This is a genomic window from Paraliobacillus sp. X-1268 (assembly GCF_003426095.1).
Classification (GTDB): domain Bacteria; phylum Bacillota; class Bacilli; order Bacillales; family Amphibacillaceae; genus Paraliobacillus_A; species Paraliobacillus_A zengyii.
In genome coordinates this window covers 115,343-171,179 of record NZ_QJSK01000005.1, presented here as the reverse complement: position 1 = coordinate 171,179, position 55,837 = coordinate 115,343, and the positions used below count along the sequence as shown (strand labels likewise).

The following is a 55,837-nucleotide window of genomic DNA, read 5'->3' as shown; positions in this document are numbered from 1 at the left end:
CAGCTTCTAATTTTTCAATGTAGATAGCTTGACCTTCTTCAACTCTAACTTGCTTACCACCAGTTTCAATAATAGCATACATACTGCTTGCACCTCCTTCAAAAACTCAGACTCGCCATACAGGTGTCATTTTCATGACTTAGTTAAGAAAATACTAGCTATGTAGCTCTCTTTTCTATTAACCCGATCTGTGCGGTTGTAGCAGCGGGCGCTACAATGAATAACGTATTGATATTATCATGAATCACAGTACTTTGTCAATGATAGCATGGTGATTTGTCTCTAAGAAGTCTTTTATCAGTGAACTACTTCCAGCTAATTTCACCTGATATGACGTAACACCCTTCGTTTGATTCATATAAACAGATTGATGTAGCTGTTTTTTTATTTTATTAAGATCTATGTGTTGCAACCACAATTTATAAATCTTTGGATTTACATCTATTATAATGGCATCGACATTTGTATTTAAATAACCATAAAGAACACGCTCTAATGCGTAAACATATGTCATATTTGAAAAAGTTAGATGGTCTTCTGTTTTATCCGAAATGAGTTTACTATGAGGTGCTGTCGCTCGCTTTCGGGTCATTTCTACTAGACCTAACTGTGTAAATCCATATACTTCTGAACGGATAGGATCTTCATCAAGTGCTTCTCTTAATACATCTAGCACCTTTTTCTTATCTGATTGGTTTCTCATACTGATGAAATCAAGAATGATAATGCCAGAAAGATTACGTAATCTAACCTGTGTCGCGATTTCCTTCGCAGCATATATATTTGCCTGTAAATATGTCCGTTCTTTATCATTTCTACCTGTAAATCCACCCGAGTTAACATCTATAATAGTCATCGCTTCTGTTTCTTCTATGTATAGACTCACACCGTTTGATGCTTCAACTTTAGGGTGCACACATGCTTTCATCAATTGCTCAATAGTTACAGGCAATTGATCTTCAAGCTGTTTCTCCCATGTAATTGGAGCTTTTAAATGGTTGTAACGTTCTCGAAGTTCAGTTGCAATAGCTGGATCATCTAAATAAATATGATCAATGCCTTCAGATGCGAATTTTCGAATAAAACGATCTAAAACTGGAGCATCATAATATAAACAGCTTGGCACTTTTAATTGCTTACTTTGCTTTTCTAGTAGTGCCCAACGATTACGTAAGTGTAAAAAGATTTGTTCCAATTCGGCACTCGTAAGATCAGCAGCAACCGTACGAACTATAGCGCCTTCTTTTTCTTCGCGTATATTTTCTATGGTAGCTTTTTTCTCTTCTACATGATTGCTAGCAAGTTTTTTTGACAGTGCTATGTAATTCCCAAAAGGTAAGTAAACGATCGCTTGATCAGCAATGGTTATATTCGCAGTCAATCGTGCGCCTTTTGTATCATAAGCATCCTTTGTAACTTGTACTATCATACGCTCTCCTTCTGTAATAAGCGATTCCAATTTTTTAGTTGGATTCGCTCTAGCTGCAGGCAATTCTTTTCGTTGTAAAAATCCTAACTTTTCTGAACCAATATCAACAAAAGCAGCTTGTAACCCTTTCTCGATTTTACTAACCTTTCCTACAAAGATAGAATCAACGAGCTGTGGCTGATTGGGGCGATCAATAACAAATTCTTTGATCTGATTATTTTCTACTGCAATGGCAATCTTTTCTGTTGGTTGGGTATGAATATATAGCGAAACCAAATTACTTCCTCATTTCTGTGTTCCCTGACTCACTTCTTTTATAGTCGCTTGATGCTGCTTTAATTTAAAATATATATGTAAACATGTAGCTTCATCCATTACATGCCAATCATCTTTAATGAAAATATCATGACGATATTGACGATGGAATTTTGAGAACACATCAATTAGTCGCATATCACTCGTAACAACAAGCGGGAAAACTTTTTTAGTTACTTGCTCCGTTTCAAACCTTTTTAGTAAAAAACGCATAAATACATAAAACCTTTGTTTCCATTCTAATCGATTTTCCCACAAGATAAAAGCAAACAATAAAACAGTACTTAATATGAATGAAAAAGAAGTTAATAATACAATTAAAATAATACTTATAAAAAGAATAGATGCTACGATTGTATATGCATGGGCTTTACGAAAAGGCAAAAAGGTAGACAATGTTATAAAAGCTAGTTTACCACCGTCTAATGGCCAAATCGGTAATAAATTGAACAATAGAATAGTTGTATTATATTGAAACCCTAATGCAAGTAGTGAAGGATTTAACCATCCTAACTGCTGTACACTAATTAGTAGTATAAAAATGATAACGTGTTGAAATGGACCTGCAAGTGTAATGATACACTCTTCTCTTAATGGTTTACTTACGTGCTCATCGGTTTCCATAACACCACCAAACATCCAAAGCATTATCCTTCTGACTTTCCAACCATAATGAACAGCTGCTAGATAATGTCCTAATTCATGAATCAAAACGATGGAAAAAATAAGCATCATCTCCAGCAAAGTACCTGTAAGAATTGATGCAATAATGCTAAACCAAAGAGTTGGATGAATTGATAGTGGTGGAAACTTATTACGGATTTTCATCTACCTTCATCACCTTTACTGGATCAAGGAACGTATTATCTTTTTCAACGGCAAAGTATAATTTACTCTCATTTGCAACAGAAGGAATAAACTCACCAATAATTTGATTAGTATCTACAAACTGATATTGATTAACAGTAAAGTCTGATAGGTTTCCATAGATGGATTTACTTTTATCAGGGTGCTGAATGATAATCGTTTTATTTGTTTCTTTATCATTACCAGCAAAAATAACAGTACCTTTTTCCATTGCGTATACATCGGAAGTACCTTCAGATGTTATCAAAACACTTTCTCCATTCACCTGAAATGATTGACTTATCGTTCCATTAACTGGAAGTACTGGCGCGCTTCCGGCAGTTTCAATAACACTTTGGTCAGTAAAGGCTAGTGGTGACCCAAAAGTTGTTTGATACCATTGATTTACAGTTGCAAATGGGAATTCTTCTGTTAAGGCAGAGGTTGTCCACTCTTTTGGTTTAGATAATGATGCGTGATCCACTTGATTAACCAAAGCTAATAAGAAAAAGATGCAAGCTGCAATTAGTGACTTGAAAACAAAGGAAGAAAAAAAAGCCGGTGAATCTCTTTGTTTCTTTTCTGCAGTGGGATAATATGTCGGCATATATCCATGCTTCTCTTCATCTTGCAAAACTTGACTTGATAAATTAGGTCGATATACTTTAGGATCGCTTTTGATAGCTGGTAGCTTTTGTTGCTTTCGTCTTGCTATATCTTTTCTAACCTGCACAATATCCTTTTTCATTATTTTCACAATCCTTCATTAGCTATTTCTACAAGTCTATGAAGGACTCAAAGTGATTATGCTCGTCTTAAAAAAATCAATAATATGATCCTATCAAAAAAAGGCACTTACCAATTAGTTGTAAGTACCTTTTCATCATTATTATGGACGCATACCAAAGAATTTTTTTACTTTTGAAAACATACCCTTTTCATCATCAAAAGATAAAAGTGGGACAGATTCACCGAGAATACGTCTAGCTATATTGCGGTAAGCAATAGATGCTCTTGTATTCGGCTGAAATACAACAGGCTCCCCATGATTAGATGCTTTAATTACTTCATCATCATCTGCAATAATACCTAACAAATCAATCGATAAAATTTGAACAATTTCATCAATATCTAGCATATCCCCACTTTTCATCATATGATTACGAATTCTATTAATCACTAAATGCGGCGGTTCGATATCTTCTTTTTCAAGCAAGCCAATAATTCGATCTGCATCGCGAACACTTGACTTTTCTGGGGTAGTAACAACAATAGCTTTGTCTGCACCAGCAACAGCATTTTTATAACCTTGTTCAATTCCTGCTGGGCAATCTATTAAAATATAATCATATTCTTCTTTTAACTCGGCTATCATTTCTATCATACCTTCTGGTGTTAGATCAGATTTATCACTCGTTTGAGCAGCAGGAAGAAGGTATAAACAGTCAAATCGCTTGTCCTTAATTAAAGCTTGCTTTAATTTACAACGTTTCTGAACAACATCAACAATATCATAGATGATTCGGTTTTCTAAACCCATAACCACATCTAAATTTCGCAATCCAATATCTGTATCCATTAAACAGACCTTTTTATCCATTAATGCTAGTGCTGTTCCTAAATTAGCTGTAGTGGTAGTTTTCCCCACACCACCTTTACCGGAAGTGATTACGATTGCCTCACCCATTTAAAATTCTCCTCTCAAACCCATTTAAATCAGGTCTTTTTAGTGTTAGAACTTGAAGGCGGTCTATCACGATTTTTTCTTTTGTTTCATCAATAAAGCCACATTCCATATAAACACCATCTGCTTCATAATCAGGAGAACGGCTTATAAAATCAGCAATTCTTAATTGCATTGGTTGCATATAAGAAGAAGCAATAACTGCATTTCTGTTACCTTCACTTCCTGCATGCGCAATACCACGTAAACTCCCCAATACAAAAATATTGCCTGTTGCAACGATTTTCCCACCCGGGTTTACATCTCCGATTAATAATAGATCACCTGTAATCTCCAATACTTGACCAGAACGTACCATTTTCGTTATCGTTTTGATTTCACTTTCTTCTTTCCATTGTAATGCTTCACGCTTTAAAATAACATTAGATTCAACTGATTCAACTACTAATTTCTTTTTATTTCGTATTAAATCACGTAGCATCTGTTCTTGTTCAGTATGTAAATAACGATTACCAAGATGAATCGTTACAGTAATCATCGGTTCGTCATCAGACGTATATTCGGTTGATAGTACTTGTTCCAGTTCATCTAATATCGCCGTGAAAGAACAAGTATCATCGATATATAATGTCAAACCATCTCGTGTGCCTTTTATCGTCACTAGTTGCTTGTTAGTAATCACGGTTTAATCACCTCATTCTACATGTATTCCACTGCAATTAGGAACTATTTGAATCAAATCGCTCTGCAGCCCATTGTACTAATTTTTTCTTCATCAGAAGATAAAGAACTAAAAAGAAAATCATATTTGCCACAAGTGTTGGCAATAAACGATTGGTTATGTACACCATACTATCTATTTGGCTAATCCCAATAAAAGAATAGATTAAATAAATTCCACCATCTACTAAACTAAGGCCAACGGCGGTTAATAAACATGCAACTAAGAAGTTTGTATGCAATACTTTTCGCACGCCATGTATAAAGTAAATAATAATACCATACATAAACATATAGACACCGATCACATTTGTATAAACGAGATCAACCATTAATCCAGAAATAATAGCAAATAAAATAGAATAATACGTATATTCTAGATCATAAAATAACGCAATGAGCACTAGAAAAACAAAAAGCCAATGCGCAGCTAATAACCAACCTTTTTCAATAACGATCATTGGTAAAAAGTCAAAAGCCACTCCTTCTATTACTAGTAAGAATAGAAGCAAAAGAGGGAGATATAATCGCGACATTATTCTTCCTCCTCTTCTACCACTTCATCATTTGTTGTCATTGTGCGATCCAAAACAATTACATGATTTAAATGATACAAATCGGCTGATGGTTCCACATAGGCAACTTGTGTTAAACCATACTGATCTGTTGTCACTTCAAGAATTTCACCGATTTCAAGTCCTTTTGGAAAAACGCCACCTAAACCTGATGAAAAGACAAACTCACCTTCTGGGATTTCGCCATCATATTCCGTGAATTCAAGTAGTAATGCTTCACGTTCTTCATCAAAACCAAGTATAAAACCACTCGCGTCCTCGTCTTCATCCGTTATATTTACATTTACCGAAATCCGATTAGAACGATCAAAGCCATTTAATAACAGGACAGTAGACGTGTATTGTGAAGCTGATTGAATTTTCCCGATCATACCGTCTCCGGTAATCACAGCCATATTCTTCTCCACACCATCTTGCTTACCCTTATTAAGGGTAACTTGTTTAAACCATTGATCTGAACTTCTTGCTGAAATAGAAGCTTGGATCGGCTCATAATCAGAAATAGAATCAGCTTCTGTTTTATCATTAAGAGCCATTAATTCTTCATTTTCATTTCGAAGTTCTTGAACCTCGTATAATGTTTGTTGATATTGTGCTAGTTCTTCTTTTAATCGCTGATTTTCTTCAAAAATATTTTTGAAATCATCGATATTTGTAATTATATTTGTAGTATATGCAACTGGGACGTGGACAACCTGCTGCATCCACCCAACTGCATCTTGAAAAAACTGTTCAACTGCTGATAATTCCTCACGTTCACGTAGTGAGAAACCAATTAAACCAACCAAAATAATAAAACCAATTAAAATGGTAAAAAGTCGCTTTCTACGAAAAAAAGACATTTAACACACCTACTTAATTCATTCTTGAACGAGAAGAAATACTAGGATGAGACCTGAAATGTTGGATATAGTCTAATGACATTCCAGTACCAATTGCAACACTATCTAAAGGATTATCTGCTACAAATACAGGCATTTTCGTTTCATCACTAATTACTTGGTCCAATCCTCTTAACAGGGACCCTCCACCAGACAAGACAATACCGCGATCCATAATATCAGCTGCTAATTCAGGAGGTGTTTTTTCCAATGTGTTTTTGACAGCATCAATAATTGCAGTAACTGCATCATTTAATGAATTTGAAATTTCTTCTGCTGTAATAGTTATTGTTTTTGGAAGCCCAGTTAATAAATCTCTACCTCTAATATCCATTTCATCATTTTGGGCAGGTTTCCCTGCATTACCAATATCCATTTTAATGGATTCAGATGTTCTTTCACCGATCATTAAATTATACTTTTTACGGACATATTGAACAATAGATTCATCCATATCGTCTCCAGCAGTACGAATCGATTGGCTTGTAACAATTCCACCGAGTGAGATAATCGCTACTTCAGTGGTACCTCCACCGATATCAACAATCATACTACCTGTTGGTTCCCAAACTGGTAAACCTGCTCCTATTGCCGCTGCAAAAGGTTCTGCAATTGGATAAGCTTCTTTCGCACCTGCTTGTTTCGTTGCATCTATTACTGCTCGTTCTTCAACCATTGTAATACCTGATGGTACACAAACCATAACATTCGGTTTTCTGGCAAAAGATGAGCGGTTTTTCTGCGCTAAACGAATATAATATTTCATCATTGTTGCTGTTGTATCATAATCCGCAATTACTCCATCTTTCATAGGACGAATAACGGAAATATTACCAGGTGTTCTACCAATCATATTTCGTGCAGAGCCACCAACAGCTTCAATTTCACCTGTTGAATTATTGATAGCAACAACTGACGGTTCTCTAACAACAATCCCTTTTCCTTTTACATAAACGAGTGTGTTTGCAGTTCCTAAATCAATTCCTAAATCTTGCGATAAACTAAACCCAGCCAAATAAATCTTCCTCTCTAATCTTACGATGCTTATTATTTCATCTCATTAATTTTTAGTTTCATCATGTAAAATCCAACTTCCATATTGGTATCATAACATGAAAAGTTTGTTATAGCTGTTATTCACCATAACAATAAGCGCCAAATACAAGGAAATCTTGTAAAGTGGCGCCGAATGTAAACTTCGTCTATACAATTATACGAAAAAAAACAAAAAATAGATAGTCTTATACGTATCCTTTTTCTTTTAATGATACAAATTTTTGATCACCGATTACTAAATGATCCAAAAGTTCTATGCCAATCATCTTACCACATTCTGCTAAACGTTTCGTAACTTGAATATCTTCTTGGGAAGGGGAAGGATCACCTGATGGATGATTATGTACACATATAATCGATGCCGCAGAACGTTTAACTGCTTCACGATAAACTTCACGAGGGTGAACAATTGAGGCGATTCGTAATCCGAACTTTAGTTTGATTTATTTTAGTGTAGAAAGATTGATTTAACAGTGTTTTGAGAGCTATTCACTTTATCTTGTATTTTCTTAATATATTAAAAGTGACCATAATTTAAGCTGTTGGTCACTTTTTTGGTCACTAAATTACAGCTATATTGTAAAATTTTTAGTGTTTATCTTTATTACTTAATAAACCTTTTTCATACCAAATCTGAAAAACATATATTAAAAGGGCTACACCGATCATCATAAAATATGTAATATGTGGCGATAATTCTCCCGAAGCCATTCCAAGTTTTTGTTGGACTGGATACCATAAATATATATACGCACCATCTAAGATTAGATTTGTTATTAAATAAACAATAAATTTTCCATAGGTAAACTTAAAAATCCATATTGTTGCTATTAAATAAGTACTATATACCCAAGGAATATTTACAACTTTGTCCCAATCAAACAGCCCTGATTCTCTCCACCAATTATAATGATATGCAGCTTGATAAGTAAGCGTGTTGACTACAGTAACAAACAATCCAACTGGTAGAAATCTTTTAAGCGTTTTATCTCCAATTAGCACAAGTGATGCAATAGGAAGTAAAAACATTAGCCATAGTATTATTTGATTCACATTTATTATCCTTTCAATCAATACGTTTAATGTAGCTATTACCCATACGTTTAGATTAAATGTATTGATTGGAAAAATATTAAAGATTTTCTATAAGGCAATTTTAAGTGAAGATAAATTATAAAAGTAGATATACTTTATTATGAAAGAAAATGAATTAATGCAATAGAAGGTTTTATTATCAAGCCACTGGATCGTAATCGAATTGAAGTAGATGTCGCAGACGGTTTAGAGTTTTTAAACATTGAGGATATAGTTGATATTTCTTTACATATAAGCCCTACCAATTTTATTTTACTGTTATATTACCACTTTTTTAAAAAACAGACTCTAGTGGAAACTAGAGTCTGTTTTACTTTTCATATTCTTATGAAAATAAATTACAATTAACAAAACAATAACACATATTACTTACTTGCGATTTGTTTTACAACTATTGATTTTTATAAAGGAGAATGTGTATACTTCCAAGTTTGCGGATATTTAATCCCGAAATCAGCTCCCTTAAATGATATGCCAGAAAACGCGTATCCTTTAATTATAAAATTAATAGATTTTTTGTTCTTAGAAAGAGAGTAGTCTTCAAATTCTTGGTTAAAACTAAAGATATATACGCCCGTATATGTACCTTTAATTTTTGTAACGCTTGTTATTTTCCCATTTTTTGTCTTGTATTGGTAAGTTACATGTCTAAAAGTTGATAATGCATCTACTAAAGCCTTTCTAGTGAAACTACCGTAAGCAAGTGTAGAGAATAAAGGTTTTTCTATTAAAGACGGTTGTTCTGTTAAAGACGTTTCTTCTCCTTGAATTGAATCTACAGCCATTTTTTCTAATAAGGCTTCAAGCTCTTCTTCTGAATTAACTTCTATTTTAGGCCTATCTGTTTCTATGTCTTCAATAGAAGTAACTTCAAAGTTTGAATCTATGCTTTTTGCAATCTCATTAACTTCCTCAATTTTCTTATTCTCTTCTGTTGTACTTGCATGTGTTTCTGCTAGATTAATAGAAAAAAATCCGAGAACTAATGCCGTAATGATTACTCGTTTTAAAAATTTTCCAGTCAAATTAATTCCTCCTGCTCCTCTTGATTTTTTTGGAAATTATGTTACATTTATTACAATAGTCCGTTTCTCAAAAAATGTCAATAAGGAGTTTGGTAATTATGTCAAAAAAATGGTTATTTATAATAAGTTTGGTATTTTCTTTGTTAACTATATTTATACCAGTAAGTGGCGTTGAATTTCCTATGGGTTTACATTCTTCTACAATAAGAGGTTTGCCATTTGCATTTCTCACTTTTACAGACACTAATCTATATAGTAATATATTCTCTTTTTTTAACCTAAATAATTTCTTTTCTATTGGATTTAATTTACTTAATTTTACTGCCAATGTTATTCTAAATTATTTTTTGTTTTCACTGATTTATAAATTAGTTATAAGGTTTAAATCTACTCGAAAAATTAAAACAGTTAATTAAAAACCGCTTGAACCTTACTTCTTGTTTTAACAACATTTAACATATACCAAAAGAGTTAATTTATTTAAGCCCCCACAACCGTGAGGGCTGTTTTCTTATGGCATCGGAACATCATAAACTCCCGCTGCTATTTGATCTGCTCTTTCATTCATAAAATCTGTCAAACCTACGATTTCGATATTTTCAATCTCATCTTCATAATAAACATATGTAAAATCCTCTTCGATGTCATGTACTTTAATAATTCGTTTGCCTACTTCTTCGTCAAATTCTGTGCTTAGTAATTCATATCTCAATGTTATCACCTCGCTTTTTTACAGATTAGCATGAATTTGGTGAAAATATCGTTTTATACATATATTGACACGTAATGTTCATATTTGTGTATCCAAAGAGTTATATTTAATGAAATAAAAGCTTGACTTTATAACGTATACGTTATATAATGAATATATAGAAAGGAGTTGAGAAAATGGAGGATATAAGAAATATAGTCCTCATCATCGCAGGTTTTATAGCCAGTATCAAGGGAACACTTGATATAATAGACTGGATAAACCGCAAAGATAAGGACTAAAATAATGAGGGGATTAAGTTCCCCTCCACTTATATTGTTATTATAACACATCCTCCATAAAAATATGAACAGAATACATTCGAGTGATTATTTGGTTTTCGTTTTGATGGCTGTCTTGCTTCTCGAAATTGACTTTAGAAATATGGATATGCTTCAATGGATTGCGCTAATTGTATCAATATTATGGTTTGTGATATTTATTATTAAAGCATTACTTCCACGAAAGGGTGATTAGAAAATGAGCGATCAAAATGATAACAAAAAAACACCTGCATCACAATTAAAAGCATCAAGAAATTGGGAACAAAAGAACCGTAAAAAGGCCACAATAGCTAATTATAAAAGATCTGCAAGATCATTTATTAAAAACCATGCAGATCAAGAAGATTTAGAGGAATTAAAAAGCCTTATCATTGAAAGAGAAAATTTGTTAGGGGTTTAGGAAAACATAACTACTTGTAATTTAATAAAGCCCCTAATTGGGGCTTTATTAATCAATAGCATCATACCTTCTGTGAGAATAACAAAATATCCTTATCTGATAATTCTAGGTCCTGAATACAAATCTGATTGAATAACTTCTTTATTTAAATTATATCTATTCACTATTGATTCAATTAAGTCTTTAAACCAGACTGGTGATGTAGGAGATACATATATTTCATCAATTAAAATATTTAAATCAAAAGGTATATTTACTCCGTTTTCGCCAAAAAAATGATCTTCAGGATTCTCAAATATTAACATACGAAATTCTTGTTCATGTGAAAATGATTTGCGTTTATAAAATAGAGTTTCATATGTATTAACACCCGCCATATCATCTGTGTAATCTATATAGTTAACCAAACCATACTTAATACCTAATCCATGAGTAACACTCTTATTAGAACTAACTGAGTACATAATGTTTTTTAAAGTTGTTCTAATAGCAACGCCCTCTCCACTACTGCAATACAAGTCCCACATTGCTGCAGATTCCTCATTATTTAGATGCCAACAAGACACACCGACGTAATCTAGTTCCATCTGATTTTTCTCATATAAGTCATTAATTTTATCTTCATCTATTCTATATTCATCATTTTCTTCATCGTAATAATCGCCTTCCCCTAATATCCGAAATAGGTCGCTACTCGAATATGATCCTTCATAAGGATCATTGAAGGAGCCTGGTTTAGAGAAATAAACAGAACTTTTTTCTAACAATGATACAAACTTAGAGAAATTCATAAATTTCCATAAATTAGTTTGCGGAGAAAGTGATTCATCTTCGTTAAAGTTATGAATATTATATTCATTATTATAACTATACATACTGTCAAATTGATCTTTTGCTGTAATAAAATATCTTAATTGTCTACTATATTTCATTGAATTTGCTCCTTTTAATCTGCAGCTTGATTGTGCACTTGATCGCTAATATAACTATCTGCTGTTGTGCCTAATAAAAGTTATTTTTTATCTTATAACTATTACATTGCATTTTTATGCGATTAAGTGTTTTTTTATTTGAAAAAAAGATAAAAAATTTTGAATATGTGTTGACTTATTAACCTTATAAGGTTATAATTAATATATAAAGTAATAAGGAGGTGAACAAATGTTAGAAGGTCTAAGTAAAATAATAGAAGCGATAGCCACTTTAATAACAGCCACCGCTTCATTAATAACAGCTATCGTCGCTTACAAAATATTCAAAAAGGATAAAGAGTAAACGACACGCAGTAAGGAGTTAGAGCTCCTTACTGCTACTATAACATTCAGGAAAGGGGTTTTCAATTATGATCTTTATCATTGCGTTATCCTCTTTTGTTATATCGTTAACAGTACTGCTAATCGTATTAATGTTGAAAAAGACTAAATAGAAATTAGACCTTCTAACATTTTGAATTATGGATAAAGAAATTAATAATTATATGACACCAGCTGAAGCTGCATACCGTTGGGGTAAGAATCAGGAAACCGTTAAAAATAAATTAAAGCCATCTTTAAATAGCGAGCTTGATCAAATGATCAAGCGTGGTTTAATTAAATATTATCAAAAGCCAGATGGTCAAAGAAGAGAATGGATTGTAAGCGTTCAAGCGATGGAAGAATGGTTCGGAAAAATAAATTAAAAACCTTGAGAACTGGAAAAATAAGCAACGAATTAATCACATTTAAAAAGTTAATAAAGAAAAACGAGGTGAGTAATATTGAAAGAAAATATTCGAAAACTTATTGAATCTGATATCACTGGTTATAAAATCAACAAAGAGACTGGCATATCGGAAAGTAATATATCCAGGATTAGAAGTGGGAAAATTGAATTAGGAAGTATTTCGTTAGATAACGCAATTAAATTGCATGAATTTTATAAGAAGCATAAAGAGGATATAAAGCCCCCACAAGCGTGAGGGCTTTTAATTTTTATAGGTTTCCTGCATTAAGCCTGCGTTGTAACTCTTTAACCATAGCCGATGGATCGCTGATAACTTTATCGTAAGTGGTGCCTAAATACTTTTGCAGCTTACCAACTGTATTAGGTCCTAACAATCCATCTTGTTTTGCTCCAATTAATTTTTGCAACGCTTTTACAACTAGGCTACCTTTTTTACCGTTACCAAACTCCACGCCACCAATCATAACTGTTACGTCATTTTTAAATTGGTCACTAATTTCACTATCCTCGACAGTACCTAATTCGCTTTGTAGCGCTTTAGTTGTTTTCTTACCCCATCTACCGTCAATTTTAAGATCACTAGATGAATTACTTGCTGTAGAAGGCTCTTTAAACCCATCTACATAATCAGTAGGGTTCAAACAGTTATTTTCTCTGTCCGAAATCCATCCGTAACTAGGTGATGTAGATTTGCGCACTTCATAATGCAAATGTGAGCCTGTAACATTACCTGTAGCACCTTGTTTACCAATTTCTTGCCCTTTAGATACAGTTTGTCCTTTTTTAACAGAAACGCTATCTAGGTGCGCATATAAATGTCCTCTTCCTTTACTATCTTTAACAAGGACCACAATACCATAACCACCCAAACCAGATCCTGATTGACCATTGCCAGCATATAATACTTGTCCAGCTGTAAATGCTCCGATTGATGCTTTATGACTTTTAACTAAATCGATGCCTGTATGAAATGATTGTTTTACACCTGTGATCGGATGTGTTCTGTAACCAAACAGACTTGTAATTTTATAATTTTTCCATGTTTTCATGTGTTTTACATCCCTTTCTTTTATGCAAATAATAGAAAAGAGCAATGATATAATATCATTGCTCCAAGTGATTTATTTATTACTCTTACTCTTTTGTTATTACTGCCTCTACAATATGAAAATTCCACGTAAATTTCTGCTGTAATCTACTTTTAAGAGCTTGTGCAGCTGATATCCCCATAACTCTACCTGTATAAAATCTAAGTCTCAAATCTTCATCTTCACGCAGTTTAGAATCATCAGAAGCTTCATAGATAACACTTCCATACTTACTCTTCAATTCATCTCTTGCATTGTTGTAGTAAGCAACATTATCGAATAAACCTGTCTGAACTCGATAGTATATCTCTTCCGACTCTCCACCTCTTCTATATACTAAATTTTCATAGTCTTGTTTCGAATCCACAATATGAAAGTTCCATGAGAATTCACTTTCTAGGGCTTTTTTGAAATTTTGAGCATTGTTATGTCCTTGCATCTGACCCGTATAAAACCGAATACGCCAACCTTCTTCCTCCTCTAAGATTGGTTTGTCTGGTGCAATATAGACAACTCTCGTATATACTTCTTTTAATCTCTTTAATGCATTTTCAAAGCTTTCCATATTAAAAAATAAACCAGACATAATCCGATAGTAATTATCATCAGAAGGTTCTTCTGTTGGAATCTTCAATTCTTCTTTCTCTTCTTCTATTCCTAAATAATCTAATGGATCTACTGCATTACTCTTATTTGCATTCCAATTCCCTTTATGAAGTTCAAAATGTAAATGCGGACCGGAACTCCTACCAGTATTACCCATAACACCGATTATCTCTCCTTGATTAACTTGTTCTCCAACACTTACTCTGCGACTACCGTCTCTCATGTGTGCATAAACAGTCTCCCATGTTTGACCATTAATTGCATGTTCAATATATATGCATTGACCGTAGGTTCCATTGCCATCTGAACGGGTCACCTTTCCTTTTGCTGAAGCATATATAGGATGATAACCACTTTCTGCGATATCTACCCCGTGATGATCTGGTCTGGATCCTGTTCTAAACTCACTCGTTACTCTTTTTGTATCTGTTGGCCATATAAAATTTGTCATAAAATATTCTCTCCTTCTAAGTTATAATATTGAATTTCTTTTCCTCTGAAACGGCTTCTATTTAGCTAATCCGTTTTTCCGCAATTGTTCTCTTTGTTGCTTCCCTTTGATAGTGACATAGTTGTTCTTAAACCATGTCCATACGGATGCTAGAAATGCCAGTCCGTAAGCAATAGATTCCTCGTCTATCACTGGTATAGGCTGTAAACCATATTGAGCCAGTAACGCGTTTACCCAAGCAATAGCAAGTGCTATCGTTCTTACCACAGTTCCTTTGTCCATGTTCTCACCTCCCTTCAAATTTGATTAAGCAAAACAATTAGCGTAATTAAAGCAAAAAGCCATCCGCCCCAATCGCGAATAGCTTTAAATACACTTGACTTACCTTTTTGTAAGTTTTGATTTAGTTGTACTTGCTTTTTTACTTCTTCTATTTCCTCTCTTACAAGACCAACTTCTTCGCGCAAACCGTTATACTGCTTTATGACTGCTCTCGTTTCCTTCATCTCAGATCGCAAATCTCTAAAGTCACCTTGTACAGCGTTAATCTGTTCAAATAAATCTTTGTTTGTGTACCACTGTTCTAGCATACTTTACCCCCTAGTATCTTATTTGGGTATATAAAAAAGCACCTCTATTGAGATGCTTAAGACTTTTTCTTGATTTTCTTCTCACGTTTACGTTGGCGAATTTCTTTGTAATTTAGTTCTTTCACATCAGGTATTACTTTAAACACACCATCTCTTTCAAGAATTACACTATTGTCTTTCGCTACTTTATTAATCTCCCAAAATTCATCTTTTTCATCACTATATTTAACTTCATACTTTGCATTAAGGCCTGTAACAATAAATATAAGGTCAGCTATAGAAAAAATTAATATAAAAATAAGTGACAATATTAAAGAAACAGCAAAAACTACTATTATTGCAACCAAAAGATTATATTGGTCAAATATAACTAAGATAATTTCAAAAGCAGAAATAATACTTGCTAAAACACAATATACAAATATTATAATAGTAAATAAGATTCTGTCTTTTCCTTTGTAAGACAAACTTTTTTCTAGATCGCTTTTTGTCATTAAATCATAGCCTGTATTAGCAAAAAAATAAATGATGGAAATAATTCCAACTATCCATGAAAGATTGGGAATACCCATACTCTCAATCAACTTGTACAACTCTTCCAAATCACCATCTCCTTTCTACCTATATCGGTAGAAAGGAAGGAAAATTAAATCATAAAAAATACGCCCTATTCGGCGCTAAAATAATCTTTCGCTCGTTTATCTTTTTTCTGTACCTTTGTTATTTCTTTATAGATTGATTTTACTAATTCTTTGCATTAACCTTTAACGTTAACTCGCCTGCTAAAGTGTCTACTTCCGCTTCTAATTTTGCCAATTGTTTTTCTACTTTTCAATCCTATCTTCCATTACGCTTCACTCCCATCATCCGTAATTTTTGTAGCTACTTCCTGCCTAACCAATCCTTCCAACGCGCTAGGTGCTTCATTACCTGCATACTGTTCAGCTGTCAACGGTATATAACCATTAACATTAATGGTCCGCTCTTCGTCTCTTCCTTGAAAGTGTACCTTTACACTATCCACTGCTCCATCAACATAGCTCATACTTACATTAGTAATTGTTATATTCATTCTGCTCCATCTCCCTTTTCAAATTGATCGCAAAGATAATCATATACAACAGCTTCTTGGCCACTAAATTCTTTATCACATTCATCTAATACCTTTTTAACTGTTTTAAGCATTCCTTGCGCATCACCGCCCTCAATGATTAACAATTCATCTAGTAACTCTTGATAATCTTTTTTGAATGCTTCTTGATCCGGAATATCATATTTTTCATCATTGATGATCGCCTTGCCTTCATCATCTTTTTTCGCATGTTCTTCAGCTAATTGTTTGCGCTGCTCTTCTACTTCTTTGGATCGCTCTGCTAACAACTTAATAAACTTAGTTCGATGTCTTGATTGTTTACCTTTTAAAGCCAAATCAAAAAGCAGGCTGGTCGCCTGCCCTAAATGTGCGTTTTTAATTGTTACTTGCATTATGCTGCCTCCTCTAATTTTGCTACCTTTTGTTTAAGTACCTGGTTCTCCATTTCTAAATAATTAATCCTATCTGCATGATCATTAGCAACTGGAATTAATAAAGTCCATAAGCGATCATACTCAATTCCTTCTATTTCATCTCCATTAAATGTGACATATTCACTCAATCCTACATCTGCAACATCTTCAGCAATTAAACCGTAGTATCTTTTTAATCCATCTGTGATACCATCATTTTCAGCGACCTCTGCCTTATCAAACCAATGACTTGGTTTTAAATCTAAAATCTTATTATAATCTATGTCGACAGCCTGTATATCTGTCTTATATTTCTTGGCTGAGGTTACACGCGCAAATTGTCCTGCAGTAGAAATATAAACGTTTGAACTTGCCCCCGTGGTCGTATTATAAGCACCAACTGAATATAAGTTTCCGTCTGCTCGTAAGCTTGTTTGTACTACTACTGTTCCATTAGCATCTAAACACAATGTATTACCTTGAACGAAAACGGATGCTGTTCTATTATCACCGTCATAGAAATCGTTAAATCCTATAGCACCGTTGCTAATAAATGTACCACCACCACCGGCACTATTTACGATAACCCCACGTCTTAAACTAACCTCAGAATCAATTAAACCCCTCGAACCATCTGAACCAACTGGTCCAGTTTTAAGTGAGAACTTACCATTGTTAATTGACAATATAGCGTAGGTATTTACCGTTCCGTCACCATCACCACCACCGTCACTGAAATAATCTCCCTCGGTTAAGTAATGGTTATTGTCAATTCTAGTGTAGTTCCTATCGTTGGTTATGGAATTAAAAGTTGATCCATTAATATCTATACCATTAATTTCACCTGCATTAATAATCCCTAAATTACCTGTAATATCAGATAAGACTGTTACCGCGCCAACAAGATTTATATTAGTTGCATCAATCGTCGCACTCTCACTAGATAAATTAATAGATGCAATCACACCGTTTTTATTTACTTTTAAATCTATCTCACTATCGAGACCATCAATGTTCAGCTCTGCACTCGATACCCTGCTTTCTATATCATTAACAGTTGTATTATTAGCCTTCAAGCTTATTTGACCATTAAGTCCATCAATATCTAATTCAGCACTGCTAACTCGTGATTCAATAGAGCTAACCGTGCTAGATTCAGCCTTGGCATTAATTTGATTACTATGTTGCGTAATAGTAGATTCAGCACTATCAACTCGACCTTCTAGACTATTAAATGTAGATGATTCTACTTTGCTAGATATTTCATCTGATAGCTGACTAATGCTACTATTAGCTTGGCTTATATCGGTTGTATGACCGTCTACAGTTTGCTCCAGACTACTTACATCAGTACTAATGCCATCCACACTTACACTCAAACTGCTAACATCATTACTAATGGTCGTCACGTCATCAGACAGGCTGTTTAACGTACTCTGCTCAGCTTTTAATTCTACTTGTCCAGCAAGTATATTAACCTCACCACTTAAACTACTGACATCGCCACTCACTGTATCTAACTCATCTTGACTAGCTTTCAGATTAATAGCTGTAGCATTTGCATTAATATCAGTACGTTGCTGACTAACCGTATTATCAAGTGTACTAAGATCACTAATTGCTATATTCAGATTACCTTCGACTGTGTCTAAGTTTGTACTGACAGTAGTGATTCGCCCATCCTGTGCATCTAAATCAGTTGCATTATCTATTACAGATTGTTGTAAATTACTAGCTGTAGTTTCTAGATTGTTTACCGTATTATTTATTGTTTGGACAGTTGAGCTATCTGCTTTTAAAAGTAACTCGCCATTTACATATTCAAGACCTGCCTTATCTAATAACTCTCCATCAATCTGTGTTTTAACTGTATTTGTATAGTTGTTTGCATTACTTTCAGCACTGGATTGTGCTTGATCTGCTTTGGTTTGCGATCCTGTTGTTGTCTCAATAACAGCTTGGCCAACTTCACTATCTAACTTATCTTTAGCAGCATTACCTGGTTCGTCTTTTTCGTCAATCTCTGGTTTCGTATAGGTAACTTCTTGTAAGTCTATTAAACTTATTTTCTTGCGTAATTGAGCTTGTAGTGATTGCCATATATTGTTGACCTCTGCCTCTGTATATTCTACAAAGTCACCTAATTGCACTTGCTTTTCTGCTCGATCTTTAATATCCCGTTCTTGATAGTAGATCCTTGCCTCTAAATATAAGGCTGGTTCATAACTTGTATCTTTTATTTGAATGGTATCACCAAAACGGATCTTTTTATTTTCGAGACCTGGTACCTTTTCTAAATCAGCAATCGTACCCTCATAGCTCACAATAGCATTAATACGCTTTGCTAATTCCTGTTCACCTAGTTCGATCAATCTTTCTTCGGTTGCATTTTCTTCTACATCAAACTGTGGTTCGTAGGGTTTGATGATGTGCTTTCCATCTCGTCCCCAACGTTCTAACGCATCTTGATCTTCTACTAGCACAGTTAATCTATTACTATCTTCATCAAGAGGACCCAACACTTCAAGCGCAGTAACAATATCTTCTGTGTTTTCGGTACGTTTCAAACCAATTAAGTCTTTGCCAAACTCAACACGTCTACCGCGCCATTGTCCGACCTTTTCAACTAGATCAACATAACGACCGATTATTTTTCCGCCTTGTTGTTCAACTCGGAATCTTAATTCTAAACCAAAGACAGATGCAATTTTCTTTAAATAGGCATATGGATCTGTGTAATCATCAAAAGTAATGGTTCTTACACCATTAAAAAACACGGTACCCATTTGCCATTCCGTTCCGTCTAATGCTTGGTTACCGTGAGCTTCAGCAGATAAAGCTTGCGATGTATGTGGTTGTATTACTTTTGCAGTACTTAACTCTGCATAACTACCATACGAATAAACTTCTAGTTGTCTATCTATTCTGTTCTCTTGTACTTCATAGATAATAAACTCTAAAAACTCGCCATCCTCACCAGGTATAATCACACGGTTATTACCAGCAATATAAGTAGAATAATCTCGATCCGCATGTGTACTAAAATCAAACAGTTCACTACCATCTTCTAAAGACTTTTTATGGCTGTTTGAAAGCACATTGCGATATCGAATATGTCCCAAAGCTTGATCTGTTTGGCCATTTGCTATAAAAACCTGACTCATTTTTCTCACCTCCGTTCCTATATGACAGGCTATAGATATCTATTACGATAGCTACCACTTGTGTTTACCGTATTTTCAGGCATTACAATTAAATTATTTTCTCCTTTTTCCAAAGCAAAAAAATCTGCGCCTAAAATACTAGATTCATACGGTTCACCGTTGATATAAACTTGCCCATTATTCGTATGATCGAAAATAATTTTGTCTCCTTGATATGCAATATAAGGGACTTCAACATCAGATGGCTGATTAATCTTCCAAAAACGCGTATCACGTATTGCCATTTCAGTCGTTTCATAGTCGCCAAATTTCCCAATATGAACTTGAACTTGTGCAACAGGACGTTGATATATTCCTTCTCCATCTGTAAAATATTTTGTTTCTCTTGCACTGTGCAGGCCATTATCGACTTTAGCAATGTAGGAAGTCCAAACGTTTCCATTTCTTCTTAGTCTTAAAATTCCTAAGAAGTCATCCCAAAGCTCTCCATTGGATTCGTCTGTTGTTTGACTGAGTGTCATTAGATATTTTCTATCACCGTTGACATCTTGGATGTAGGCTTCCATCCGATTCCTCTTTACTGCTTCCCACGAATCAGTGAGTGCAATTTTTGCTATGACACTACCATTGACATCAAGCAAATACACTTCTACACGACCCACGCCTGCAACACTATTAAAATTAGAAAGCGAAATATCCATTACAAAATCTTGTAGCGTCTCGGATAAACTTGTTTTTAGTGCTGGACCATACCATTTGGATCCATCCGATGGACTACCAAAACTAGATACGATAAACTTATCACCATCAGATGTCATCGTTCCTGAAACTACGCCGTTATCAACTTGAGTCCCATCAGTCCAGCCAGTTGTAGATGCCATAGTGTTATCAAGAATTTTAGTAAGTGGATTATAAACAATGCTGTCGACATCAACAGGTTGACCAATCATATTGTACATACCTAATTGATTTTGTATCAGTAAAAATGTAATAGGAGCAAGCACTTCAAATTCAAAGATTGGTTCGGATTCTGCGGTACCAGTGTTAGTAATTTGAAAATAATCGGATGATGCGACAAAAGGCTTTTCTTCACCGTACCCATATGGATCTGGACAAATAAATTGTATTGTTCCTTTTCTCAATCGTGACATTTTTTCAAAGTCATCAATGGAATTTTGAACAACTGCATAATAAATCCGTCCGGGTTCATCATCAAATTGTAACTTGACAACTTCATCTGTGATAAGCCATTCTGCTAATTCATCTTTTTTCCGTAATGCATCTGCATCATCTTTAATATGAAAACCTACAGGTTGATTTATATTTAATGGTTCAATGTCTGTTGATTGTAAGTAACCGCCTGGATAACCAGGTACCGTTAACAGATTTCTACTTCTAGCTGCAAAGGGAGGTTTGCTTCGTCCACGTTCAATATATAACCAGTCTTTTCTCACACCATTAAACGTTATAGATTTATACGCCAAATTTCTCCCTCACCTTCTGCTTCCGATTCTGTGTTTCTGTTATAACAGGTTCAAGACCCTTTCCTAGGGACCTGGAATCTATGATAGGATTTATATCCTTTGCCAACAACTGCATTAAGATTTCGTTTTGTTGCAGTGTAGCATTCAGTAAATCTTTCGTATAATCTACAGCTGTTTTTGTTGGTCTATTTGTTTGACCAGATGAATTACTTTGCCTACCCAATAACGCTAGTAACTTCGTAAATTCAGTTCTGAGATTAATAGGATCTAGAGCACTTTCCCACCCGCTGGTGCCGTCAGCATAGTGATTAATACTTTTAAATAAAGTCTTTGTTTTGCGCGCGGGCATAACATGTGTTCCTTTTGGTAGATTTGGATACAATGTTGGTTTACTAGCACTGAAAAACATTTTGCCTCCTGGCAGTGTCACTAGCTCACTACCAGAATTTGATCCTACCCCATCACCTAATACTGCGTGCCCACCTGGATGTCCTTGGGGTGGTGTTCCTTTGGCCCACAAATTACCTGAGGTAACATCCTCAAATCTTTGACTAATTGTTAATGTTTTAGATATTGAAGATGATAATTCAGAATTCAAATCACTTATTCTAGGACTAGTGTTGAGACTTACGTTTTTATTAATTTTTTCTTTAAGTAACGAGTTGACACCATTAACTCTATCGTCTATATCTCCTAGTAAGATGTTTTTATCAACATCTTTGCCCGCTTCCTTGGTTCGTTCTTGTTCCTTCGTGATCCCAATATCTGTTTTGGTGTTGTTATTATCTATTTGAGCACCTTGAGTTTCGAGCGCTTCTCTACCAGCATTTATTTCATCTTTAACTTGATCCCAAAGACCAGCCTCACGAAGTATTTTTTCAATTACAGTATCGTTTCTACCAAGCTTCGTATCAATGGCAGCTATTTGTTTATTTATCTCATCCTTATTAGCACCCTCTTTTTCAAGGTTCTCCACCAACTTATTTTTAGTTTCAAGAAGCTTTTCGTTTTTCTTTTGTATTTGCCCGACAATATTGCCTTCTTCAACTTTGATTTCAGTTGTCTTAGCCAGGTTATTTATTTTTTGTTGTTCTTCTTCTGATAACTTAGTTAGCTTTGTATCAAGCAGAGAATTGATATCGTTGTATAGACCAAGTTCTTCAGAAATATATAATTTGGCTTCTTGTTGTTCCTCGTTACTTGCGATTAAATAATTTAATCGCTCTTGTTCTTCTTGAGTGAGCTCACCGTTCTTTTGCCTTTTTTCTTCAAGTTGCAGGATTTCTTCACTATTTTTCTCAATAGCTTTATCTAACTGGTCAAGCCCTTTTTGGCCTTCCTCGTTAATATCGACTTGCTTTAATATGATGTTTTGATATTCAGCATCAAAAGCTTGTATTTTTTCTAAACTCTCCTCTTCATTTTCTAACTTCTCTCTAGTTTCTTTAGCGCCCTTTGTCAGACTATCAAAGATTTTTCCGTATTTCCCATCTTGGATATCCAACAAATCATTTTTTTCATTTGTTAATCTATTGTGTTCTTCCGTAGATAAAATCTCTGTATCTATTTCATTCGCAATTTCTCTTATTCTTTCTCCTCTTGCTTCCTCAGACATTTGTTGTGCTTCAACAAGTCGAGTTATCCTTTTCTGGTATTCTTCATGATCTTTATTGAGTTTATTAATCTCTTCTCTTGTTTCTTTTTCTTTAATTAAGTTATTCTCTCTTTCCCCTTCCAACTCAATCCTAGTGGCTTCGTATAGAGAAGAAATATATTCATTTACTGCTTCTGTATTTTTAGCAAAAGCATTACCTTGCTTTGAAACATTTGTTTCCACATCAGGAGTTTGATCAATAATATTTTCATTCGCTTCAAACAATTTATTTAATTCATCTTTTGAAAGCCCACTTTTCTCAGCTAAATTATTGTACTGCTCTTGCAATTCTTTGATTTCACCTGGGTTACTAGATTCGGCAATTCTTATATTTAAATCATTCATTCTGGCTAATTCATCATTGCTTATCTTTGCTTTTTCTGAAAGTCTATTAAATGTTTCAGCACTGCTTTCTAATTCCACTGCTTGATCATTTAAAGACTGTGCAACTTCCAAAGTAGCTTCTTCAGTTTCTTTGTTTCGTTGTGTTAGGTTATAGAGACCAATACTTAATCCAGCTACACCAGCTATTGCTAATCCTGCAACGCCACCTTTACTTAATAAAGATAAGGCTCCTGTTAATCCTTTTTTACCAGATAAACCGACTGTTTTCGTTAAGCTTCCAGTTACTTTAATTAATCCACCGACTCCACTACTAAGACCACCAACCACTGACAAAACAGGACCGGCTGCTGCGGCAATACCACCTAGCATGATAATGTTTTTCTTTCCTTCTTCATCTAATTCTTCAAACCACTCAGTAACGTCCTCAATTCCATCTTTTACATCTGGTAGCACATCTTGAGTAAAATCAAGTAGCGTTTCACCAACGGGTAACAAGACTTCCTTAGCTTCGCGCCAAGTAGCCTTCCACTGTTTGGATATCGACTGCTCAGCGTTTTTGGTCATGTCATCCATCGTACCGTCCACATCTTCTATACCTTCACCAATACCCCCAAGTGAATAGACTGCATCGGCTTCTAAGTCTTCAAACTTCGTACCAAAAAGCTCAACTCCGATTTGGTTAGCTGCAACCTGATCGTCCATACCCTCTAGCTCTTTTAATACGGCATTGGAAACGTCTTTTACAGTCTTATCACCCTTTTCAAACTCTTCCCATACGCCTTGTGTATCTTTAGAAAGTAGTCCCATTGCTTCAGAAGTCGTTTTACTTCCATCCTTCACACGAATCTGGAATTCTTTCATTATGTCATTGATGTAATCAAGATTGTAAACACCAGCTTCGGTACCTTTTTGAAGCAACTCAAAATACTCTTCTGCAGAATAGCCCATATTTCCAAACAGAGTGGAATATTCACTGAGATTATCAAACATCTCATTACTAAAATTCAGTCCGTTCTGCGCCCCTTTAGCCATCAAATCAAAGGCTTCATCCGCTTCAAGACCAAATCCTTTCATGAGGTTGTTTCCTGCTCGTGTGACCTCATTTACATCTGCATCAAAGGTATCTGCAAGGATAATAGCTTTTGTAGTGATGTTCTCTAATTCGGCATCATTTAGGTCCTTTATGTTCTGTCTTGTTTGCAATAAAGCAGTATCTACCTCATCAATACTTTCACCGAATCCATCTTTATAGATATTACGTGATATATTCGTTAATTTCTTCGTTTCTTCTGCGGTCAGGCCTAATGAATTCTGTATTCTTACAGTAGAATCCTCGTAACTAGATGCAACTAACCCCATAGCTGTCCCCATGCCAAGCACGGCTGGTGTAAGTGTAGTTGACATTGCGTTTCCAACACCTGTAGCTTTGTTACCGAAGGCTTGCATTTTGTTACCAGCGTTATCTAATTTGTTACCCATCTTGGTCCAGTTAGAGTTAGCTACGCGTTGCTCTTCTCTTAGCTTAGATAGATCATCTTCTACTCTTCCTACGTATCGACTTAGATTGTTTAAAGAAGCAACTTGATTGTTATATTCCTTCGCGGCTTTTTGTGCTTCTATAGATCCTTCACCGTGTTCTTTGACCATCTTTTCATAGCTGGTAAAGGCTTTCTCTGTTACGGCTTGTTGTACCTCTAGTTTTTTGTTTAATCCTTGAAGCCGTGTTTCATATTTGCCGATTGATTTATCACTACGATCAAAGGCAGACATGTTAGCTTTCATTTCGCTGTTGACCGTGGTCAATTGGGATTTTAAATCTTTAAGACCGGAATTGATTTTCATCGTTTCTAGGTCTAGCTCAATGGACAAACCTTCTATTCTTTCAGCCATCTTTTATCCTCCCTTCTTAACCACCAAAAGCAGAAATGAGTGACTTTTCTTCTCTTGGTTTATTTTTATCTTGCATGAGCTGCACAACGTAATGGATAGGCATATCTAGTATTTCGTTAATATCCTTGCCATTGCGCATTAATTTGTGGATGAGTTTATCTAGATACTCAGCTTGCTTGGCGATAGAAAAATCCTCATCCTCTAATTTTTCTTCGCCATGAAGTTTTTTGTGTCATCAGACTGTTGACCTTGCGCCACAAAAATAAGTTGTTGTTTTAAGACGTCTTGCCCTCCTGGTGCGTGAAGACGATTGTAGATGTCATCTGTTGTGATCTTTCCGGCAAAAACTTCATTGGCCACAAAATCAGCGATCTTATCAAATTTATCAGCTTCCGACATTTTTGTATTAGCCTCTACCTCATGCCAAACCTCAATGGCATCACGAGCAACTCTTAACGGTATAAAAGCAGGCGTCCATACTTTTTCAATCTCTGGTTCGTCACCTTTCAGTACACCTTCTGGATTTTTCACAAGTTCAAGCATATTTCGTTTTAAATTAGCCATGATCTTTATTCCTCCTAAATAAAAAGAACAAGGTTTTATCCCTGCTCTTCTACTTTTTGAATTAATGGTCTTCCTGCTTTATTATCAGATGAAGCTAACTCATCCAATCGCTCTTGCTTAATATTCTTATTGGCTGGCCTTGGGAATGCCTTATCCTTTTCATACTCCTTGTCATCTTCTAAATCTCTAAAACTTTCAATTACAATATATTTAACTTTAGCCAATTGTCTTACCTCCCTAATCGCTTCAACGTACTTGATAGATGCTTTACTTTGATCAACATGTTCAAATGAATTACCAAAAGGTGTCGAGTTTACGTATTTACCTTTAAAAAATAGATTCTGTTGATCATCAACAACACCAGCATTGTGAAAAATTTTTGTTTCGTAATAGCTTTCGACTGGATCCGTTGGCCAAGAGAAATTCAACTCTTCTGGCACTTTAACATCAATATTAAAATGATAGACATTCCAAAGTTGTGCCCACATCTCAGCAGTCCATTTTTGAATATCCGTTTTAGATTGACACACTAGTTTATAGATAGTATTAGAATCTTCATAAACCTTTTTCCAATATGCATAAGTTGGATTATTAATTGCCCACTGTGCACCACCTACAGGTTTATGTTTTCTAATTAATTCCGGATCAATGTCTATGGTGTTACACATATCTTCTAACAAACCTTCATCTTTACTATCAATGTAATCAACACTAAGATAACTTTCACAAGCTGATGCAAACCATTTATTTTTGGTTGGTTTTACATTAGGTATAGCTCTTAAAAGCACATCACTGTCTAAATAAAAATAGGTGTCGTTTTCTCTCGATGGATCTTCTTGTAAATATCTCATCCACAAGTATGGTTTTACTGAAGGTATATAAGATTTATCATGTCGATCATCACTATACACATGTGTTTCCACACCGTAATTTTCTTGTAAATAAATAGGCACCCGATCATCCTGCTTCGTAAAAAGCAAGATAATATCACGGATGCCTAGTTTTTGTAGTCTAGTAACACAAACTTCTAATTCCCACTCGAAACGTTTAATTGCTGGCTGGCATAGAATGTATTTCATACACTATTAAGCTCCAGTTGTGGTTGTTGTGGTTGAGCTGGTCGTTGTAGTAGTGGTCGTCGTTGTCGGATATGCTTGACCAAATACTTTTTGGAATAATGCATCACGATTAGCTGTTGAATCTTTAGCATCTTGCGCAAAGATAACCGATTTTTCTTCCGAAAAACCAGCCACTTCACGATCCATAAATTGGGCTGAAATCTCCTCACTTGAAAATTCTGTACTTCCGCTTTTTGTATTGCCGCTGATTGATGGTCTAGTGAAAATACCTTTAGGTAAACCAACATATTCTTTTGACCCATCCTCATACGTTTTAGCAAATACACAAGCCACGTATGGCGAATTATCATTGCTACCTGCTGCAGTTAAGCCGTCCACTACTTCCCAACCTAGTAACTTCTGTTTATCTTCAATCGGAATTTTATGAAATCCAGACGTTACACTAACGTCACCGCTAGATACAGCCATTTCTGCTGTTCCGTTATCACCATAGGCTCGTACAACGTCTTGTGGCATATCAACCGTAATATTTTGTAAAAATTTCACCCGTTCAATTGCTTCAGCTGTTAGAGTATCTCCAACCTCTCCATAGTAAAACTCATCTACACCTGTTGAAGCTCTATAATTCTTTTCTTCTGGCATTCTAATCACTCCTATAAATTATTAAAATCTTCTCTATACAAAAAACCGCGATACCGACGAGCATCACGGAAAACACCTTGATCATATTCTTTTGGTCCAGGTCGTTGAGCAAAACCAAACTTATTCCACATGACATTACGAATTGCATTAGCTAGATTTAAAGTTTCTAATCGATTATGTGACCACACATCAATTTGTATTAAAAAATCAATCTTGGTCCACGTATTGTCCGCAAAATTGATTGGTTCGCCACCGTCTAATGGATCAATAATGATGAAAGGATTATCTACATCCCCCGTCTCTGGATATTCATAATATTTAATCCTTTCAAATGCTTTTGATTTGATAAAATCATCAGTAATAAGATGATTATAAACAATTGATAATATATCCATCACAGACCACCTTTCAATGCTTTTCGCACTGCATCTCGATAGGCTTTTCCACTATTTTTTAATGCTCTTGCAATAGCGCCTTTACCATCTGGATTAGGATTGTTTATCGTTCCCCACTCATTGAGGTGAATAATACGATAACGGCCTTTCGGACCTCTCCAATGAATTGTGGCAACACGGACACCATTTATCCATTCTGGACCTTTGATAGTTATTTCTTCGATACTTCCACCTGTATCTCTGAAACTTTCGAATTCTTTCTCGAGTTCTTTAACAAATTCCTTGGCTGCATTAAGTAATGCTTTGTCAGTAATTTGTTGCATGGCCTTTTGACCCAGTTTCTGTTCTAGCTCATTCTGTAGCTTTTTTAATCCATTTATTTTCACGCTCATGTTACCAGCCTCGCTATAATGTTAATAAACCGATTATTCTGCGGATCTGGTTGAACGTGTTTCACATTGTATCGATTGTTTTTGTACTGTAGATGATCAATCGAAATATAATGTTTATCGGTTGGTACATAGTCCTGTAACGGATCTCTTATTACGATAGTTATATCAGACAAGGTACCATTTGACTTGGCCAGCTCGACATCTTTCATCCATACCTCGTCAATCTTGGCCATACATTCATAAAGAGTTTTCTTTTCACTCTCTCCTGGTTCTGGACCACTATTAGGAACATACTCATAAAAAACAACAGGCGTACGTAATTGACCGGAATGCAATCTAGGTGGTTTATATTCAAACTTCCTCATCTATTTCACCTTCTTTTGCAAATACAATATCAAGACTAAGGCCTAGTACGTCACTTTGGAAATTATCTTCAAAATATTCTACCGCGTCATTATAAGAGTACCTGGTTCGTTCTAATACAAGCTCCTTTGCTCTGATATCAAGATCAGTTTCTCCTGTAATATCAAACTCCCCACACTTGCTTTTTACATAGGCAATAGAAAAGGACAACGATGCTTCAATATCGTCGTCCTCTCCATTGTGAGATATATGCATACGGCCTTTAAATGCTTTTAGTAGTTCTGGCGTGATGTCCAATCACATCACCTCCCGTTTATGCGCTAGTCGTTGTAGTTGTTGTACTAGTGCTTGTTGTCGTAGTTGCAGAAGTATTAAAATTAATATCTAAATCATAAAGTAAAGCAGTTTTGTTGTCCTCTGGCTTACCGTTTGCGAATTGTTTAATTGTATAAAGCATTGCGTCTTCAATGGCTAACGTTTGGTCGAATTTATTTGTTTTGTAACCTCCAGCTAGTGCAGCAAGATACTTTCCTTGAACAAAGAATAGCGCTTTCCCAACTGGAATCTCCTCGGACTCAATCGGTTTGATATTGTAAGGAAGTGCCGTTACCCATTGTCCATTAGAAGTCTGGATTGTATTTCTAGCTTGTACACTAATAGCATCAATTGGATTTACTACCATAACAATTTTATTCATCACCTTGCGCGCCTTATCTTTTGCATCCGTGGACAATTCCTTAATTACATCGTGCAATTCTCCAGCTACCACTTCACCAAATTCAGAAGGTGCAAAAGTTAGTGGTGTTCCAGTAGAAGTTTTAGTTGTAACGGCACCACTTTCTGAATCAACGTTCTTCATTAAACCGATTGGTTCACTTTGAACAGGTCCACGACCATTTACTAAACCATATTCCAAACCTACTGAATACGACTCAACTAATAACGTACGAACATAACGTTCTACCCATACTGGTCCGAGCTCTAACATGTCCTTAGGAATGACAGCGAATGCAGTAAGTTTCAATTGTCCGATTTCTTCTTCGGTAAATGCTGCACTTACTTGCCCTTTAATCTCTCCAAATAATTTGCCCCAAGCATATGCTTTTGTTGGATCTGATTTGATAAATCGCGTTACAGCTCCTAGGTCTCTTAGACCGATTGCTTGAAGCAATGGATGTGCCTCCACAAGATCTTCAAAAACACGCTCTTGTGTAGTAACCGGCAAGATAGAATCCTCATTAAATCCTTCAGAAGTAACAACCTCGTTAAAGAATTTTCTCTCTTCTGAGGTAAGTACATTCTGACCACGCGCAGTTAGGATTTGCGCATCCATTTGCTGAGTGCGAACTTCTGCAGTGATCTTTTCTGTTAAATCATCAGCAAGAGCAACCTGCATTTCGTCCCAAGCAGCCGCAAGTTTCTCCTGGTCTTGCTCTTCCGCTTTAACTAATTCCATGTACGCTTCTTTTTTTGCTTTAAAATTATCCATTTTACCTTTTAACTTAATTGTCATTATGCATTCCTCCAATATTTTTTTAAATTAAAAAATGAACCCTTTTCGCTTATTCTGCATTGGTGCAGAGGACTTAGGTTCATTTGGTTCTTTGTTATTTTCTTTTAATTCATTCAGAATCTCTTTTTTAAATTCTGTAAACATTTGCTTTACAGCTTCTTTGCCGATTCCTTGCTGTGGTTTATCTGTTGCTTGATTTAACTTTCCCTGCCTAATACCATCAATCACTTCCTGTGGGATTAAGTTAGCAACTCCAGAACTAGCTGAAAGCTTAAATTCATTTTCAAACATAATTTCATCAATTAGCCCTTTTCCAAGAGCATCTTGAGGTGTCAACCATGTTTCTTCACCCATAAGCTCCAGCAGTTCTTTTTCTTCCATTCCGCTTTTTAGTCGGTATGCATTAGCAATTGTTTTATCGGTATTCTGAAGCATCTGAGCTGATTTGCTCATATCTCTATGATCGCCACGAGCTATCGTAGAAGAGTTGTGGATCATCATTTCTCCAGTCGGAGTCATTCTAACTTTACCTTTATCTCCCGCCATTGCGATTACACTAGCTGCAGATGCAGCCAAACCAACTATTCGTGTTTCAACACTACCTGCATAAGATTTTAAATCTGTGTAAATCTCAGATGCAGAATGCACGTCACCGCCACCGCTATTAATAATGACTTCTAAATCATCACCGTTTGCCTCCTCGATTTGATCTAGGATCGTCTTCGGTGATGTATGTTCGATGTCGAATAGGTCATATATCCAGGCAATATCGCTAGACACAATAGCACCTTTAACATTAATTCTTTTTGGCATTAATTCTCACCTCCTTCAGATGCTGCTTGATAATTTTTAGTGATAACAAACTTGTCTAACTCTGGATCGTCTGATCGTTCCTTTCCAAACAACTCTCTCACCTCATTTCTAGTGAAAGCCCCTGAAGCAACCAACTTGTCCACTGCTTCTGCATTCTCTACTACATCTCTTTCCGTTAAGCCAAAAACATCGATTCTAGAACCGTTTAAATATTCTTCTTTCGTAAGGATTTTTGCGTTTAATTCGTTCTGTATCTTTCTTACGATTGGACTATTACCAAATTTCACATATGCCTTGACACTTGTTTCATAATCGGACAACTCCCCGTGTATTAAAGCAATAGGAATGCCTATAATGTTGGCAATATCATCAATAAGAGACCTCTTAAGCTTAGTTATTTCTTCAATCGATTGTCCCTTGCCGTCACCTTTTGCTACCTCGTCATATTCAAAACCTTTCAGCTTGGGTACAAGTGCAACTGTGTTTTTTCTAAATGATGTAAACAACTTATCAATAAAAGCTTGTAATTTGCTTTGGTTTTCTTTATCTAGCTTTTGCGAAGTATCTAACCCCACGGTTCCTCGGATTTGATGATTCCGCATGCTGATCTCTATCATTCTACTAAACAAGTCCCCAAAATCTTTGAACATCCCATCCATAAAATTGGTGAGTTTCTCATTGTTGTACTCCATATGGATTACTTCATTCATACGAAAAGTCCGTCTAAATGTGTAGTCTTTTACAGTCACATTTGTAAAAATATCTGGATAAACTGCGAATTCTTGTCTATCGAAATCATCAGCTATCAATAGGTCATTGTTTTCTGTCATAATCACTAGTACTTCATTATCGTAAATTAGCCTATAAACAAAATCCTGCCAAAATCCTGTAGCTGTTTGATCTGTATTCGGCCTAATATTCAATAAATAATGCCAATCATCAAATTGACGCTTGCCATCTACCATTATCCTAAAGTCTGATTGGCTAATAGTTCGAGCAATAAAATTAATACAAGTCTCTAGGGCCAATTTTTTTAAGTAGGCTCGATGAGTTGTCTCAGAGGTAAGATCTAAATCAAACATCCATTCAAGTTCACTGTTACGTTTTAATACATCGCTTAACCATCCCACTCTATGTCCTCACCTCCTTTAAAAGTTTAGGGATTCTAACGCATCAAATGATTGATCGTAGTTAACATCATCTTCTAACTCAGTAGCGCGATACAAAGCGTGAACAAAGGCCTGGAAACCATCTGTTTTACGTTTAACTTCTTCTTTCTTCAAAAATTGCTTTCCAGCTTGTGTTTCTTTTACATAAACATTATTAGTGAACCATCGCATCAAAGGGTTGTCCCCGAAAATAAACTTGTGATTTGCAAAGCCATCTTCAACACGCGGAGCAAGTAAAGGATGAATACTAGAAGGTCTTCTTATACCTTCCACTTCGAAACCTTCTGCTTCGAGTAAAGGCCTTAATATATCTAACTTGTAATTATCAGCAATAATTTTTTCAACGCCATACTCTTCGCGCATAGCAACAAACCATTTAACCACATGCATTGGATTAAGCGACGGTTCATCAACAACCTTCATCAAACCATCTTTCTCCCATTTCTTAATTGGCGCTTTTTTCTCAGTACCAAAATCATTGTTAGCATTGGAGTATCCATAATGCACATCACAAAAATGTTTCATCGCAAACGTAAATGATTTAAAAGCATATTCATCACCTTTTTTAAATAAGAGTCCACATGTGCTAAAATCTCGAACACTACCAAAATCTAACGAACCAATTGGTTTTGTATCAAGTTTGAAAAATGGTCGATTAGTTGCCATCATCTCTTTACGAGAAGCAACTGAATTTTCCATGTTATCCTCTATGAAATTCATACGCTTAGTTACAAATGCTGCGCGACCTGAAGGTTCATATGCTAGTTTGTTGTATTTCTTTTTAACCTCGTTAAATAATCTTTTTCCGCGTTTGTTCAATGGCGGTTGAAGTGCTGGATTAGCTTTTGGCCACAAATCAAAATCATCCATTTCTGAAATGTCATCAAGCTCGGCTATATACGGAAAAACACCTTTAAATTCAATTATCCCATTTAAAACATCTTCACATTCTCGATATTTAGTATCGAAATATCCTTCTCTAACATACCCTTTTGTTCCTATAAAAAATTGACGTCCGTGATCAACTTTACCAAGACCGCCACTAAACACATCTACAATAGATGTGTTTTCCATTTCGTGGTATTCGTCATACATAACGGCCCCTTCTCGACCGCCATCCTGGGAACTTGCATTACTAGTTTTATATTCAAAAAGACTTTGCGTCTCATAAGAAGTAATACTACTTTTGTAAGCTTCGAACTCTTCTTTTAGGTCTTCATTGCCTTTTCTATTGATAACTCTAAAGCATTCCATGAAACTTCTTTTCGCTTGTTTTTCGGAGTTAGCAACAATTGAAACGTCATAATATTCAATTCCGTGAAGTGAGCTGATGAAGTAATTGGCTAACGTGGATAGGAAACCATTCTTACCACCACCACGACCAATGTTAATAACAAATTCATCGAATACAACTTCATCATCTTCAACATAAAATAAAAAGACGAATGCGGCAATAAATTTCTCCCACTCATCTATTTCAAAGTACCAAGTCTCACTAAAATCTATATAATTCTCTATTTGCTCTTCATCAAAATAATAAAGGTCAGATCTAGGCAAAATATATTTTTCAATTAGCGATAATAGCTTTTCCCTTTTGTCATTTAAAACTATTTCCCCATCATGCCATTTTTTTATATAACCTTGAACATACTTATTATGCAGCATAGGCTATCGACGACCTAATAACTTTGATTTCCCATCATTTTTAGGCTGCGGTAATAAATCGGTTAATTGTTTTATAGTTGACTGATAGGTCTTATCTCGATTGTCATAGTTTTCAACGATGGGCCGTTTACGATCATAAGGTACTTGGTTCTCACTTTGCGAAAACTTTTCATACTCCCCATTTTCTAAGATGTCTTTCCAGTTATCATCTAATAAAATACGTAGGCGCGCAGCTTGGGTGATTAATCCTTCTGCAACATCTAGTTGGTTTTTAGGGATACTTTTAAAAAGACTATTCAACCTTTTAGCTTCTAACTCTACTCTACTCTCCATATCGTCAATTCTGTCGTTTAATAGATAAAGTAACGATACATCCAATGCTTTTGCAATCCTAGCTAAAAGCTCCAAACTAGGAGAGTTTTTCCCATGTTCGAGACTTGCGTAGTAATTCGTAGACACCCCTGCTTTCTTAGCAAAAACAGCTTGTGTCAACTTTTTTTCTTGTCGTTTTTCACGCATTCGAAAACCAACTTTTTGTTTATCCAAATTAATCACCTTCTTTCTGCACGGACTACGGGGAGGGAGGGGGCAATATATTTCGATACATCTGCTGAGTTGATCCCCCTCCCCGTTCCCTCAAGCCGAAAAAATCTGCAAAACTTTTTAGGTGGGGGGTCTATTTAAAGTAATCTTTCACAATTTTCTTCTCTTGTTTAGTTAAATCTTCTTGATAAATAGGGTTTTTAAAGCTTTCTCGCATCGTTTCTCCGCAAGCTAATCTTATTTTGATTTCTTTTAAACAATCTTGTATCGCATCTTCTCTCATCCCTACCACCATTCATCGTCCCATTTAGGTTTCTTCTTCTGAAACATAAACCGATTATGCTTTTTGTTATGGCACCTCACACAAAGTGTCTCAAGGTTTTCAAAATCCAAAGCTAACTCTGGATAATCTTCTAACTCTTTGATGTGATCCACATCTAATCGTTTGTGCTTATCTGGATCATGCTTATCCGTATACACTCTTCCCTGGCGCTTGCACTCCTGGCACTCAAAGTTATCCCGTCTAAGAACCTCACGTCTTACAGCAACCCAAGCTCCTGACCGATAGAACTTCTTTTGTTGCTGTTTGGTTTTATATTCAGTTGCTGGCATGACCTTTTACTTTGCGGTCAATTCGATTGGTTACTGAATAACCTTTACTTAGATCAGCATGTTCGATGGAATAAGAAAGTCCTCCATAAGTATCCGTATCTGTTTCCCAATCAAGGAGAACGCTTAGCTTATGTTTTATCTCTTTACCTTTATAAAATACTTTTGGTACTGAATTCTCTTCTTCTAATACAACTACTAGTAAATTGTTGTTGATCAATGCTTGCTTTACGATCTCAGTTACTTCTTTCAACTTACCTTCTTCAGCAAGTTGCCTTACAGTTTCTATTTGTTGTGGAGTATATTTATCTAACATGATCTTCATCTCCCTTTTTTTGCATAATAAAAAGACACCTCAATGAGATGTCTTTTAGTTAACTTTATCTATCATGATAATTAAACCATCACGGTATTTTTCTCCATAAGTTATATCCTGTACACCTATTTCAAATCCGTTTTCACTGTACTTAATAATTTCTGCATTTAAGTTATCTATAGCTTCGGCTGACTTAATCAAAAACTTATCCTTGTCTAAATCTAAAGAACTAATTACTGATTTAGAAGCATCTATACCTGACCCTAATAGATGATAATAAATTTGATTCTTATCAATCACTATCTTGAAATTAGTTAACTCCCCATTCGAATTACTCTTTACTTCTATGAAGTAAGCTCCTTTTTCATTATATAGTGACTGCCATTGATTGTTCTCGTGCTTTGCCACTTCATCAGTATCAATTTCATTTGCTTCAGTGTTCTCTACGCTTTCATTAAAATCATTTATAAAGGTTTCTAGCTCATCTGTTTTTGCTTTACAACCAAAAAGAAAAAAAGATAAAACTAATACGAATGCTAGCTTTTTCAAACGATAACCCCCTATGTAGTAATACATAGAATTTTATCAGGTATTGGATTGTTTTACCATGAGAGATTAAAAAAGAAATAATATCTTTAAATTAAAATATTTTATGTATTTAGCGATGTTAGTAAAAACAGTTTAACTAACATCGCTAATAAAGATGACATTTTTTTAAAGGTTTCTCCAATTGTAATAGGTTCCAACTTGGTTTGGATTTGTTCTCCTGGATCTCATACCATTTAATGTATTATGGAATGGAAAACCTATTTGCAATGAGTTGTTTGGCGAATGTTGCATATGGATAATCCCCCAAGAAGTGTCATTCGACGGGGCACCAGTTGCAGAGCCTAGAATCCAGTATAACCCACTCTTATTTATATTATTTAAGTTATCAACAACTTGTACATTATCAAAAAATGCACCCATTTTATTTAGATCAGCTTTGAGGTCTGATACCTTTTTATTTACATTTCCTAAATCATATGTTGTGGCATCTAGATTACGTGCGTTTGTTACATTTTTAACTACATACAAAAAGTCTGGTACTTTTCTTTCAATCTTTCCGTCTCCGTCAATTGGATCATTTAATAAAACCCCTCTTACTACTGATTGAGTAGAACCACCACCGTCTAAACAGTATGCAAAGGTAACATTAAATTCTTGAAGAACTCTTATACAATCATTATATGTCATTCCTTTACTTAGATCTGTTCTACCCTTTACAGTGAAAAACAATAGGTCTTTATTTGGTAATTGTGCAATTACTTGCCTTGGATGCGCTTCGTTAGATTGATTCTTACCGTCGAATATACTTGAATCTACTGGATTCCCATTTTCAATAATTGGAAAAAACCCCGTTACAGTGTTTAAGCATCCATCTTGTAGAATATTATTCGCACTAATACTTGGTGGGTAGGCCACTAAAGTATTATCTGCTTTTATTCCAAGGGTGTAGTAATCACTATATGTTGTAGCTTGCAATATTTGACCGTCTTGAATTTGTATACCTCTAATTTGGTTATTAGAGGTGTTAAAAATGGAAGCATTGGCAGCAAAAGATACATTTTTTCGATGTGCAAAAGACCTTACTGTTTCCCCCTCGCCACTGTTCATAGAATCGTACTGAAAACCATGGTTTAATTTAATAAAATTTTGATCCTTATCTTTATTAGGAATTTTAGTTACATAATAATTTGTCTCCGAGATTTCATCTCGATATTGCTGATAAGTTACCTCATCATAATACTCTGTTTCACTTTCTGAAATAGCTGTTGTTTCATTTGTCATTTGTGTACCTCCTATTTTTTTACAAAAATACATATAAAAAGGCACTTATCGCTTGGATAAGTGCCTTTTTATAACAGTATAATTGGTTATTTAATTTCCACACTACCATAATAACACGATTTAGCGAGCCAAAAGTGCAACTAAAGTGCAATGGGATTTTACCTCCATCCCAAAACTTCCACAGTTGCCTGAATAATCTCATCTCGCCAATTAATTGCCTGACGTCTACTTACGTAACACTCTTCTGCTATTCTATCCCAAACTAGTTTCCTTTTGGACCAATAACGTATGTGGACTAACTTCTTTCGTTCTTCGTTCAATTCTTTATACACTGTTTCAATTGCACTTGTAACCTCACGTAAATGGTTTAATTGCTTATGTTTGGTTAATCTTATCGTTGTAGCTTCCGTTGGATTACTGATAATATTATTCTTTCCGCCACCAGTATTATCATCTTGTTCCCAAACTTCTTTATATGGATGTAAGATAACATCCTCAATCAATTTTATTTCATCAAGTGTCCTGTAATAATTGAACCATTCCGCTTCAACCTTTTTAAAAGTGGATTTTGTTATTTTAATATCATGCATACATTATGCCTCCTTACTTGCACCATTCTTTCTTTCAAAATAGATCTCCTCTAGCCATTCAATGAGCATAACCATTTGATTGATGACTAACTTGTTTTTGTTATAACGAACCTCAAATTCACTAACTGATGTCATAACCCACTTCCAAAAGTCTTGACTGTCCATACCAAACTGTGTTGCCTTTTGATTTACCTGCATGATCCACTCAACAACTTCTGCATAAAATTTTTGGTAGTCCATCATATCGCCTCGATTTTTATATAAATGCCTGGCATCTCTGCCCAAAACTTTTCAACAATTAAACTAGCAATTTGACAATCGTCTGTATAAAAACCTAAGTCCTCCATGCAATCTTCTAGTAGTTTATTCATATTTCCGTTGTCAGGTTTGGTATCTTTAAATTCCCCATCTTGATGTCTTCCGTTTATAGGGAAACACCATTTCACAATCAATCTAAGTGGTCCTTTTGCATATTTCTTTTCTGGAACATGTTGGCCAAGGTGCGCCATGAATTTTGATCTAGCAGCCTTTAAATCTTCTGGTTCGTAAAATACTGGCTTACCATTTCTTACTGTTACTTGTTTTTGTTGATGAGTAACAGTTGGAATTTTTTTCATTGGCATAAAGAATTCCGTCATTTTTTCACCTTCTATTTTTTGTATTTTTATTTTTTTTGAAAATTGTATTGTCATAGAAAGAGAAAAGTGTGTGGCGGGCAGAGCTTAAGCCCACCACCTTTTTTCTCTGTGACCTGACGAGGAGTGAAACGGAAATTTACCTATACGTAGTATAGGGTTTTCCCTTCCCTCGGAAATCGGGAAAAACACCGACTTTTTCCCTCGAAAAGGGAAATTGTGAAAGTAGTGAAAAGTACCGAGTTTTTCCCTAAATCGTGAAAGGGAAAAGTTCGGCTTTTTCCCTGAGTAGGGAAAGGAAAAGTATCGAGAATTTCCCTATTTGATTTGTAGGGAAGGAAAGGAAATTTATCGACTTTTTCCCTAATCTATTAATCTGGTTTCCTTCCAACCTCACCATTTGTCACCCAATATCCACCATGATTTCTTATTCTATTTCTTACAGTTTTTGGTGTAACACCCATAAACTCTGATAATGACTCTAGAGTTACGTTCCCCTCAATCGTACAAGATTCATAGGCTACCTCTAATGATTCATTTTGTTCCTTTTTGCGTTCATTTGAACTCTTTTTCTTCGGAAAGTTCTTCTTCCAAGCAGGTTGCTCGCTATCTGGTTGAATGTCTTTTAAGATACCTGCATTATCCACTTTGTGAACAGGATACTGGAACCACATGTTAACTGGACTAAACTTCGGATACTCACGCAAAGTACCTTCAACACGCCATGCTGATCGTATACGAACGCTTTTCACTTCTTGATTAATCTCTTTTTCTACTTTATCTAATGCTTCTTTGGACAACACTAGTTTAGCATGATTATTCATTTGTGAAACGCTTTGTTGGTCATCTAATCCGACGTTCTCATCAAAATAATCATAGTTAGCCTCTTGAACAGCTTTTACATAAAGAGCATTTGCTGCATTACCTTCTTGTTGTTTCAATAATTCTTCCGTTAGATCTAATTCGATTAAGTCAATAAGCGCATCCGGATCCCGAGCGAAAACACCACTACCAGAAGCACGATCAGTTGACTTCTTGCCACCTTGCGTACCTTTACTATGGTGATGGCAGTAGATAACGCTAGAGCCTAACTCTGTGGCTATCTTGTCAAACTGATTGGTGAAGTGTGCCATCTGATCAGCACTATTTTCATCACCAGTTAAAACTTTATAGATCGGATCAATAATGACGGCGATATAGTTATTTTTCATTGCTCTTCTAATTAACTTCGGTGCAAGCTTGTCCATTGGTACTGATTTACCACGTAGATTCCAAATATCTATGTTATTAATGTTATTCGGTTGTAATCCTAATTCTGTGTATACATCTTTAAAACGATGCAAGGCACTGGCTCTATCAAGCTCTAAGTTGACGTATAATACTTTACCTTTTGTACAATCCCAGCTGAGCCATTTATCACCTTCAGCTATTGCAATAGATAACTCTATTAATGCAAAGGACTTACCAGCTTTACTTGGTCCTGCCATTAACATTTTATGGCCTTGTCGAAGTAATCCTTTAATTAATGGTGGTGCAAGTTCCGGCATATTGTCCCAATAATCGGTTAAGCTTTCTGGATCTGGCAAATCATCATTAATACCTTCTATCCATTCGTTCCACTCTTCCCAATTTGGCTTACCAATATTTGTGTCGATAATAAATTGCTTTTTTCCGTCACGCTCCACACCTGGCATTCGTGATAGTCTTGATGGATTTCTATTTTGACTATCGATATTTAAACCGTTCTTTTTACACACGTCATAGAGGTAATCTACACGTTTCCGATATTCGTCATAATTAGCAGCGTCTACTTTTACAATGGCATGAATACTCTTTTTCCCACTAAACACTAACGTTGCGATTGGTAATTCCAATTCACGCATGATTGCGTTTTGCTTCTCAAGGTCCATCGTATCTGATTCAACTAGTGCATATTTAAATTCCGATACGTTATCATTTTTAACGCCTTTTCCATCTAATGGATTGAAACGGATCCACGCTCCTGCTTCTGGATTGTAATCACCTAATACTGAACCGATATCACCATTGGATTGATTTAATAATTGAATTAATTCACCAGCTGTACGATCCCAATTCCCTTTAGTTGGCAAGTATTTACCTTCATCTGTTTGCCAAGTTGACGTAACATATCCCACGTTTTCAGCAGCTTCAAATAAGGTTTCTAAGTAGGTAGTTAATTCTTTAACAGGATTCCAATTAGATGGCTCACTAATTTCTTTTCCTTCTATCCAGTTCTTATCGATAACGATATAATCATCTTGATCGTTTATTTCATCGTTCCAATCCAATTCACGAGATTCACTGTATTGCTTTGGCTTCCAACCATAATCTTTAGCAAACTGTGTAATGGTGGCACCCGTAATTCCGTTCCCTTCGAACGAGGTCCATTTTCTGAAGCACTCGCCTGGTTTATAACGGGTACCATCACGTTTGCTCCAATCTTCCCAATCTGATGCGGTATATCCTTCGTGTTTAAGAGCCATGCCTACGTTTAACCATTCCTGATAATTTAGCATCGATGGATTAATGTAGTCCAATAATTCCAGTAAGTTTAATTTGTGTTCCATGGAGATTATCACCCGCCTTCTTTTGTGTTAAAATTACAGAAACAATATTGGAGGTAAATTATGATTAATGTACATATGTCTTCGTATGATTTAAACAGCAACTTAATTGAACACGATAAAACTTATATTGACGAACCTAGGCAGTGTATGCACTGTAGTAATACTGGTACTCAAATATTATTAGATTGTTTTGAAACTAATGGTAGACATGATAACTATCAAGGAATCGCTCTATTTTCATGTCCGCTATGTGGTTCAACTTCAGTTCATTTCATGAATTATTGGGGTGGAGAAGTAGATTATTTATCTTCATTTGAAACAATCCCTCCCCTTGAAGTTGAACATTTAGAATTGTCTTGGACTATTCAAGTTAAATTTCCAAGTTTTTGTAAAATTTATTCTCAATCTGAAAAAGCAGAGATGGAAAATCTTGATCAGATTGCTGGAATGGGATACAGAAAAGCTCTTGAATTTTTAGTAACGGACTATCTGATAGCTTATCCAGTAGAAGGTGTAAAAAGTGATTGGTTAAAAGACCCTAAAACTACTTTAGGAAACAAGATTTCCAAAATACCTAATCAACGAATTCAAAAACTTGCAAAAGCTATTTCTTTTATTGGTAATGATGAGACACATTACACAAGACAGCATCCTGAACATGATATTAATTCAATTAAAGCGTTCGTAAGAGTTCTAATTTCTGAAATTCAAAATGAAGTCGAATATGAAAAAGCTGTAGCGTTAATTAATAAATCCAAATCTTAGAGAGTTTCACTAGGCTCTCTTTTTCAATTCTTCTATTAACATTTTATTTGTTTCGAAAACTTTCTCTAATGTTCCTAAATTAACTTCTAAAAGTGTTTCTAGAAATGTGATTTTTTCTTTCAAATAAACTATCTTTTCTTCCATTTTCTATTCACCTCGATATTCTTTAGGATTAACACCTGCAGGTATTCTCCAACCATTTGCTGCAATTCGATCGATTAATTTCTTTCCAGATTCAAACGGCCATTTACCTACATGTTGGAAACCACGTTGTTCTAAGAAACGTATTTGTTTAGGTGTTGTTAAACCTTCTGATCTACGACGTTCTAACCGTTCTAATAGTTTAGTAGCTTTACCTGCATTATCTACTTGATCTGGAAGAATACCTTGTTTCTCTAATGTCTTAACTTGTTGTTCACTAGGTGGTCCCATCTCCCAACCGAATGAGGGTACATAGCTTGATAAATCTTCAGCTTGGATACTCATTTCAAATTGCAATGGATCTACCAACTTACGCTTACGCCGTTTCATTTCTTGCAGTTGTTTAGCTAACGCTTCTTCACGTTGAGCGACCACATCTTCCTCAGCTGTTTGTTCTACCATTTCTAAATCTAGAGGTACACCAGCTTCTTCAATCTGTTTTGTCATAGCATTTGCCACTTCATCATTACTAGCAATTAAATGAGCTGGATGGCATAACTCATGACGTTCTGTATGCCATAAAAAATCAAGTAACAGTAATTCATTTTTTCCAGGGAATAATCGGGTACCTCGCCCAATCATCTGGCTATAAAGACTTCTTATTTTTGTAGGTCTTAAAACAACCACACAATCTACGGATGGACAATCCCAACCTTCTGTTAATAACATAGAGTTACAAAGAACATTGTATTTTCCACTATCAAAATCCTTTAATATTTCTGCTCGATCTTTTGACTCTCCGTTTACTTCTGCTGCTTTAAATCCCTTTTGATTAAGTAATTCCGTAAACTTTTGACTTGTTTTGACTAGTGGAAGGAAAACCACTATTTTTCTGTCGCTAGCCACTCTAACCATTTCATCTACAATTGATTCTAGATATGGATCCAACGCACTTCCTAATTCGCTTGTTTTAAAGTCACCTGCTTGTTGGCCAACCGCTGACAAGTCTAATTTCAAAGGGATTGTTAATGCCTTTATTGGGCTTAGATACCCTTCTTTGATGGCCTTTGGTAAGGTATATTCGAAAGCTAATGATTCAAAATAAGTACCTAGGTTTTTCATATCGCCACGATCAGGCGTAGCTGTTACTCCTAATACATTGGCATTAAAATGATTCAAAACTCTTTGATAGCTATCGGATATACAGTGATGTGCTTCATCGATGATAATCGTGTCAAAAAAGTCTGCATCAAATTTTCTCAATCGTTTATCTCTCATTAATGTTTGAACACTACCTACTACCACGCGATAAAAGCTACCTAATGATGTTTGCTCTGCTTTTTCAGTCGCACATTTAAGTCCTGTTGCTTGTTCTAACTTATCTGCAGCTTGATCTAGTAATTCACCCCTATGGGCAAGGACGAGAACACGCTCGCCCTTCTTTACTCTATCTTCTATTACTTTTGAAAAAACAATTGTTTTACCTGTTCCAGTTGGTAAAACCAATAGTGTTTTTTTATTTCCTTTATCCCATTCCACTTGAATTGCTTTTCTAGATTCTTCTTGATAATCTCTAAGTTTCATCGTTTTACACCCCTTCTAGAATTGACCTGGTACAAATCCACCGTTTTGCTGTTGATTTTGCGGTTGACCAGTTGGAAACGGTGCTTGATTTTGCGCAGGAGCTTGTTGTTGATTCCCACCACTTTTCTTCAAATATTCTTCATACGAATAAAATGTATCGACTTGATTATTTACGCGTTCTTCGCCTTTAGACATATATTTATTTTCAACGATTTTGCATCTACCCTTTGCGCCAACTACGGCATTCCAATTCATACGCAATTTTTCTCCTGGTTTCTTTTGTCCAATCCCCGCAAAGAAATTAGATAAGAAACCTTCCGTTTTCGTATGAAGCATGAGGTTATGAAAAACAGTTATGTCACCGTGTTCTTGACTATGAATAGTAAGTTCTAATTTGGCTTGATTACAAGGTGGCATCTTTTCACTTCCCTGAAATCTACCTCGTTCAAATTTTGCAACAGTGAAGTTATAATCACCTTTCGGTAGTAAAACAAAATTACCACCTTCTTTTTCTATCTCATCATCCCAACCTAATTCACGCTCTTGTCCTTGACTCATAAATATTTCCTCCTAGTTTTGTAATTCATATTCAGTAATCCATCCTTCTTGATTCGCAATACCTGACACTTTAGGATTTTCAAAAATTAATACACATTCTCCTAAATTATTTTTTATTGAATAAGGAATAAATCCTTTATCAATTAGACTTTGAGAAGCAGATCTATATGAACTAAAAACACTATCTACCCAATTTTCATAATCGCTATATTCCTGACCGTTGTCCAACTCGATAACATATACTTTCACGTTAATCGTCACTCCTTTTTTTAGAACTAAAACGGCAAATGTTTTCTGAAATCTTCAATTAATCCGTACACTTGTTGCCATGCTCCAACCAACACACCATCTATAAAACTTGGATCATAATTAGAGATTGGTGTCTCTTGTGGATAATATCCTTTTTGGCTAACGACAATTTGAATTTCCTCTGCGGAAACATTATGTTGTACCATTAAATCTCTTAAAGCCTTTGGTATGTCTGGACTTAATTCAACTTTATTATCAACTGGTTCTGCACTTTGTACAGATGGTTGTTCCGTAATCGGTTGTGTCTGTTGAATATTTGGTTGTTCAACCTGTTGTTGCGCTGCTGGTTGTTCAGTTTGCACTGGTTGTTGAACATGTGTATCTTGCGCTGCATGTACAGCCGTAAAAATATGAGCAATCTGACCATACTCCATTGGAAACTCATCTGGTAAACGATGCCGATTCTTGGCATCCCATGCAGGATGATGATTAGCATAAATAGTACGCATACCACCTTGACCTTTATGTCTTTTACCTTTGTCATCTGTTGCCACGCTGAATGTTTTATAGTTCATAAATAGCACCATATCTGCCCATTCCTTAACTAAAGCAGCAGTTTTGGCTGTTGTTTTATTACCTAATTTCAATTCCCAACGATCATAGGCGCCCATCTCATCTGGCTGTTCAAATTTAGTTATTTTTGCATGAGCATTCAAAACGACATTAATACCGATTTCAACTAGATCAGATAACTTATTCAGAAATTTACCGAATTCTTCTTCCAGTTGAATGAATCCTTCTCCATATCCAAAACTAGTAATGCTTTCTTTGTTAGCTCTACTAATTACAAACTCAATACCTAACCGCTCTGCCCAATCAACAGTATCGATAATAATCGTTTTGCAGGGACGATTCTGTTTTACATATTCAATCTCTTGAAAAAGAAATGTCCAACTTGTAGGCTTGTCCATCCTAGCCACATCCATATTGCTCGTACTACCTTCTGTATCGATAAAAAGTGGCTCAGGAAACTGTGACGCTAAAGAGGACTTTCCAATCCCTTCCGGTCCATATAAAACTACCTTTTGTGCTTTCGCTACTTTTCCAGTTGTAATATTCATAATTAAAACTCACCTGCTTTCCAAGTTTTCGGTTGTGCCGGTTCTTGCTTCGGTTTCTCCTCCGTAGCTTCTGATAGAACATCTTGTCCAGTTACATAACCGTCTTCGATAATGATGCTGCACTCTTCACCACTAGATACTCTAGTTGCAATAGCTTGTAAGTCTTCTTGGATTAACCAATCACCAAATTCTTTTAATGAGTCCATATCCATCTGTTCTAACTTGTCTAGTAGGATAAATCCGCAATTAGGTTTTAATTTACGTACAATAGCAGTGGATACTTTCAATTGATCCGATCCGCTCATGTTGTCCCATTTCTGACCGTTGTAAATTAGATCTCCCTCTGCAACTGATAAGCCATCTAATGGTAAATGTGCATTGGCAAGTAATTCTGATTTTTCTTTACGTACATTTTCAATTTGGCCACTTAGCTTGTCATACTGGCCACGATAATCATTAGCATCTGTTTCTGCTTTATCTTTATCGAGATTGGCACGCACCTTACGATTTATCTCATCAATCTCTTGGATGTTTTGCTGCAAGGCTTCTGTCGATTGATCATGTAAATCTATTGCTGATTGATTGGCAATTTCTAAATCTTGTGCCGTTTGATTTTGCGTTACTTGTAATGCTTCTAGTTGTTTCGTTAAGCGTTCAATTTCTTGTGCTTGTTGTTCATATTTACTTTGGATCATGCGTAATTGCTCACGTTTTCGTTGATTTTCACCATTACGAGCAAGTATTTCTTGCTGCTGGTTAATCAGATCAGATGCCGAAACAAGTTCTTTTGGTGAATCAGGGTAATAAGTATGCTCTTCAGCATATTTTTTCTTTTGATCTGCTATTTGTCCAATTGCTCGGCGTTGGTTATATAATTCTTGTTCTTTATGTTCTAATTGATGTAATTGATCCCCTACACCAATAATTTGCAGCAACGTATTTGCTTTTTCATTACTTGTAGAATTTATAAACTTTGGTAGATCAATAGCTAGTTCTTCTACGAAACTATTTAATAGTTGTTGTCCAGCTTTTTCACCGTTTGGATCAACTACCTTTAAATCGCTGTTTTTTCCTTTGCGTTCTACAACCAATCCGTTGGATAGCGTAATGTTGAGATACGGAGGGATAACAGAACCTTCACGATCAGCCTTGCTAGGACGGTACTTATTACCGCCTAGTCCCCAAGCTATTGCATCTAATACACTCGTCTTACCTTGATTATTCTTTCCACCAACAATTGTGATGCCATTTGCAGTGGGTTCAATTTTTACAGCTTTGACACGTTTTATATTTTCAATTTCAAGTTTGTTTATCTTAATGCTCATGTTCTATCTCCTTCCGTTTATGCAATGATTGTAATTCGGCCGTCCTTAACTTCTTTTTCTAACTCTTCTTTCAAGTAATCACGAACATTCACAATGGCTTGATTTCTCCAAGCACCACCATCCGCTTCAAAAATGGCACCTCTTGGACCTTCTTTCATACGAAATATAAAGTCACTTACTGGTTGCTCAACTTCTAAGAATGTTCGGTAAGGTGCTAATCTAACTGGATTAGGTACCTGAACATCATCAGCTGACGAAATACCAGTTTTAATTGTTACGGCCTGTGCAATTCCGGTGTCACCTGTTTGGCGAACATTTTCTTCTTGGATATTACCAATCACTTTTAACAATAGGTCACGGTCTTTCGTTTGTTTAAACTTAGACTGGAAAGCAATGATCATTTCTTCTGAATCATAGTAATGATCGTACCCAAAACTAGGAACAATTGCCTTAGCCATAACTAAACTTTCACGTTCTCCCTCTGAATCAAGAACACCTTTCAAAACCACATTATTTTCATCGAATACTTGCAGGAATAAATTTTGATTGTTTCTTTCAAGATTAGCTTTAATGTATTCTACTAATCCTGTTAAAGTGTTTACTTTTAAAGCTGATTCCGCTCTACTAACGAACGGTTTTATTTCGTAAGCTCGTCCATCTTCATCTACTGAAAAGTGACGATCTTGTCCATTGGCATCTACGACATCCACAAATCTTTCATCTGGCTTGATTGATAACTGTTGTAAAAACTTAATTGCTTCTTTTAACATGTTGAATTACCCTCTTCCTTTTTGTAGGTTAATTATGTTTTTCCGCTCTTCTTCACGTTCAATGATGTCTACTGGTTTACCTATATCCGTGTTTACATTCGCATCATCATCAAAATAGGTTTGACCAGGAACTTTTGATTTAAGTTCTCTTGCTTCAATTCTTCCGTTAGATAGATCTTTACCAGTAATGACTGTAACGGATGTATCTTTTACATTTGCTAGTTTTACAGATATCGTGCTATTTAATTTAATCGTTTGACGGTTATCATCAGGAGCAAATTCTAGCTTAATCGTTACAGTTCGTTTATCCTCTGCGTTAGTATTTGGATCATGAATATTGTTAAAGATTTTATTTAATTCATGATCTAGCTTTTCTTGTATCGCTCCATTGGCTAGTCTTGATAAAGGTAAATCAATTTCTTTTTGAGCCATTTTTAAAATTTCCCCTTTCGTGATATACTACTTTTGATAAGTTTGTTTCTGACCTTCTGTTGCAGCAGTTGGTCATTTTTTATTTTTGAAGATTTCGATTTCTTGCAGTGTAACTTCAGATAATTTGTAATATTCAATAGCAACAAAACCAGTAGGTTCTATGAATTGTAGATCCTGTTCAATTACGTTTGCACTAATGAGAGCATCGACCATTCCGTGATTTTCTGACCAATCTTTTATACCAACTACACCTTCAGATGGTTGGAATTCTCCATTAACTGTTGCTATTGCAACTCGGCTGGCATCTTCTTTATCATGCAATTGAATGGCCGTATTTCCGTTACGATATTTACCAAACTTTAATTCACATTCGTATCCTTTGAATGTCATATCCATAATCATTCACCTCCCTTCAAAACCACTTTTTGCGATCCATCATTTGATCTGCCAGTTCACGATGTTTAATTTGCTTTAAAATGTCTAGAGCATCATCTGTGGTTAATTTCTGCTTATGCATACGATGAATCTCCACGGCAATAGCTGTTGCATGATTGCTATATAATGCAGCCTTGTCAAACTCTCCTTTGTCCAATTCAATCTTGGACAAGTTAAAATAACGTTCTTGCTGAGTGATTAATTCTGCTGCTCTTTGATGGTCTGCCTTTGAAAAGTAATCACTTAATTTCAAACTACTCACCCCGATCTAGTTTCTCGTAATTAGCGATCCTAACTGCGAGTACAATATTTAACGTAATTACTAATGTTGCTGCTACAAACAATCCAATAGCGATACCTTCAAACATTAGAAACACCTCGCATAACTTGCTTCCAGGTACAGCGACATAATCTCTGGAAAAGATCTTTTATATGCTGCAATTCTTTCAGCTCCCAACAATGGGATACGAAAGGCATATTCCATGTCAGTCATTAATGCACCGAGTCTAATAGATTTAAGGTAGTCATCTTTTACTTCCTTAATTTCTTCAAAACGATCTTTAAATTTGCTTAGCATGTCTTGATCCGTTGCTACTATATTCATGAAATTACTTCCTTTCGTTGTTTTGAATCGAAATCCGCAATAATTAATCTTTCACAAAACGTTTAGCAAACCTTAACTGTTGTTTGATATAAGAATCGTTTTCGTTCCCCCCACTTGATAACCAGTCTCCAATGCGTTGGTTAATATCTTGTAGAACAACAAGAGGTAATTGATTAGCTATTAAAGAGATTTCTTGAATTGCGTTTGTCTCGCTCAATATCTTTTCTCCTCCTTCCTTACTGCACATTTTCTGTCTAGATTACGAATCAATTAATTTATATTCAAAATAATCAGGATTAAAATTTCTCTCTTTTAAAAGCTGAATGGCATCTTCTCTTTCTTGTCTTTTACTATGAGATTCCGTCCATATGAGTTTTTTAGTTTCTCTATCATAAATTTCAATAGTAAACATGTGCCACTCAACTCCTTTTCACCCTGGCATAAAATCCTGCATACAACGGGATACCACCATCTGAAGCAACTACATCTCTCAGTTCTTCGAAAGTGATTTCTACATACTCGCCACCAATGACTGTGTTTGTTAATAATTCAATTTGACAGTCCGTATCTAAATCAAATCGCGAACCATCTTGTTTTATTAAATAGGCATCACCGTCATCAACTATTGTTGTACCGATTGTGTAACCATCTAAGCGATCCATCAGGTCCTTATACATTTGATTCCTCCTCCTTCAACTATTTATTTAAGATTTAGCCACTCATCAATCGCATTTAAGTTAAAAATCAAGATTCTCGGAGACGGTCTCTGATGTGGAATCTTTCCCTCTCTAAGCAAAGAGAAAATAGTTGATTCACTTATAGGAGCACCGATTGATTCAAGATACTTGGATAATTCTTTAGCCCCTCGGACGTTTCTCATAAAACCTCACCTCCTAAACACCTAAAATCTTAAGAATATGTTTAATGTGTTCCTGTGCTTTTGGACCGTCTTTGCGCCCATTGATGATGTCAGATAAATATGCATTTGAGATTCCTAGCATTTCAGCTAATTCTTTTTGCTTCAATTTTCGTTTGAATAACTCTGATCTTACTAACGCACCTAAATCATTTGACATGATTGACCCTCCTTCCTACTACCTATCTGTTAACTTGATACAAGATTGGAGTATTTTACAAAAAAAGCGATTTAATTAGCTAAAAAGCATTGACCTTTTTATGCGTATAGTTTAATATATACCCATAGCTAAATAAGACTATTAAAAGCCTGTACTAATACATTTATCTGCTCCCCAGCGTCAAAACTGTATTTTCTTAGGTCGTATTTTTTATTGTCTTTTTTCGCTAACTAAATAGCTTATGTCAGTAATATTAAACTATAAGTATAAAATCGTCAAGTATTTTTATGCTTAAAATTTAATTTTATTTGACTAGCTCTCAAGGATGGTTGATATGATAGTGTTCGAAGCAGTAAAAGAGTTGTGTAAAGAAAGAAGAATTTCTATTAATGATTTAGAAAACGCACTAGGTTATTCAAAAAACACTTTGTATCGTCTAAAAACACAAATACCTGGAGCTGATAAACTTCAAGCTATAGCCGACTATTTCCATGTCTCAACAGATTACCTACTCGGCCGTACGGATGAAAAGTACATCAACGAACCTGAGACAATAGCAGCTCACCATGACGGAGAAGAATGGACAGAGGAAGAGTTGGAGGAGATTGAAGAATTCAAACGTTTTGTGGCTATGAGAAGAGAAGCCCGAAGAAAGAAAGGGGAATAGCCATGTATTTATACGAAACTTTAATGGAGGAATGTAATGGTAAGGATATTGAGGTATATGAAAAGAAAATGAAAAATAAAGGGTTGTATGGTGATAACATTATATGGATTAATAAATCGCTACCAACAAGTACCGAAAAATACAGCATCTTAGCTGAAGAACTTGGACATTACTATACTTCAATTGGCGATATTACTGATCAGTCCAAATTAGTGAATCGTAAGCATGAGAAAAGAGCTCGTGCATGGGCGTTTGAAAAAGCAGTTCCTTTTAAAAAAATTGTACAAGCTCATAAAGAGTCCGTTAAAAATAAATATGAGCTTGCAAAATTCTTAGGTGTTACGGAATCTTTTTTAGAGGGAGCGCTTGATCGCTACAAAGAAAAGTACGGAGATACTGTCGATTACGAAAATTACACAGTTTGTTTTGAACCACTAGGAGTTATAGAGTGGTTTGATAAAAATTTTTAACCACAAAATAGAACATACATTCTTATATTAAGGAGAGGATATGTAATGGCCAGCTATGAAGATTTGGGTTTTGGAAAGTTTAAAATATATGTAGAACTCGGTTATGACGATCGTGGCAAACGTAACAGGAAAACGAAAACTATCACCGCGACTAGCCAGCGTGATCTGAATAAAAAAATGCGTGATTTTGAAATAAATTGTTTTAATAAAAAGGATGAACCAATAGAAAAGATTACTTTTTCCGCTTTTGCTGATCGATGGATTAAAAATCACGTCAATCCTAATCTAGCACTAACCAGTAAAGAAGCGTATGAGTATTTGTTAAATGATTGTGGTGTGAAAGACCACTTTGGGAAAATGAAATTAAAAGATATTAAAAAATATCACATTGTAGAATACCTGGCAAACGAACAAGCAAACAATAAACCGCTCCTACCAAATAAATATATGTTGTTAAAAAGCATTTTCGCAAAAGCGATTGAGTGGGATGTAATTAACACGAATCCATCATCAGGTATAAAGGAGCCAAAGCGAGAAAAGAAAAAGGTAGATTATTATAATGAGGATGAACTGCATCAGCTATTTACTGTGTTAACGAATTGTTATCCTAAGCACCGTATTATGATTAAGCTGGCTGCAATCGGCGGATTAAGACGCGGAGAAATATTAGGGATAAGAGAAGAATCAATTGATTTTGAAAATAATTCAATCTATGTAGATAAGCAATTACGCTATGACAAAAGTAAAAAAGAATTTTATTTAGCATCAGTAAAAAATAAGAAACCTCGTACCGTGTATTTCCCTAAAGAATTTATGGATGAACTGAATAAGTACTACTTACAATTTAAAGCAAGAAGAATGGAAATGGGGAATCTATGGAAAGGAATATATGATGCAGAGGATAACATAATTAATCTATTGCTGGTAAGAGATGATGGATATCCTACTCATTTAAATACGATGCGAAATGAATGGAATAAAATCATTAAGCGTAACGAATTAAAACCTATCACCTTTCATCAATTAAGACACTCCTGTGCTTCTTTAATGGTAAAGAAGGGGATTAACTTTAAAGTAATACAAGAACGCTTAGGCCATGCAAATATAGGAATTACACTTGATCTATACTCCCATCTGGAAGAAGATCAGCATAAAGAAGGAGCTAACGTATTTGAACAATTATTTTGACGTTGGTCACTTTTGCGTCACTTTTACAAATAAACCCCACCAAAAGCCTTTCATATCAACACTTAAACAGCATAGATGTACTATTGAGGCGTTAAGGCTCCCAATAAATACGGTCTGCCTGTGAATAATTTGGTTCTTAGTATTTAAAAATAAACAAACAAAATGCTCCTGGTTTAATAGGCGCATTTCCTCCATCACAAAATTAGCGCCATCTTCAGGACTCCGAATAACATACCTTTCTTGCGGCTTTAATTGATTCATACGTTTACCCAGTTCAATAGCCGCTAAGATCAGCACAGCTTTCACCATACCTATACCTTTAATCGCAGTTAATTCTTCAAATGTTGACTCCCGCAATAAATTTATTCCTTCAAAGTGCATTAGCACACGTTGAGCTAGATCCTGAACAGATTCTTCTCTTGTACCAGTACCTAATAATATCGCAAGTAACTCTTGGTTAGAGACATGGCTTGCTCCTAATTCAATCAATCTCTCTCGAGGCCGATCTTGTTTGGGTACATCTTTCATCGTTACATGTATACTAGTCATCTATTCACCTCAATATGTTTTTTTATACAATTAATAGTACCGAGTCAATGAATAGAAAACAAATCTGCATTTCTCAAATTCAGGGCTTTCTTTATATGTTAAAGATATAAATTTGGTTAGATAAAAACAAGCATTATACAGTTTAACCATATTAAGAATTACTTTTTATTATGTTCTAACGTTTTTTTAAATATTTTGATAAAGTTGCCATACTTCCAATAATTGTAATTGTTTATTTTCTCTACTTTCCCCTTCAGTAATCATGGTAGCAATTTTTTGAATCGAATCTTTCCATGCCGTAACACTCTCTGGTAATCCTTCTGGAGCTGCTTCCAACCAATTTGTCCATACCTCAACTTGTTCAGCATCTGAATCTTGATTAACCGCCTGAACTGTATCCGTCCATAGAGTTGGGAAAGTTTGTAACCATTCTATTACTTGAGGATTAAAAGCTGCGTTACGTTCTGTTGTTGACCATGCGCGTGCATATGCCTCCAACCCTTTTGCCTCCATATCACTTGCAATGGCTTTTGCTCCTTCTTCTGTTGGAGTAATCCCGACAAATAATCGAAGTTGATCTCCTTCGTTCCAGACCATTGCATTATACCCAGAAGCTGCTATTTTATCTTGCCATTCAGTTGCCTTTTCCTTCGTTGAGAATACACCCACCTGAACAACATAAGCTTGTAATGCTTCTAACGTTATACTTTCTCCATCAACAACTTCCGTTTCAGCTCCCGTATTTGTCGAAGTAGCTTCAGAAGAAATTCTATCATTCGTCGCAAGATTATCTTGGTCATCTATTTCAACAAACATCTTTAAAATAATAAATCCTAATATAACACTGATCCCAATCGCACCACATGCAGTAAATATAAAGGCTTTCACAACCGAATTATTATTCTTTTTACTCTTAATCTTTTCAGACGAAGAATCATCAGTTAAATGACTGTTTTTTTCAAAAACATCCACCTCTTCGATCTCCTCTTTATCCAAACTAGCCGCTTCCTCAAACCATGTTGGTCTATCAGATAAATAATCCCGACTATCATTTTTACTATCTTGCTTATTCTGTTTTTTATTATTTATTTTTACAGTGATTTTGTTATTGTTATCCACCCTAATTACCTCGTTTCCTATTACGTTTGGTTCACTCTATCATAATCCAAATGAAAAAGTAGACGAGTTTTGTCAGTACGCGATAGCAATTACCAACATAAACTAGCAAATTATTCGTAATTTCTTTGTAATCAAAAAAACAAGAGGACCATTAATCTTGGTCCTCTTGTTGTTGTTCTGCTTCTTGTTCTTCATCATATTCGAATGTTGGTGTTTCTGTTTGAAGTGCTGTTAGCGTTGGATTGTAAAAGGTAGTTAAACCGACGGAGAGTTCAATACTTCCTTCTTCTACTTGAACAAATTCAATATTATTAATTTCCACTATGCGATCCATGTTAGTTAAATCTGTTAAAAACTGATTCATCTCATCATAATTTGGTGCTAATACTTCCATTTGATAATTTATTTTAGTAAGTTCAGATGTAGCTTCTCCATCTTGATCACTAGCTACTTGATCTTCACTATTCGTCAATAATGTTATAGTACTGTTCGTTTTCTTCTCTATTTCTTCAACAATCAAAATTAGTTGATTAATTGCTTTATCTATTGGGATTTGCTTTTGTAAATCCAATGAATTAACAATTTCATCTTCAAGTTCTTGTTTACTTAAATCCGCATCTTCGATCAATTGATCCTGTTCTGCAAGTTCACCTTCTAAGTACCTTACTTCTTGTTGACTAGGATAAATAAATTGATAATAAGAAAAAAAGGCAATTATAATAACTAGTAAAACTACACCAATCGATAGCAATGAGTAGATACGTGACCATTTAAATATCATTTTAATCAGCCTCTTCCACTAAATAATCTGCATTAATACCAAAATTAAATGTTGCAACATAGTAATCATCTATTTTTTCTAAATTTATTAAATTTACATTCTCTGCATATGTCGACCCATTAATATTTTGACTAAAGTTGGCAGCTTCTGATAATGCATTTAAATGAATACCTACTGTTACACCATTCGTGATAGTAAATGAATAGTTTTCAATAAACGTATCGTTTGGCAAATCAGCTTGGATATCGTCTAATAAAAATAAAGAAGGATAAACAGCAGTTTCTAATTGCTCAATTTGTGCTTTCAATGTCTGTTTTTGTTGTTCGACCATGTTAAGTGTATTAATTTCTGCTATAATTTCAGATTTATCTATTCTTTCTTGTTGTAGAGAAACATATTTATTCTCCAAACTTGTATGGAGAATGAAGAAACTAATACTAATAATAAGTAAACTGACCATAAATATAGCAAGTAGCAAATATAGGGCGGTATTTATCTTCTTTTTTTCAACAAAATTTATTTCTATCATAAGGTGATCCCCTTACTATGAAGTTTAAATAGTCTTCTCTTCACTTTCTTTGTGTTAATCCATATACAGTAGCATATTCTGGTGGTAAGTCACTAGGAAATGCTATAGTTTTAATTGGCAAATTGAAACGAGATGCCAGTGATTCATTTATTAACGACTGCGCTGGAAAATCACCGATTAATAATAAATGAGAAACTTGGGCCTCAC

73 protein-coding genes, 3 pseudogenes and 1 other annotated feature (2 of these 77 cut by a window edge) are annotated in these 55,837 nt (G+C 35.3%); of the genes and pseudogenes, 8 read left to right on the top strand and 68 right to left on the bottom strand.

Going from position 1 to position 55,837, the window contains the following annotated elements; genetic code table 11:
* From rplU to D2K62_RS09400, 12 genes and pseudogenes are all read right to left on the bottom strand, one after another.
* Positions 1-82, bottom strand: partial view of a 50S ribosomal protein L21 gene (rplU, locus tag D2K62_RS09455; RefSeq protein WP_112181483.1) — the beginning only. Its footprint begins 227 nt before the window's first position; only the first 82 of its 309 coding nucleotides appear in the window; it begins with the start codon at positions 80-82; its stop codon lies off the left edge, out of view.
* Between the two features lie 16 nt (positions 83-98).
* Positions 99-208, bottom strand: a sequence feature (ribosomal protein L21 leader region).
* A 36-nt stretch (positions 209-244) separates the two neighbouring features.
* The gene (locus D2K62_RS09450; protein WP_112181484.1) at positions 245-1,705 is read right to left on the bottom strand and encodes a ribonuclease E/G; all 1,461 of its coding nucleotides are present in this window, start codon (positions 1,703-1,705) and stop codon (positions 245-247) included.
* A 9-nt stretch (positions 1,706-1,714) separates the two neighbouring features.
* On the bottom strand, positions 1,715-2,572 hold the full coding sequence (locus D2K62_RS09445; protein WP_117161362.1) for a site-2 protease family protein: 858 nt from the start codon (positions 2,570-2,572) through the stop codon (positions 1,715-1,717).
* The gene (locus tag D2K62_RS09440) at positions 2,559-3,338 is read right to left on the bottom strand and encodes a M23 family metallopeptidase (protein WP_112181486.1); all 780 of its coding nucleotides are present in this window, start codon (positions 3,336-3,338) and stop codon (positions 2,559-2,561) included. The genes D2K62_RS09445 and D2K62_RS09440 overlap by 14 nt, the downstream gene beginning before the upstream one ends.
* 141 nt (positions 3,339-3,479) lie before the next feature.
* Positions 3,480-4,277, bottom strand: a complete 798-nt coding sequence (minD, locus tag D2K62_RS09435) for a septum site-determining protein MinD (RefSeq protein ID WP_112181487.1) — start codon at positions 4,275-4,277, stop codon at positions 3,480-3,482.
* Positions 4,270-4,956, bottom strand: coding sequence for a septum site-determining protein MinC (minC, locus tag D2K62_RS09430; RefSeq protein ID WP_117161361.1), 687 nt, complete (start codon positions 4,954-4,956; stop codon positions 4,270-4,272). Before minC ends, minD begins: the two co-directional genes overlap by 8 nt.
* 37 nt (positions 4,957-4,993) lie before the next feature.
* Positions 4,994-5,530, bottom strand: coding sequence for a rod shape-determining protein MreD (mreD, locus tag D2K62_RS09425; protein WP_112181489.1), 537 nt, complete (start codon positions 5,528-5,530; stop codon positions 4,994-4,996).
* Positions 5,530-6,411 (bottom strand): rod shape-determining protein MreC, encoded by an 882-nt coding sequence (gene mreC, locus D2K62_RS09420; RefSeq protein WP_112181490.1) that lies wholly within the window; start codon positions 6,409-6,411, stop codon positions 5,530-5,532. Before mreC ends, mreD begins: the two co-directional genes overlap by 1 nt.
* A 13-nt stretch (positions 6,412-6,424) precedes the next feature.
* Positions 6,425-7,465 (bottom strand): rod shape-determining protein, encoded by a 1,041-nt coding sequence (locus tag D2K62_RS09415; RefSeq protein WP_112181491.1) that lies wholly within the window; start codon positions 7,463-7,465, stop codon positions 6,425-6,427.
* Between the two features lie 226 nt (positions 7,466-7,691).
* A pseudogene (locus tag D2K62_RS09410) lies at positions 7,692-7,922 on the bottom strand (JAB domain-containing protein); the annotation flags it as partial.
* Between the two features lie 172 nt (positions 7,923-8,094).
* Positions 8,095-8,559: a hypothetical protein gene (locus tag D2K62_RS09405; protein WP_232827996.1), complete on the bottom strand. Its 465-nt coding sequence runs from the start codon at positions 8,557-8,559 to the stop codon at positions 8,095-8,097.
* A 443-nt stretch (positions 8,560-9,002) separates the two neighbouring features.
* A complete protein-coding gene (locus D2K62_RS09400) occupies positions 9,003-9,626 on the bottom strand; it encodes a hypothetical protein (protein WP_117161360.1) in 624 nt (207 codons plus the stop codon).
* A gap of 98 nt (positions 9,627-9,724) precedes the next feature.
* Between D2K62_RS09400 and D2K62_RS09395 the strand changes: the two genes are divergently transcribed.
* Complete coding sequence (locus D2K62_RS09395; protein ID WP_117161359.1) at positions 9,725-10,042, top strand: hypothetical protein; 318 nt, start codon at positions 9,725-9,727, stop codon at positions 10,040-10,042.
* A gap of 95 nt (positions 10,043-10,137) precedes the next feature.
* On the opposite strand, the gene D2K62_RS09390 is transcribed toward D2K62_RS09395, so the two are convergent.
* A complete protein-coding gene (locus tag D2K62_RS09390) occupies positions 10,138-10,338 on the bottom strand; it encodes a hypothetical protein (protein ID WP_117161358.1) in 201 nt (66 codons plus the stop codon).
* A gap of 519 nt (positions 10,339-10,857) precedes the next feature.
* Here D2K62_RS09390 and D2K62_RS09385 point away from each other — a divergent pair.
* Positions 10,858-11,061, top strand: coding sequence for a hypothetical protein (locus D2K62_RS09385; protein ID WP_117161357.1), 204 nt, complete (start codon positions 10,858-10,860; stop codon positions 11,059-11,061).
* A 92-nt stretch (positions 11,062-11,153) separates the two neighbouring features.
* Here D2K62_RS09385 and D2K62_RS09380 read toward each other — a convergent pair whose 3' ends face one another.
* On the bottom strand, positions 11,154-11,993 hold the full coding sequence (locus tag D2K62_RS09380; protein ID WP_117161356.1) for a DUF2971 domain-containing protein: 840 nt from the start codon (positions 11,991-11,993) through the stop codon (positions 11,154-11,156).
* A 545-nt stretch (positions 11,994-12,538) separates the two neighbouring features.
* On the opposite strand from D2K62_RS09380, the gene D2K62_RS09375 reads away from it, so the two are divergent.
* Positions 12,539-12,739: a helix-turn-helix domain-containing protein gene (locus D2K62_RS09375; RefSeq protein WP_232827995.1), complete on the top strand. Its 201-nt coding sequence runs from the start codon at positions 12,539-12,541 to the stop codon at positions 12,737-12,739.
* Between the two features lie 78 nt (positions 12,740-12,817).
* The gene (locus D2K62_RS09370) at positions 12,818-13,018 is read left to right on the top strand and encodes a helix-turn-helix transcriptional regulator (RefSeq protein ID WP_232827994.1); all 201 of its coding nucleotides are present in this window, start codon (positions 12,818-12,820) and stop codon (positions 13,016-13,018) included.
* Between the two features lie 13 nt (positions 13,019-13,031).
* On the opposite strand, the gene D2K62_RS09365 is transcribed toward D2K62_RS09370, so the two are convergent.
* The 33 genes and pseudogenes from D2K62_RS09365 to D2K62_RS09220 form a co-directional block, all read right to left on the bottom strand.
* The gene (locus D2K62_RS09365; protein WP_117161353.1) at positions 13,032-13,832 is read right to left on the bottom strand and encodes a M23 family metallopeptidase; all 801 of its coding nucleotides are present in this window, start codon (positions 13,830-13,832) and stop codon (positions 13,032-13,034) included.
* Between the two features lie 85 nt (positions 13,833-13,917).
* Positions 13,918-14,928, bottom strand: coding sequence for a M23 family metallopeptidase (locus tag D2K62_RS09360; RefSeq protein ID WP_117161352.1), 1,011 nt, complete (start codon positions 14,926-14,928; stop codon positions 13,918-13,920).
* A gap of 57 nt (positions 14,929-14,985) precedes the next feature.
* Positions 14,986-15,210, bottom strand: coding sequence for a phage holin (locus tag D2K62_RS09355; RefSeq protein WP_117161351.1), 225 nt, complete (start codon positions 15,208-15,210; stop codon positions 14,986-14,988).
* Between the two features lie 14 nt (positions 15,211-15,224).
* Positions 15,225-15,518 carry a hypothetical protein gene (locus tag D2K62_RS09350; protein ID WP_117161350.1) on the bottom strand — a complete coding sequence of 98 codons (294 nt, stop codon included), beginning with the start codon at positions 15,516-15,518 and terminating at the stop codon, positions 15,225-15,227.
* Positions 15,519-15,574: 56 nt separating this feature from the next.
* On the bottom strand, positions 15,575-16,120 hold the full coding sequence (locus D2K62_RS09345; RefSeq protein WP_117161349.1) for a hypothetical protein: 546 nt from the start codon (positions 16,118-16,120) through the stop codon (positions 15,575-15,577).
* 245 nt (positions 16,121-16,365) lie between these two features.
* Positions 16,366-16,590 (bottom strand): hypothetical protein, encoded by a 225-nt coding sequence (locus D2K62_RS09340; RefSeq protein ID WP_117161348.1) that lies wholly within the window; start codon positions 16,588-16,590, stop codon positions 16,366-16,368.
* Positions 16,587-17,003 (bottom strand): DUF1617 family protein, encoded by a 417-nt coding sequence (locus D2K62_RS09335; RefSeq protein ID WP_117161347.1) that lies wholly within the window; start codon positions 17,001-17,003, stop codon positions 16,587-16,589. Before D2K62_RS09335 ends, D2K62_RS09340 begins: the two co-directional genes overlap by 4 nt.
* Positions 17,003-20,188 carry a phage tail spike protein gene (locus D2K62_RS09330; RefSeq protein ID WP_117161346.1) on the bottom strand — a complete coding sequence of 1,062 codons (3,186 nt, stop codon included), beginning with the start codon at positions 20,186-20,188 and terminating at the stop codon, positions 17,003-17,005. Before D2K62_RS09330 ends, D2K62_RS09335 begins: the two co-directional genes overlap by 1 nt.
* A 29-nt stretch (positions 20,189-20,217) precedes the next feature.
* The gene (locus tag D2K62_RS09325) at positions 20,218-21,672 is read right to left on the bottom strand and encodes a distal tail protein Dit (protein WP_117161345.1); all 1,455 of its coding nucleotides are present in this window, start codon (positions 21,670-21,672) and stop codon (positions 20,218-20,220) included.
* Positions 21,662-25,561 carry a phage tail tape measure protein gene (locus tag D2K62_RS09320; RefSeq protein ID WP_117161344.1) on the bottom strand — a complete coding sequence of 1,300 codons (3,900 nt, stop codon included), beginning with the start codon at positions 25,559-25,561 and terminating at the stop codon, positions 21,662-21,664. Before D2K62_RS09320 ends, D2K62_RS09325 begins: the two co-directional genes overlap by 11 nt.
* Before the next feature lie 16 nt (positions 25,562-25,577).
* Positions 25,578-25,700, bottom strand: coding sequence for a phage tail assembly chaperone GT (gpGT, locus tag D2K62_RS19460; RefSeq protein ID WP_277871490.1), 123 nt, complete (start codon positions 25,698-25,700; stop codon positions 25,578-25,580).
* A 62-nt stretch (positions 25,701-25,762) separates the two neighbouring features.
* Positions 25,763-26,125 (bottom strand): phage tail assembly chaperone G, encoded by a 363-nt coding sequence (gpG, locus tag D2K62_RS09315; RefSeq protein ID WP_112181377.1) that lies wholly within the window; start codon positions 26,123-26,125, stop codon positions 25,763-25,765.
* Between the two features lie 35 nt (positions 26,126-26,160).
* Positions 26,161-27,204 (bottom strand): hypothetical protein, encoded by a 1,044-nt coding sequence (locus D2K62_RS09310; protein WP_117161343.1) that lies wholly within the window; start codon positions 27,202-27,204, stop codon positions 26,161-26,163.
* A 6-nt stretch (positions 27,205-27,210) separates the two neighbouring features.
* Positions 27,211-27,846 carry a major tail protein gene (locus tag D2K62_RS09305; RefSeq protein ID WP_117161342.1) on the bottom strand — a complete coding sequence of 212 codons (636 nt, stop codon included), beginning with the start codon at positions 27,844-27,846 and terminating at the stop codon, positions 27,211-27,213.
* Between the two features lie 11 nt (positions 27,847-27,857).
* Entirely contained in the window at positions 27,858-28,241 is a 384-nt protein-coding gene (locus tag D2K62_RS09300; RefSeq protein WP_117161341.1) for a DUF3168 domain-containing protein, read from the bottom strand.
* Positions 28,241-28,633 (bottom strand): hypothetical protein, encoded by a 393-nt coding sequence (locus D2K62_RS09295; RefSeq protein WP_117161340.1) that lies wholly within the window; start codon positions 28,631-28,633, stop codon positions 28,241-28,243. Before D2K62_RS09295 ends, D2K62_RS09300 begins: the two co-directional genes overlap by 1 nt.
* Entirely contained in the window at positions 28,630-28,998 is a 369-nt protein-coding gene (locus D2K62_RS09290; protein ID WP_117161339.1) for a head-tail adaptor protein, read from the bottom strand. The genes D2K62_RS09295 and D2K62_RS09290 overlap by 4 nt, the downstream gene beginning before the upstream one ends.
* On the bottom strand, positions 28,985-29,293 hold the full coding sequence (locus D2K62_RS09285) for a phage gp6-like head-tail connector protein (RefSeq protein ID WP_232827993.1): 309 nt from the start codon (positions 29,291-29,293) through the stop codon (positions 28,985-28,987). Before D2K62_RS09285 ends, D2K62_RS09290 begins: the two co-directional genes overlap by 14 nt.
* Before the next feature lie 16 nt (positions 29,294-29,309).
* Positions 29,310-30,509, bottom strand: coding sequence for a phage major capsid protein (locus D2K62_RS09280; RefSeq protein WP_117161338.1), 1,200 nt, complete (start codon positions 30,507-30,509; stop codon positions 29,310-29,312).
* 27 nt (positions 30,510-30,536) lie between these two features.
* Complete coding sequence (locus D2K62_RS09275; RefSeq protein ID WP_117161337.1) at positions 30,537-31,322, bottom strand: head maturation protease, ClpP-related; 786 nt, start codon at positions 31,320-31,322, stop codon at positions 30,537-30,539.
* Positions 31,322-32,452, bottom strand: coding sequence for a phage portal protein (locus D2K62_RS09270; RefSeq protein WP_117161336.1), 1,131 nt, complete (start codon positions 32,450-32,452; stop codon positions 31,322-31,324). The genes D2K62_RS09275 and D2K62_RS09270 overlap by 1 nt, the downstream gene beginning before the upstream one ends.
* A gap of 18 nt (positions 32,453-32,470) precedes the next feature.
* Positions 32,471-34,156 (bottom strand): terminase large subunit domain-containing protein, encoded by a 1,686-nt coding sequence (locus D2K62_RS09265; protein ID WP_117161335.1) that lies wholly within the window; start codon positions 34,154-34,156, stop codon positions 32,471-32,473.
* Between the two features lie 3 nt (positions 34,157-34,159).
* Positions 34,160-34,489: a hypothetical protein gene (locus D2K62_RS19140; protein WP_232827999.1), complete on the bottom strand. Its 330-nt coding sequence runs from the start codon at positions 34,487-34,489 to the stop codon at positions 34,160-34,162.
* A 33-nt stretch (positions 34,490-34,522) separates the two neighbouring features.
* Positions 34,523-34,675: pseudogene (locus tag D2K62_RS19135) on the bottom strand (helix-turn-helix domain-containing protein); the annotation flags it as partial.
* A gap of 157 nt (positions 34,676-34,832) precedes the next feature.
* Positions 34,833-34,994 (bottom strand): hypothetical protein, encoded by a 162-nt coding sequence (locus tag D2K62_RS18750; protein WP_198671295.1) that lies wholly within the window; start codon positions 34,992-34,994, stop codon positions 34,833-34,835.
* Positions 34,985-35,311 (bottom strand): HNH endonuclease, encoded by a 327-nt coding sequence (locus D2K62_RS09255; protein ID WP_117161334.1) that lies wholly within the window; start codon positions 35,309-35,311, stop codon positions 34,985-34,987. Before D2K62_RS09255 ends, D2K62_RS18750 begins: the two co-directional genes overlap by 10 nt.
* Complete coding sequence (locus tag D2K62_RS09250) at positions 35,298-35,624, bottom strand: hypothetical protein (protein WP_117161333.1); 327 nt, start codon at positions 35,622-35,624, stop codon at positions 35,298-35,300. The genes D2K62_RS09255 and D2K62_RS09250 overlap by 14 nt, the downstream gene beginning before the upstream one ends.
* A gap of 54 nt (positions 35,625-35,678) precedes the next feature.
* The gene (locus D2K62_RS09245; protein WP_117161332.1) at positions 35,679-36,173 is read right to left on the bottom strand and encodes a hypothetical protein; all 495 of its coding nucleotides are present in this window, start codon (positions 36,171-36,173) and stop codon (positions 35,679-35,681) included.
* A gap of 165 nt (positions 36,174-36,338) precedes the next feature.
* Positions 36,339-37,454 carry a phosphodiester glycosidase family protein gene (locus tag D2K62_RS09240; protein WP_117161331.1) on the bottom strand — a complete coding sequence of 372 codons (1,116 nt, stop codon included), beginning with the start codon at positions 37,452-37,454 and terminating at the stop codon, positions 36,339-36,341.
* A gap of 158 nt (positions 37,455-37,612) precedes the next feature.
* Positions 37,613-38,044: a transcriptional regulator gene (locus tag D2K62_RS09235; RefSeq protein ID WP_117161330.1), complete on the bottom strand. Its 432-nt coding sequence runs from the start codon at positions 38,042-38,044 to the stop codon at positions 37,613-37,615.
* Positions 38,045-38,047: 3 nt separating this feature from the next.
* Complete coding sequence (locus D2K62_RS09230) at positions 38,048-38,284, bottom strand: hypothetical protein (RefSeq protein ID WP_117161329.1); 237 nt, start codon at positions 38,282-38,284, stop codon at positions 38,048-38,050.
* Positions 38,284-38,682: a RusA family crossover junction endodeoxyribonuclease gene (locus D2K62_RS09225; protein WP_117161328.1), complete on the bottom strand. Its 399-nt coding sequence runs from the start codon at positions 38,680-38,682 to the stop codon at positions 38,284-38,286. The genes D2K62_RS09230 and D2K62_RS09225 overlap by 1 nt, the downstream gene beginning before the upstream one ends.
* Before the next feature lie 368 nt (positions 38,683-39,050).
* On the bottom strand, positions 39,051-41,267 hold the full coding sequence (locus tag D2K62_RS09220; RefSeq protein ID WP_117161327.1) for an AAA family ATPase: 2,217 nt from the start codon (positions 41,265-41,267) through the stop codon (positions 39,051-39,053).
* 60 nt (positions 41,268-41,327) lie between these two features.
* On the opposite strand from D2K62_RS09220, the gene D2K62_RS09215 reads away from it, so the two are divergent.
* Positions 41,328-42,032 carry a DUF4145 domain-containing protein gene (locus tag D2K62_RS09215; RefSeq protein ID WP_117161326.1) on the top strand — a complete coding sequence of 235 codons (705 nt, stop codon included), beginning with the start codon at positions 41,328-41,330 and terminating at the stop codon, positions 42,030-42,032.
* A 9-nt stretch (positions 42,033-42,041) separates the two neighbouring features.
* Here the strand turns inward: D2K62_RS09215 and D2K62_RS19300 are convergent, their stop codons facing one another.
* The 16 genes from D2K62_RS19300 to D2K62_RS09145 form a co-directional block, all read right to left on the bottom strand.
* Complete coding sequence (locus tag D2K62_RS19300; RefSeq protein WP_255421365.1) at positions 42,042-42,176, bottom strand: hypothetical protein; 135 nt, start codon at positions 42,174-42,176, stop codon at positions 42,042-42,044.
* A 3-nt stretch (positions 42,177-42,179) separates the two neighbouring features.
* The gene (locus D2K62_RS09210) at positions 42,180-43,757 is read right to left on the bottom strand and encodes a DEAD/DEAH box helicase (RefSeq protein WP_117161325.1); all 1,578 of its coding nucleotides are present in this window, start codon (positions 43,755-43,757) and stop codon (positions 42,180-42,182) included.
* A 15-nt stretch (positions 43,758-43,772) separates the two neighbouring features.
* Positions 43,773-44,315 (bottom strand): hypothetical protein, encoded by a 543-nt coding sequence (locus D2K62_RS09205; RefSeq protein WP_117161324.1) that lies wholly within the window; start codon positions 44,313-44,315, stop codon positions 43,773-43,775.
* A gap of 12 nt (positions 44,316-44,327) precedes the next feature.
* A complete protein-coding gene (locus D2K62_RS09200) occupies positions 44,328-44,564 on the bottom strand; it encodes a hypothetical protein (RefSeq protein ID WP_117161323.1) in 237 nt (78 codons plus the stop codon).
* Positions 44,565-44,590: 26 nt separating this feature from the next.
* On the bottom strand, positions 44,591-45,685 hold the full coding sequence (locus D2K62_RS09195) for an ATP-binding protein (RefSeq protein WP_117161322.1): 1,095 nt from the start codon (positions 45,683-45,685) through the stop codon (positions 44,591-44,593).
* 2 nt (positions 45,686-45,687) lie between these two features.
* Positions 45,688-47,010, bottom strand: coding sequence for an AAA family ATPase (locus D2K62_RS09190; RefSeq protein ID WP_117161321.1), 1,323 nt, complete (start codon positions 47,008-47,010; stop codon positions 45,688-45,690).
* A 17-nt stretch (positions 47,011-47,027) separates the two neighbouring features.
* The gene (locus D2K62_RS09185) at positions 47,028-47,780 is read right to left on the bottom strand and encodes a hypothetical protein (RefSeq protein ID WP_117161320.1); all 753 of its coding nucleotides are present in this window, start codon (positions 47,778-47,780) and stop codon (positions 47,028-47,030) included.
* Between the two features lie 6 nt (positions 47,781-47,786).
* On the bottom strand, positions 47,787-48,212 hold the full coding sequence (locus D2K62_RS09180; RefSeq protein WP_117161319.1) for a replication terminator protein: 426 nt from the start codon (positions 48,210-48,212) through the stop codon (positions 47,787-47,789).
* A gap of 72 nt (positions 48,213-48,284) precedes the next feature.
* The gene (locus D2K62_RS09175) at positions 48,285-48,608 is read right to left on the bottom strand and encodes a hypothetical protein (RefSeq protein ID WP_117161318.1); all 324 of its coding nucleotides are present in this window, start codon (positions 48,606-48,608) and stop codon (positions 48,285-48,287) included.
* A gap of 16 nt (positions 48,609-48,624) precedes the next feature.
* Positions 48,625-48,909, bottom strand: a complete 285-nt coding sequence (locus tag D2K62_RS09170; RefSeq protein ID WP_157967876.1) for a hypothetical protein — start codon at positions 48,907-48,909, stop codon at positions 48,625-48,627.
* A gap of 105 nt (positions 48,910-49,014) precedes the next feature.
* Positions 49,015-49,251: a hypothetical protein gene (locus D2K62_RS09165; protein ID WP_117161316.1), complete on the bottom strand. Its 237-nt coding sequence runs from the start codon at positions 49,249-49,251 to the stop codon at positions 49,015-49,017.
* Between the two features lie 43 nt (positions 49,252-49,294).
* A complete protein-coding gene (locus tag D2K62_RS09160; protein ID WP_232827992.1) occupies positions 49,295-49,468 on the bottom strand; it encodes a DUF6877 family protein in 174 nt (57 codons plus the stop codon).
* A gap of 42 nt (positions 49,469-49,510) precedes the next feature.
* Positions 49,511-49,663, bottom strand: a complete 153-nt coding sequence (locus D2K62_RS18745) for a hypothetical protein (RefSeq protein WP_157967875.1) — start codon at positions 49,661-49,663, stop codon at positions 49,511-49,513.
* A 7-nt stretch (positions 49,664-49,670) separates the two neighbouring features.
* Entirely contained in the window at positions 49,671-49,928 is a 258-nt protein-coding gene (locus tag D2K62_RS09155; protein ID WP_117161314.1) for a hypothetical protein, read from the bottom strand.
* 23 nt (positions 49,929-49,951) lie between these two features.
* Positions 49,952-50,131, bottom strand: coding sequence for a helix-turn-helix transcriptional regulator (locus D2K62_RS09150; RefSeq protein ID WP_117161313.1), 180 nt, complete (start codon positions 50,129-50,131; stop codon positions 49,952-49,954).
* 13 nt (positions 50,132-50,144) lie between these two features.
* A complete protein-coding gene (locus tag D2K62_RS09145; protein ID WP_117161312.1) occupies positions 50,145-50,327 on the bottom strand; it encodes a helix-turn-helix domain-containing protein in 183 nt (60 codons plus the stop codon).
* 334 nt (positions 50,328-50,661) lie between these two features.
* Here D2K62_RS09145 and D2K62_RS09140 point away from each other — a divergent pair, with 334 nt between their 5' ends.
* The 3 genes from D2K62_RS09140 to D2K62_RS09130 are packed head-to-tail and all read left to right on the top strand — an operon-like array spanning position 50,662 to position 52,652.
* Positions 50,662-50,994, top strand: coding sequence for a helix-turn-helix domain-containing protein (locus tag D2K62_RS09140; RefSeq protein ID WP_117161311.1), 333 nt, complete (start codon positions 50,662-50,664; stop codon positions 50,992-50,994).
* Between the two features lie 2 nt (positions 50,995-50,996).
* Positions 50,997-51,464, top strand: a complete 468-nt coding sequence (locus D2K62_RS09135) for an ImmA/IrrE family metallo-endopeptidase (RefSeq protein WP_117161310.1) — start codon at positions 50,997-50,999, stop codon at positions 51,462-51,464.
* Positions 51,465-51,509: 45 nt separating this feature from the next.
* Positions 51,510-52,652, top strand: coding sequence for a tyrosine-type recombinase/integrase (locus tag D2K62_RS09130; RefSeq protein ID WP_117161309.1), 1,143 nt, complete (start codon positions 51,510-51,512; stop codon positions 52,650-52,652).
* A gap of 75 nt (positions 52,653-52,727) precedes the next feature.
* On the opposite strand, the pseudogene radC reads toward D2K62_RS09130, so the two are convergent.
* The 5 genes and pseudogenes from radC to pilM all read right to left on the bottom strand — a co-directional run.
* A pseudogene (gene radC / locus D2K62_RS09125) lies at positions 52,728-53,201 on the bottom strand (RadC family protein); the annotation flags it as partial.
* A gap of 186 nt (positions 53,202-53,387) precedes the next feature.
* Positions 53,388-54,320 (bottom strand): SPOR domain-containing protein, encoded by a 933-nt coding sequence (locus tag D2K62_RS09120; RefSeq protein WP_117161307.1) that lies wholly within the window; start codon positions 54,318-54,320, stop codon positions 53,388-53,390.
* A gap of 151 nt (positions 54,321-54,471) precedes the next feature.
* Positions 54,472-55,101 carry a type 4a pilus biogenesis protein PilO gene (gene pilO / locus D2K62_RS09115; protein ID WP_117161306.1) on the bottom strand — a complete coding sequence of 210 codons (630 nt, stop codon included), beginning with the start codon at positions 55,099-55,101 and terminating at the stop codon, positions 54,472-54,474.
* Between the two features lies 1 nt (position 55,102).
* Complete coding sequence (locus D2K62_RS09110; protein WP_117161305.1) at positions 55,103-55,630, bottom strand: PilN domain-containing protein; 528 nt, start codon at positions 55,628-55,630, stop codon at positions 55,103-55,105.
* 40 nt (positions 55,631-55,670) lie between these two features.
* Positions 55,671-55,837, bottom strand: the 3' portion of a protein-coding gene (gene pilM, locus D2K62_RS09105; protein WP_117161304.1) for a type IV pilus biogenesis protein PilM. Its footprint extends 775 nt past the window's final position; only the last 167 of its 942 coding nucleotides appear in the window; the start codon falls outside the window, past its right edge; it ends in the stop codon at positions 55,671-55,673.

Bases quoted from the DNA above. Each gene is read 5' to 3' on its own strand.
- D2K62_RS09135 (WP_117161310.1), top strand. From the start codon at position 50,997: ATGTATTTATACGAAACTTTAATGGAGGAATGTAATGGTAAGGATATT.
- D2K62_RS09250 (WP_117161333.1), bottom strand. From the start codon at position 35,624: ATGTTAGATAAATATACTCCACAACAAATAGAAACTGTAAGGCAACTT.
- D2K62_RS09365 (WP_117161353.1), bottom strand. From the start codon at position 13,832: ATGAAAACATGGAAAAATTATAAAATTACAAGTCTGTTTGGTTACAGA.
- D2K62_RS09375 (WP_232827995.1), top strand. From the start codon at position 12,539: ATGACACCAGCTGAAGCTGCATACCGTTGGGGTAAGAATCAGGAAACC.
- D2K62_RS09210 (WP_117161325.1), bottom strand. From the start codon at position 43,757: ATGAAACTTAGAGATTATCAAGAAGAATCTAGAAAAGCAATTCAAGTG.
- D2K62_RS09185 (WP_117161320.1), bottom strand. From the start codon at position 47,780: ATGTTAAAAGAAGCAATTAAGTTTTTACAACAGTTATCAATCAAGCCA.
- D2K62_RS09150 (WP_117161313.1), bottom strand. From the start codon at position 50,131: ATGAGAAACGTCCGAGGGGCTAAAGAATTATCCAAGTATCTTGAATCA.
- D2K62_RS09140 (WP_117161311.1), top strand. From the start codon at position 50,662: ATGATAGTGTTCGAAGCAGTAAAAGAGTTGTGTAAAGAAAGAAGAATT.
- D2K62_RS09110 (WP_117161305.1), bottom strand. From the start codon at position 55,630: ATGATAGAAATAAATTTTGTTGAAAAAAAGAAGATAAATACCGCCCTA.
- D2K62_RS09310 (WP_117161343.1), bottom strand. From the start codon at position 27,204: ATGAAATACATTCTATGCCAGCCAGCAATTAAACGTTTCGAGTGGGAA.
- D2K62_RS18745 (WP_157967875.1), bottom strand. From the start codon at position 49,663: ATGTTTACTATTGAAATTTATGATAGAGAAACTAAAAAACTCATATGG.
- D2K62_RS09220 (WP_117161327.1), bottom strand. From the start codon at position 41,267: ATGGAACACAAATTAAACTTACTGGAATTATTGGACTACATTAATCCA.
- D2K62_RS09215 (WP_117161326.1), top strand. From the start codon at position 41,328: ATGATTAATGTACATATGTCTTCGTATGATTTAAACAGCAACTTAATT.
- gpGT (WP_277871490.1), bottom strand. From the start codon at position 25,700: ATGCGCAATGGCAAGGATATTAACGAAATACTAGATATGCCTATCCAT.
- D2K62_RS09175 (WP_117161318.1), bottom strand. From the start codon at position 48,608: ATGGATATGACATTCAAAGGATACGAATGTGAATTAAAGTTTGGTAAA.
- D2K62_RS09230 (WP_117161329.1), bottom strand. From the start codon at position 38,284: ATGGACTACCAAAAATTTTATGCAGAAGTTGTTGAGTGGATCATGCAG.
- D2K62_RS09155 (WP_117161314.1), bottom strand. From the start codon at position 49,928: ATGTATAAGGACCTGATGGATCGCTTAGATGGTTACACAATCGGTACA.
- D2K62_RS09330 (WP_117161346.1), bottom strand. From the start codon at position 20,188: ATGAGTCAGGTTTTTATAGCAAATGGCCAAACAGATCAAGCTTTGGGA.
- D2K62_RS09240 (WP_117161331.1), bottom strand. From the start codon at position 37,454: ATGACAAATGAAACAACAGCTATTTCAGAAAGTGAAACAGAGTATTAT.
- D2K62_RS09360 (WP_117161352.1), bottom strand. From the start codon at position 14,928: ATGACAAATTTTATATGGCCAACAGATACAAAAAGAGTAACGAGTGAG.
- D2K62_RS09355 (WP_117161351.1), bottom strand. From the start codon at position 15,210: ATGGACAAAGGAACTGTGGTAAGAACGATAGCACTTGCTATTGCTTGG.
- D2K62_RS09265 (WP_117161335.1), bottom strand. From the start codon at position 34,156: ATGCTGCATAATAAGTATGTTCAAGGTTATATAAAAAAATGGCATGAT.
- D2K62_RS09295 (WP_117161340.1), bottom strand. From the start codon at position 28,633: ATGAGCGTGAAAATAAATGGATTAAAAAAGCTACAGAATGAGCTAGAA.
- D2K62_RS09255 (WP_117161334.1), bottom strand. From the start codon at position 35,311: ATGCCAGCAACTGAATATAAAACCAAACAGCAACAAAAGAAGTTCTAT.
- D2K62_RS19140 (WP_232827999.1), bottom strand. From the start codon at position 34,489: ATGGAGAGTAGAGTAGAGTTAGAAGCTAAAAGGTTGAATAGTCTTTTT.
- mreD (WP_112181489.1), bottom strand. From the start codon at position 5,530: ATGTCGCGATTATATCTCCCTCTTTTGCTTCTATTCTTACTAGTAATA.
- D2K62_RS09385 (WP_117161357.1), top strand. From the start codon at position 10,858: ATGAGCGATCAAAATGATAACAAAAAAACACCTGCATCACAATTAAAA.
- D2K62_RS09395 (WP_117161359.1), top strand. From the start codon at position 9,725: ATGTCAAAAAAATGGTTATTTATAATAAGTTTGGTATTTTCTTTGTTA.
- D2K62_RS09350 (WP_117161350.1), bottom strand. From the start codon at position 15,518: ATGCTAGAACAGTGGTACACAAACAAAGATTTATTTGAACAGATTAAC.
- D2K62_RS09440 (WP_112181486.1), bottom strand. From the start codon at position 3,338: ATGAAAAAGGATATTGTGCAGGTTAGAAAAGATATAGCAAGACGAAAG.
- minD (WP_112181487.1), bottom strand. From the start codon at position 4,277: ATGGGTGAGGCAATCGTAATCACTTCCGGTAAAGGTGGTGTGGGGAAA.
- D2K62_RS19300 (WP_255421365.1), bottom strand. From the start codon at position 42,176: ATGGAAGAAAAGATAGTTTATTTGAAAGAAAAAATCACATTTCTAGAA.
- pilO (WP_117161306.1), bottom strand. From the start codon at position 55,101: ATGATATTTAAATGGTCACGTATCTACTCATTGCTATCGATTGGTGTA.
- D2K62_RS09225 (WP_117161328.1), bottom strand. From the start codon at position 38,682: ATGACGGAATTCTTTATGCCAATGAAAAAAATTCCAACTGTTACTCAT.
- D2K62_RS09290 (WP_117161339.1), bottom strand. From the start codon at position 28,998: ATGAGGAAGTTTGAATATAAACCACCTAGATTGCATTCCGGTCAATTA.
- D2K62_RS09280 (WP_117161338.1), bottom strand. From the start codon at position 30,509: ATGACAATTAAGTTAAAAGGTAAAATGGATAATTTTAAAGCAAAAAAA.
- D2K62_RS09340 (WP_117161348.1), bottom strand. From the start codon at position 16,590: ATGAATATAACAATTACTAATGTAAGTATGAGCTATGTTGATGGAGCA.
- D2K62_RS09335 (WP_117161347.1), bottom strand. From the start codon at position 17,003: ATGCAAGTAACAATTAAAAACGCACATTTAGGGCAGGCGACCAGCCTG.
- D2K62_RS09380 (WP_117161356.1), bottom strand. From the start codon at position 11,993: ATGAAATATAGTAGACAATTAAGATATTTTATTACAGCAAAAGATCAA.
- mreC (WP_112181490.1), bottom strand. From the start codon at position 6,411: ATGTCTTTTTTTCGTAGAAAGCGACTTTTTACCATTTTAATTGGTTTT.
- D2K62_RS09235 (WP_117161330.1), bottom strand. From the start codon at position 38,044: ATGCATGATATTAAAATAACAAAATCCACTTTTAAAAAGGTTGAAGCG.
- D2K62_RS09320 (WP_117161344.1), bottom strand. From the start codon at position 25,561: ATGGCTGAAAGAATAGAAGGTTTGTCCATTGAGCTAGACCTAGAAACG.
- D2K62_RS09205 (WP_117161324.1), bottom strand. From the start codon at position 44,315: ATGAGTCAAGGACAAGAGCGTGAATTAGGTTGGGATGATGAGATAGAA.
- D2K62_RS09190 (WP_117161321.1), bottom strand. From the start codon at position 47,010: ATGAGCATTAAGATAAACAAACTTGAAATTGAAAATATAAAACGTGTC.
- D2K62_RS18750 (WP_198671295.1), bottom strand. From the start codon at position 34,994: ATGGTGGTAGGGATGAGAGAAGATGCGATACAAGATTGTTTAAAAGAA.
- D2K62_RS09180 (WP_117161319.1), bottom strand. From the start codon at position 48,212: ATGGCTCAAAAAGAAATTGATTTACCTTTATCAAGACTAGCCAATGGA.
- D2K62_RS09275 (WP_117161337.1), bottom strand. From the start codon at position 31,322: ATGCCAAAAAGAATTAATGTTAAAGGTGCTATTGTGTCTAGCGATATT.
- D2K62_RS09445 (WP_117161362.1), bottom strand. From the start codon at position 2,572: ATGAAAATCCGTAATAAGTTTCCACCACTATCAATTCATCCAACTCTT.
- D2K62_RS09145 (WP_117161312.1), bottom strand. From the start codon at position 50,327: ATGTCAAATGATTTAGGTGCGTTAGTAAGATCAGAGTTATTCAAACGA.
- D2K62_RS09130 (WP_117161309.1), top strand. From the start codon at position 51,510: ATGGCCAGCTATGAAGATTTGGGTTTTGGAAAGTTTAAAATATATGTA.
- D2K62_RS09195 (WP_117161322.1), bottom strand. From the start codon at position 45,685: ATGAATATTACAACTGGAAAAGTAGCGAAAGCACAAAAGGTAGTTTTA.
- D2K62_RS09300 (WP_117161341.1), bottom strand. From the start codon at position 28,241: ATGGATATATTATCAATTGTTTATAATCATCTTATTACTGATGATTTT.
- D2K62_RS09165 (WP_117161316.1), bottom strand. From the start codon at position 49,251: ATGAATATAGTAGCAACGGATCAAGACATGCTAAGCAAATTTAAAGAT.
- gpG (WP_112181377.1), bottom strand. From the start codon at position 26,125: ATGGCTAATTTAAAACGAAATATGCTTGAACTTGTGAAAAATCCAGAA.
- D2K62_RS09305 (WP_117161342.1), bottom strand. From the start codon at position 27,846: ATGCCAGAAGAAAAGAATTATAGAGCTTCAACAGGTGTAGATGAGTTT.